The organism is Paenibacillus sp. 01T424 (assembly GCF_056398745.1).
Genome location: NZ_JBFTPZ010000025.1, coordinates 56,798 through 106,289, shown reverse-complemented (window position 1 = coordinate 106,289; position 49,492 = coordinate 56,798). Strand labels below are relative to the sequence as shown.

The following is a 49,492-nucleotide window of genomic DNA, read 5'->3' as shown; positions in this document are numbered from 1 at the left end:
GGGTTGAGCTTTGTGCCATTGTGGAGCGGGTACACAGCAACGCGGTTGCCGCCATGATTACCGGTGATCCGGCAATCGGAGATGCGCTGGAGAAAATTACTTTTAATTCGCTTCCGGGTGCTATGAGCAAGGATATTAAAACCCATCAATACTATTCGCTGCCGAATCAAGTACAAAGCGGCGTAACCGATCATGGCTTTAAGCAAAATTACGGAAATGGCACCGTACAGTCGCCTTATTCGGGTTATCCTTGCTGTCGTTTCAATATGCATATGGGCTGGCCTTATTTTGTGAAGGACATGTGGGCGGGTACTTCGGATGGCGGGCTTGGCGTTATTGCCTATGGACCGAGCCGTGTATCAGCCAAAATCAATGGGGCGAATGTAACCGTTAAGGAAACGACGAACTATCCGTTCGAGGATCAAATTCGGTTTACGATTGAGGAAGCGTCCAAGAGTGTGAATTTCCCGCTGAAGCTGCGTATTCCGGAATGGACGGACAAAGCAGTTATCACGGTGAATGGGCAGCCGCAAGAGGCCGTAATATCCGGGCAATATTTTACGATTGATCGGCAATGGACAAAAGGCGATACCGTTGTATTGACGCTGCCAATGGAGCTCAAAACGTCGACTTGGGTCAATAATTCGATTGGCATCGAACGAGGACCACTCGTATTCTCTCTGAAAATCGATGAGAACTGGGTAGAGCAGTCTAATCCAGCGCCGCAAGTGAAGGCGCCTGGCTTCAAGGAATTCAGCATCAATGCGCAGTCCCCTTGGAATTATGGTTTGCTGCTTGATCGCGACAACCCAGCAGACTCGATTCAGGTCGTCGTATCCGATATGCCGGAAAATCCGTTCATACAGGAGACTACACCGATTAAGCTAATTGCGAAAGGGAAGAGAATCCCGTCATGGGGCAAAGCAGCTAACGGGGTATCAGCCGCAGAGCCGCCGGTGGGTCCTGTATATTCCGCAGAGCCTACGGAGGAAATTACGCTTGTTCCGTTTGGAGCGGAAAACCTGCGGGTTACTTATTTCCCTGAGGTGACTGAGGAAACGGGCATTCAACCTTATAAATACGAGGCGGAAAACGCCCAGCTGTTCAAGGCGACGGCTCGCAGCAGTAATGTGCATGCATCAGGCTCAAGCTACGTTGGCGGCATCGACTATGCCGACAGCTACGTTAACTTTAATCAGGTTGAGGTTCCAGCAGCAGGGACGTACAAAATGTTTATTTGGTACGCGCAGAATACGGGGAATTACCAGCCAGCTGCTGCAAAAATTATGGTTAATGAAGGCGAAGAGCAGTCCTTGCAGCTCGCAGGGACGATTAATTGGGGTCGATTTATGGCTTCAAGCGTCAACGTTGAGCTGAAGGAAGGGGTTAACTCGATCAAGTTTATGCGGGGTTCTGGACCAAATCCAGGCTTTTATGAGCTAGACTACATCGCATTGTCAGCAGTCAGTAAAGAAGCTGTTGAGCCTTCGGATCAAGGGACAGCTGTACTGACAGGTGCTGCAAACGTACCGAGCGGTGCTGATCTGAATCTTACCTTAGCGGTTCGAAATGTTACGGACAGCGTATATCAGAGTGTTTATGCACAGGACGTTACGGTAACCTTTGATCCAAGCAAGCTCAGCTTCTCGGGTGCGACGCCACTACGGGAAGGGCTGCAAGTGCTTGAGCCTAAAGAGCTTGAGCCGGGCAAAATTCGGATATTAGCCTTTGGAGAGGGGGCAGCCCTTTCGCCAAACGAAGACTGGCTGAAGTTGACTTTCCGAGCTGGCATAGCAGATGAAACGGTAAATACCTCTATAACGGTAACAGGCGTCAAGCTTGCAAACGCAGAAGGGCAGGAGCTGCTTCTGCTTGAAGCTCAGCATCATCTTCAGATACAGGCAGCTCCGGGTGATAAGTCTGCACTGCTGGCGGCATTATCGCAAGCGCAAGCTTTGTATGATGGAGCGGAAACAGGAACAGAACCGGGACAATATCCTCCTGCGATGAAGCAGCAGCTGCAATCGGTTATCAACAAAGCGAAGCTGGTTGCTGATGACGAGAAGGCAACGAAAGCTGAAATTGCAGCCGCGATTACGAAGCTGAATGCTGCAGTAGAAGATTTCCTTGCCGGTGTCATTAAGCCAAGTAACGGTGACGTGAATTATGATAATAAAATTACAGTTGGCGATTTGGCGATTGTAGCTTATTCGTATGGCAAATCCAGCAGCGATCCGAATTGGCAGCAGTTCAAAAAAGCAGATTTGAATCATGATGGCAAAGTGGATATTGAGGATCTTGCATTGCTCGCTCGGTTGATTCTTGGCTAAACGGTACAAGGGGGAAGGCGCATCACTTCCTCCACTAGATTTAAGTATCGATACTATGAATCTTTGGAGGTTCCGTTCATGTTGAATATAAGAAAAACAATGAGTACGCTTGTGGCATTATCTATGATATTTAGTATAGTAGCTTCCGCAATCTCCTTTGCACCCCGGGCTGCGGCAGCAGATGCAGGGGGAATGGCAGCTTCGCAGCAGCATGGGCTGATGGCTGAATATTTCACTGCGGGAGGGCCGCCCAATTTTGCTTTTGGAACCTTTAAAGGAGCTGGCTACGATTCGAATTTGGATATTTCCAATTTAGAGCCGGCCATCAAAATGTTTACAGGACAAGAAGATCGCGTCGGCATCAGATGGACGGGTTTCATTCAGCCTAAGCTCTCTGAGGACTATACCTTTTACATTACTGGTGATAATGGCTTCCGCCTTTGGGTTGATAATAAGCTTACGATCGACCACTGGGAGGTATCGTGTCCGAGGATGGTTTGCAAGTTGAGCTGCCATTCCAAGAATCTTTGAAGCCAATCACTGCTGAATTTGTTAAGCATCTGAAATTGCGTATCGTGACGGGCGATTTGCCTATTCTGTCGGCAGCTTTGAAGGATGGGGACGATAAAGTCGTCACCGTACTGCTGAAAGATCCAATGTACTCTAAGGATGTAGGCAATGTTAAAGTAATCTACGATGGCAAAGGCGGACTGGAAACGGTGGCGGGAGCTGCTGTAGCTAGCTTCGATAAACCTGTCTACAATGGTTCAAAATATCAGATCATGTCCCCTTGRGCGGAGGATGTAGACAAAGAAAACGTACTGCCTGAATACCCAAGACCACAATTAGCGCGTGAAAAATGGATGAATTTGAATGGGGAATGGGAGTTCCAAGCAGCCCAGAAGGGTGAAGCTGTTCCTGTAGGTCAAGTGCTGAAGGAGAAAATTCTTGTTCCGTTTGCAGCAGAAGCAAAGCTTTCGGGCATTAACCGCGTGGAGGATCTCATGTGGTATAAGCGCTCCTTTAACGTTCCTGAGAACTGGGATGGTAAGCGAGTGAAGCTGAATTTTGGAGCGGTTGATTACTTGGCAACGGTGTATGTGAATGGACAATCGGTAGGCAGCCATAAGGGAGGTTATACCTCATTTAGCTTTGATATTACGGATTATCTTGTGCCTGGGGACAATGAGCTTATCGTGCATGTTCTGGATGAGACGGATATGGGAGCAGACCAAGCGGTTGGCAAGCAAACGGTCAAAAAACTCGGCGGCATTTGGTATACCTCCGTATCGGGTATATGGCAAACGGTGTGGCTTGAGCCTGTAGCTGCTGCACATATCGATAAACTCGACATGGCAACAGATATTCAAAACGGCATCTTGAAGCTGAAGGCAGCTGCTATCGGCGTTGAAGGGCAAACGATTGAAGCGGTTGTTTTGGAAAATGGAAAAGTGGTGGGAACCGCAACAGGAGCAGCTGGAGCTGAGATTGCTGTGGCAGTTCCAAATGCACGGCTTTGGTCCCCAGATGATCCTTATCTATATGATTTAAAGGTGTATCTGAAGGATGGAGCACAAACGGTAGACGAGGTTTCAAGCTATTTTGGCATGAGAGAGATTACGCTCGGCAAGGTAGACGGTATAACAAGGCCGCTAGTAAATGGGAAATTCGTCTTCCAAATGGGGCCGCTCGATCAAGGTTTTTGGCCGGACGGCATTTACACGGCACCTACGGACGAAGCCTTGAAATTTGATATTGAGGCGGTCAAACGCGTCGGCATGAATACGATCCGCAAGCATATTAAGGTGGAGCCCGCTCGCTGGTATTATTGGGCTGATAAGCTAGGCGTACTGGTATGGCAGGATATGCCGAGCCTTGAGGATCGTCAAGGAAATAAAGGGTCAGATATTACACAAGCAACGAAGACGCAGTGGTTTAAAGAATACAAAGAGATGGTCGATCAATTGCGCAGCGTGACATCGATCATTGTGTGGACGGTGTTTAATGAAGGCTGGGGACAATTTGATCAAGGCGGGCAAATGACGAAGGATGCTACCAGCTATGTAAAAAGCCTTGATTCGACTAGGCTCGTCAACAGCACAAGCGGCTGGTGGGATGCGGGCGTCGGCGATTTGAATGATATTCATCGCTATCCTGATCCCGGCGCTCCGAATTACAGCGATACAAGGGCAGCTGTGCTTGGCGAATATGGCGGTTTAGGCTTGCATGTCCCGGGGCATGAATGGAGTCCGCTCGTATTCTCCTATCAATTAATGAATAGCAAGGAACAGCTGACTTCTACTTATATTGCCTATATCAACAGGTTGAAGCAGCTGAAGGAATCAGGCCTGAGCGCAGCCATATACACACAAATTACAGATGTGGAATATGAAATCAACGGCCTATTGTCTTACGATCGCAAAGTTGAAAAAATGGATTTTGATCGGATTGCGACCGCGCACCGTGAGCTCATCGGCACAGCAACCAAAGGGGATTTGCTCGCTGAAATTGCCAGAGCAGAAGGCATGCTGAATCTCGCGAAAATGGGTGCAGGAGCCGGCGAATATGAGCAATCGACTGCTGATTCCTTTAAGGCTGTCATTGATTCAGCCCGCGAAACAGCTCAGAATGATGCTGCAATGCCTGCACATATTCAAACAGCTCTTAAATCTCTCCAAAGCGCACGTGAGCAATTTTTTGTATCGGTGAACGATCCAATTCCAGCGGGTTCTTCCGTTGATCCGTTTAATGAGGCGTCGCTAGACAGTGCTTGGTCAGTCTTTAAGGCAGACAACTCCAAATGGTCGCTGACGCGTAAACCAGGCTTTTTAAGCTTGGACACTTCACCAGGCGACACGTTCGGAAATTCAAATAACTTGCCGAACATCTTTTTAAAGGATGCGCCAGCAGGCGACTTCGTCATTACAACAAAAGTGGAAGCTCCAGTACGCAAAAACTTCCAGCAAGCAGGCCTGTTCATTTGGCAAAATGAGGACAATTACGTCAAGCTTGGCCATGTTTGGGATACGGAAGCAACAACTGGCAAAAGCCTCGAAACCGCATATGAGAAAAATGCGGTTTATGTTAAAGCGACAAACATGGTCAGCCATCCAGGTTACGATACGTCCTATTTGCAAATCAAAAAGGTAGGCAATGTCGTTTCTACTTTCTATTGGGATGGCAGTGCATGGAAACCTGCGGCAGACCCGATGACCGTTAATTTAAGCAATTTGAAAATCGGTTTCTATGGTCTATCTTCGGGTGATAAAACGTCTGTCCAAGCAAATTTTGATTATTTCTCGGTTGGTCCTGTTCAATTGTCGGATAAAACAGCGCTTCAAGCGGCAGTTGTATCTGCTGAAGCCAAACTTAACTCCGCTGTTGCAGGCACAGAACCCGGTCAATATCCGCAGTCTGCAAAAGATGCATTTGCTGCTTCAATCGCAACAGCTAAAGACGTATTGGCTCTTGCAGCTGCAGACCAAGCGGCAGTAGATGCAGCGTTGGCAGCACTCAGCAAATCGGTTGCTGATTTCGCAGCTTCTGTTGTACCTCCTGCTGTGAAAGACGCGACGGCTACGATTGCCGGAGCGGCACTGGTGAAAGCGGGTCAATCCTTCGATGCAACGGTTGGATTGTCAGCCGTAACGGAGGAGAAATATTCAAAGCTGTATGCGCAAATTTTAACAGTTAGCTTCGATGCTGCGAAATTAACGCTGACTGGCGCAGCCTCCTTGCAGCAGGATTTCAGCATCCTTGAGCAAAAGGTTATCGAGCCAGGCAAGGTGAGGATTGTAGCGGCAGGTCAAGGCAAAGGCATTGATGCCAATTCGGAATGGCTGAAGCTGAGCTTCTTGGCAGCTGTTACGGGGAGCACAGGAAATACAGCCATTCAAATTAGCGACTTTATAGTTGCTAATAGCTTGGGAGAAGAACTTGAAGCAAAATCAACATCCCATACGCTGCAAATTAGTGCCGTTGTTGATGTGACGGGCTTAAATCAGGCGATAGCCGCAGCGGAAGCCATTTATGATGGAGCGGTAGTCGGCACACAGCCTGGTCAATATCCGGCAGCAGCAAAAGCAGCGTTCGGTGAAGCCATTGCCGCAGCGAAAGCCGTTGCCGTTAACCCGAATGCAAGCGAAGCGCAAGTGAGCGCAGCTATTGCTCAGCTAAGTGCGGCAGTGACGACGTTCCAAGCTTCTAAATTGTCAGGCGATATTAATAACGACAATAAGGTATCAATTGGCGACCTCGGCATCGTAGCAGCTGCATATGGCAAAACAAGCGCAGATCCGAATTGGTCGCAATATAAGAAATCCGATCTAAATGCGGATGGCAAAATTGATATTGTGGATATCGCGATGYTTGCAAGATGGATTCTGGGGTAACATTTCGTTAGATTTTGCTTACAATAAAGAAGAKGGTGACCCGAAGCAACGGACTGCTTGGGTTCCCTCTTTTTTTGTCGGTTTCTGTGGGTTTAAGTTATTAATATGGATGCTGATAATATTGCTGGCCATACATTTGATTGTAATAGCCTTGGTTAGGTTTAGCTTGGTTCGACTGAATAGCTTGATTAGGCTGATATGCTTTATTGGACGGCAACGTTTGGTTTGGCTGCAATACTTGATTGGATTGCAATACTTGATTCGATTGCACTGGAGCTTGCTGCTGCATTGGAGCTTGATTAGGCTTTTGCATATTTTTGCTTTGGCCTTGTACGGGATTATAGCTGCAATTGCTCGGAGGTCCCAGAATAACGGTGTCTTTTAAAGGTGCTAATGCATTTTCTAATTTTTCTTGATCTAAGCAGTAGGTATACGCAAGGATATTGGTTGGAGTTAATCTTAAAATATCGGAGCCAAAAATAACTTCTGGGATTGGCGCATCAAAGATGGCTAGCAGATGAGTATTATCGACGGTCGCCATTTCATAGTGCCACCAGCCTTGCGGAATGTTGACGACTTGAGCAGGCTGTACCAAGTAATGAAGGAACTCGTTCGTAAAAGGGTTCATAAGCGCAATTTCTGCTGATCCTGATATGCAATATACGAGCTCGGAGGCATTCTGATGGTAATGAGGCTCAACGACATTGCTTTTGCTAAGGTAGATATCAAGAAGCGACGAATTGCCTAACGTATTCAATTGCTTCACTGAAAGCAAGTTGATGTAGTTGTATGGATCTTTTTTGAAAAAAGTACTATTGTTCAAATCATAAGCAAATTCCGTCTGTGGAGACGTATAGTCCATATAAGAAGTCATTTGTAAATCCTGCCCCTCTTCCATTAGCTGGTAAATGTTTACTGGGATAGGATATGTGTTTGCCCATATGATGGTGAAGGTTACTGGAAAAAAACAAGGCAGACAAGTGCATGAATAACGATGCACTCGTCTGCCTATTCGTTTATTTATAGCTTGGAAGCCAGCTGCCATGCGCTTCGATGAGCTCATCGCAAAGCGATACAATGTCATCCATAGACAATTCTGCTGAGGTATGCGGATCAAGCATTGCTGCGTGATAAATATGATCCCGCTTGCCAGTAATTGCCGCTTCAATCGTTAATAGCTGCGTGTTGATGTTCGTACGGTTTAATGCTGCAAGCTGTGGCGGAAGGTCGCCAACATAGGTTGGTGTAACGCCATTCGCATCCACGAGGCATGGTACTTCTACGCAAGCTTCCTTCGGAAGATTCGTAATAAGCCCAGTATTCATCACGTTGCCGCCAATTTTGAACGGGTTGTTCGTTTCAATTGCTTCGAGAATGTACGAAGCATATTCATGGCTGCGGCAGTGCTCCAGCTTGCTGTCATTAATAAGTGAATCGCGCATGGATTTCCAGCCTTCAATTTGACTAACACAGCGGCGCGGATACTCATCGAGAGGAATGTTGAAACGCTCGATCAGCTCTGGATAGTTCCGTTTGATGAAGTATGGATGGTATTCCGCATTGTGCTCGGAAGATTCGGTGATGTAGTAGCCGAATTTCAGCATGAGCTCGTAACGAACCATATCATGATGCTTCTCTAATTGCTTCTCGGCTGCACGGCGTTTGATTTCCGGGTAAAGATCAACTCCGTCTTTGCTTGCTTCAAGCAGCCATGCCATATGGTTGATGCCTGCAATTTTGTACTTAACGCCCGTTGTGTCCATACCCAAATGATCAAATAAATGCGGCACACAAACTTGTACACTGTGGCATAAGCCAACCGTTTTCACGCCGCCATAGGTGTTCATGACATTCGTGAGCACGGCCATTGGGTTGGTGTAGTTAAGGAACAGCGCATCTGGACAAACCTCGTTAATATCGCGAGCGAAATCCAGCATCACAGGAATCGTGCGCAGATTACGGAAAATGCCGCCAATGCCTACGGTATCGGCAATCGTTTGGCGCAAGCCGTATTTTTTTGGAATCTCAAAATCGGTAATCGTACACGGATCATAGCCGCCTACTTGAATGGCGTTTACGATGTATTTGGCACCGCGAAGCGCTTCTTTCCGGTCGGTATAAGCTTTAATCTCGCAAGTGCTTTCACTTGTTTTTTTAATATTAAGCAGCATTTGCTCGGAATCGAGAAGACGCTCCGCATCAATGTCAAATAAAGCGATTTCAAAACCTTGCAATGCAGGTGTCTGCATGACATCTCCAAGAATGTTTTTGGCAAAAACACTGCTTCCTGCGCCGATAAAAGTAATTTTAGACATTAGACAATAGCCTCCTATTGGATGATTGCTGACTCCTTTAGTATAAGGAGAACAACTGCAAATGAATATGGAAGGAACGAAGCATTATATGGAGAAATGTTGCATCATTTAGTATGCTTAGAGAAGTCAGCTTATTGGAGGTGCATGGATGGAAACGCATCATCGTATAACCATGAGTATTAATACAGCTCCGCTGAAAGGCGAAATGTCGGTCTTGTTCAGCGGAATCGGCGAACCGGTCGCGGGCCATTTTATAGGACCGGCTGTTCATGATTATTATTTAATTCACATTGTACTGGATGGGGAAGGCACATTTGAAACGCTGGGGAAGACGTACTCTTGCAGCGCGGGGGATGCCTTCATCATTTTTCCGGATATTCTGGTCAAATACGAGGCAAGCCTGCACAATCCTTGGAAATATACATGGGTAGCCTTCTCGGGAGATATCGTGGAAGCTTCTCTTAGTTCGATTGGGATCACGCCAGACCTTTCTGTTATACGTGGATTCTCGCTGCCGACGATTTATCGGATGTTTCGGAAAATACGCAAAGGTATGGAGAAAACGAATGCCCCAGCGCTTGGCAATATGGAAGCTTCGGGCTGGCTGAGATTAATATTTCATGAGCTTGGACGAATGAACCTTACGAGAATAACCGAAGAGATCGTACCAGAATCTCGTTCTTACCGCCAAATTGATCAGGCAATTCGCCTCATATCGCTCCAATATGGACAGCAGCTCTCTATTGAAGGAATCGCTCAAACACTCGGCTATCATCGCGCGCATTTAACGAGGCTGTTTAAGGATGCGACGGGGCTGCCGCCCATGCAATATTTACAAAAGGTACGAATGAAGAAAGCAGAGGAGCTGCTTGAAGGCGAGCTTACGATTGCCCAGATTGCCTCATCTGTTGGATTTAATGACCCGCTCTTTTTTACGAAGCAATTTCACAAATGGAGCGGACAATCGCCTACGGAATTTCGGAAAAACTTGAATAAGCAATAGAACGATAAACGAGCGGAAAATAGATAGGTGGGCATTCGAATGCAGTGGATAATTTCTCCATAAATGCAACCTAAGTAATCATTAAAGAGTCTATGATGATGAGGGTGAAGAGGAGGGATTTTTGGTGAAGTTAAAGATTTGGTTTGTTTTGCTAGCAGCGGTTTGCATTCTTAGTGCTTGCGAAAAGGAAGAGAATAATGGAACAACGAATAGCAGTGGGAAAGTGGTCACTAGCGAATCAGAGGAAATGCAAGCCTCTTATCAAGAAAAACAGTTATCAGATGATATGAACGAGGTAATTTCAAATTATATTATTCAAAAATATGATTCCGTCTCCTCTCAAACGGAAAAACAGTTTGAGGTGCATGAGGTTTATGGCACAAGCGAATCATCGGGCATCATTACGGTGTATATGCATTCCTATTTTGGCGGATTTAATAAATTTTCGGGTCTAGAAATTCAAGCAGGGCATTCCATGCCTGCGGTCATTCGCTTGAAGAAAAAAGCAGCGGGATATGTTGTAACCGAATATACTGAACCGAAAGACGGCAGTCTTTATCAATCTTCGTTGAAAAGGATGTTTCCCAAAAAGTATTTGGATATAATGCATAATAAAAGCGGCATTTTAGACAATTTGCAAAAAGAAATGGATAGCAAAGTACAGCAATGGTTGGACGAATAGTACTGCGAATCACCCGTCCCAACGGGTTTATTTTAAGATAAAAATCAAGAAACTAGCAGTTACTTTAAGTATAGTATGTATATCTCATATAATATAGTGACCTTTTTTTCACTACTTACATAATGATACAAACTTCTCTAGAATAGAGATGCTAGCGTGCTTAAGGCAGCATTTCGATTGCTATTTTACAATTCATGAGGAGATGAGTAGAGATGCAATTTCGTCATTTAGGGAAAAGTGGATTGAAGGTTAGTGAAATCAGTCTAGGAAGCTGGTTGACATACGGCGGTTACGTAGAACGTGAAAATGCGGTGAAAGCGATTCAAACAGCCTACGGGCTTGGCATTAATTTTTTTGATACAGCGAATGTATATGAGAGAGGGGAAGCAGAGAAGCTGATGGGAGAAGCGCTTCGTGCTTTTCCACGGGAATCCTATGTGCTCGCAACCAAAGTGTTTGGACAGATGGGTGATGGTCCAAATGATCGGGGACTATCCCGCAAACATATTATGGAGCAGTGCAATGCCAGCCTGAAACGGCTTGGAGCAGATTATGTGGATCTATATTACTGCCACCGCCATGATCCAAGTACGCCTATGGAAGAGACGCTTCGTGCGCTTGACGATCTGGTACGCCAAGGCAAAGTGCTGTACGTTGGCGTTAGCGAATGGACAACCGCGCAAATGGTGGAAGCGCATGCAATTGCTGATCGTTACTTGCTCGACCGAATCGTAGTTAACCAACCGATTTATAATATGTTTAACCGTTATATCGAGAAGGAAGTCATTCCTTACGGTGAGCGCGGCGGTATTGGACAAGTCGTGTTCTCGCCGCTCGCTCAGGGACTGCTGACGGGCAAATACAGTTCCGTGAATGATGTGCCTGCGGACAGCCGTGCAGCGAAGCTTGATGGCATGCGCAAAGGTGTGACGGAAGAGAAAATCAATAAAGTGCGCGAGCTGAGCGTGGTGGCAGCAGAGCTGGAATTAACGGTTGGTCAGCTGGCGCTTGCTTGGATTTTGCGCCAGCCGAATGTATCTAGTGCACTCGTTGGAGCTAGCAATCCTGCACAGGTGGAAGAGAACATGAAGGCATCGGGTGTCGTGCTAAGCGCTGATATTACGGAGCGGATTGAACAAATATTAGGAGCATAAGAAGGAGTGAATGAAGTGCCGAAAGTAGTTGTTACAGGCGGCAGCGGCATGCTGGGGAAATGGGTAGTTAAGCATTTTGTTGAGCAGGGATACGAGGTTGTGAATGCGGATGTGAAACATCCAGCCGAACCGCTATGCCGAACTGTAATCGTTGATTTGAACCATTTGGGTGAAGTGTACGGCGTATTGGCTGGGGCGGATGCCGTTGTGCATTTGGCTGCCATTCCAGTTGCGTACTCGCATCCGAATGAGGTTACGTTTCACAACAATATGATGTCTACCTACAACATATTGGAGGCTGCAGCGGGTCTTGGYATCCGCAAGGCAGTTATTGCTTCGAGCGAATCCTCTTATGGCCTCGTATTTGCCAAAGAGAAGTTCGGGCCTAAGTATGTTCCCGTCGATGAAGAGCATCCGCAGCTTCCTGAGGACAGCTATGGCTTGTCCAAAATCGTAAATGAACAAACAGCGGATATGATAAACCGTAGAACAGGCATGCAGGTTGTTTCATTCCGCCTAGGCAATGTTATTGCACCAGAAGCGTATGAGCGATTCGAGTCATTTATCCATGATCCCGAGCAGCGCGAGCGTATTCTATGGAGCTACATTGATACGAGAGATGCGGCGGAAGCTTGTCAACTCGCTATTGAAGCAGAAGGGCTCGGAAGCGTGGCGCTTAATCTTGCAGCGGATGATAGCAGCATGGCGCTGCCAAGCCGGGCGCTTATGGCAGCTCGTTTCCCGGAGGTCAATGATTTCCGCAAGCCGCTGGAGGGGCACGAAACATTGCTCTGCAATGAGAAGGCTAAACGGCTGCTCAACTGGAAGCCAAAACATCAATGGCGTGATTACGTCAACGGATAAAAGGAAAGTCGAGTCCGAGAAAAAAATTATACGAAGAACGTTATTTTAGGACTGTTTTGGGGTAAACATGCTTATAAGCGAAAGGAGCTGATGAAGCATGTTAGATAATGAAAACAAGCCGCAGGAGGTTCCTGAGACAAATCCAGGACAGAAGCCGGAAATTATCCCCCCGGATTCGCCGGTAATTAAGCCCGACCAGCCTATTCCGGAAATTGAGCCGCAGACGATCCCGGAAATTAAACCGGAGGTTGAACCTGAGATCAAGCCGGACATTCCGCCTGAGGTTCCACCAAAGCAATACTAGAGTTAACGTTCATATGCAATCAACAATTAAGGCCGGATTTCTCCGTAAAAGGAGGAGCTCCCGGCCTTTTTTTGTTTGTATATTTGTCCAAACACCACAAGTTATGGCTCCATATACTGCTTAGAGAATAGGTTATGGAGGTGTGAAGCAATGATTACGATTAGTTTATGCATGATTGTAAAAAACGAGGAGCAAGTACTGGAAAAATGCTTAAACTCCGTCAAAGACCTAGTTGAAGAGATCATAATTGTAGATACGGGATCAACAGATAAGACAAAGGAAATTGCAGCTAACTACACAAGTCGAATCTTTCATATGGATTGGAATGACGATTTTTCGGCTGCGAGAAATTTTTCTTTCAATCATGCTACTCAAGATTATATTTTATGGCTCGATGCAGACGATTGGCTTCAAGAAAACGATAGAACGAAGCTCAGCTTTCTTAAACAAACGATAGATCCAACTGTGGACTCCGTCAGCATGGATTATTATGTTGGATTCGATCCTCTTGGACAGCCTACAGCTGTCATTCAAAGAAACCGGCTGGTGAAGCGTTCCAAGCAATTTCAGTGGCATGATCCCGTGCATGAATATTTGGCAGTTGAGGGACATGTGATCTTCTCTGATATTGCTGTGAGTCACGGGCGCGTCCATACAAACTCGGAACGAAATTTGCGTATTTATGGAAGAATGCTTGCGAAAGGAGCCGTTCTCTCCAATCGGCAATTGCTGCATTATGCAATGGAGTTAACCGCTAATGATTATTTTGAAAAGGCAATTGAGATTTATGAAGCTATTATTTCTAATCGCGCAAGCTACTTTGAAGATCAATTGCTAGCTTGTGATCGAATGGCTCATTGTCATCATGAGCTTGGCAATAAAGAGCAGGAGCTGCTTTCTCTTATAAAAACATTCAACTATGATATACCGCGTGCTGATTACGTATGCCGTATCGCTTATTATTTTCAGGAAAACCATGATTATGAGAAAGCGATTAACTGGTACCAATTGGCACTGAAGCTGGAAAAACCAGAAAAACGTCTGCTTGGCATTAATCACATGGCTTGGACATGGTTTCCCCATTTGCAGCTAGTGGCCTGTTACGGCAAGTTAGGAAAACTAGAGCATGCGTATAAACATAATGAGATTGCTCTTTCGTATGCTCCCACGGATACAAACCTATTAGACAACAAACGATTGCTAGAGCAACGACTGGGCAAAAGAAAGGCTGGAAGCTAGCAGGATTATAACAAATCTACTTTTTATTTTTTATAAAAACAGCCTGTTTCATCTTTGCTAGACAAGTACCGTCTCTATTAATCAATTCGATCCATATAATAATGTATTGCTAGAACAACTAGTTTTGTTACCAGCTAAATAAATAGGGTTAGAAGGAGGGAAAAGCATGACTGTTACAAGAGCAAGGAAGGTAAAACAGAGCAGCAAAAGACTTATTTGCAAAGAAGTTGTCTGCAAGCGACCTGTCAGCAAGAAATTGATCTGTAGGCCAGTGAGAAGACGCAAATCCGCGTTCAGAGCTGTTTCTGGAATCGATCAGAATCTTCTTGATGGTACAACTGCCAAAGTTCTTTATCAAGTGGAAGAACTGGATCTCAACAATGAATACAACCCGGCAAACTCAACTTTTCGTCCAAAACAAAAAGGCGTTTACGCTCTTTTTGCAAGTGTCTTCTTTCAAACGGTTACGGTCACAACCTATACGCTTGATTTGGAGATAAGAGTAAACGGCGTGCCAAGAATTTCTGATCAAGAAGATTTTACAAATACAAGCGGCATTATTGAGGCCAGTGGTCTTGTACAATTGCAGGCTCGTGATCGAGTACAGGTTTTTGCCACCGTTTTGAATAAGAATGTCCAAATCCAGAGCGGTTTATCTACTCGGTTTGAAGGAGCAAGAATAAACTAAAAAAGTGCCTGGGGGTTTCCTCTAGGCACTTTTTTACAAGCTTAGCTAAAGTGAAGTGATTTCCTTCACGGATCGACGAATAATCAGCTCTGCCGGCAAAACGATTTTTTTCCATGGCAGCGCGGCTTCACGCTCTTGTATGCGGTCAACTAGCATTTGCATGCCCATGTAGCCGAACTGATAAGCCTGCTGAGCGGCTACGGTAAGGAATGGTTCTACTTCTGAATAAGGTCCAAGATCATCAAAGCAAACGATGGACATATTGTCAGGAACGCTCATTCCGCGTTCACGGAACAGTCGTAAAATTTCTACAGCAAGCACATTGTTGCCTGCAACGATAGCCGTTGGAGGAGGGGAGAGCTGATCGAACCACTGGCCCATTTCGGTCAAATCGTTTAAAGGACCAAAGCTGGTCTCAAATACATATTTCTCGTTGTAGTCCAGGTCATTGAGCTTCATGCCGTCTTGATAGCCTTGCAGTCTTAATCTCGCACTGGAGATGGAGGAAGAACCATTCACCATCGCTATTGTGCGATGCCCTTGTGAGGCTAGATGCTCAACAAGCCTTCTTGCACCGTCTCTGCTGTCACCAAGCACGATATCGCAATCAATGCCTGGCACCTCACGGTCGAGCAGCACAAATGGCACATTATGCTTGCGCAGCGAATTTAAATGAGGAAGAGAGGGATCGCCAGCAGGAGCGACAAGAACGCCGTCAACGCGAGTCGTCAAGATGGTCGTCACATAATCGGCTTCTTTTTCCAGATTTTCGTCGCTGTTCCCAAACAGCAGACGATAACCCGAACGTTTGGCAGCATCTTCCGCGCCGCGTGCGAGCGTCGTATAGAAAGGGTTCATAATATCAGTTATGAGCAGGAATAGCAGCTTCGTTTGTTGGAGTACGAGGCTTCGCGCCGTTTGATTCGGAACATAACCCAGCTCCTCCATAACACGAGTTACCTTCGTTCTCGTTTTTTCGCTTATTTTACCAGTGTTATTGATAACTCTGGAGACGGTCATAGCGGAGACGCCTGCCTTAGCGGCTACATCATATATTGTTACCATTTCGTAATCCCCTTATGGATAAATCGTAGATTCTATCATACAAAAAAGTAGTCATTGACAGCAAGCCTTATTGTTGTTATTTTAATGTTATCGGTAACATTATTATAACATAATGGAGGTTTTAATATGACAGATACTAGCTTTCGTTTTCAATCAGGGTTTCCAAAGATAGGTATTCGACCAACAATTGACGGAAGAAGAAAAGGCGTTCGCGAATCGTTGGAGGAACAAACCATGAACATGGCAATCGCGACAGCTAAGCTTTTATCGGACAATTTGCGTTATCCAAACGGCGAACCGGTTGAATGTGTCATCGCTGACAGCTGTATTGGCGGAGTAGCTGAAGCTGCAGCCTGTGCGCAAAAATTTGCAACCTCTGGCGTAGGGGTATCGATAACGGTAACGCCTTGCTGGTGCTACGGCACGGAAACGATGGATATGGATGCAAGCATTCCGAAGGCGGTATGGGGCTTTAATGGGACAGAACGCCCAGGCGCGGTGTATCTGGCAGCTGTACTATCGGGTTACGCGCAAAAAGGGCTTCCAGCCTTTGGCATCTATGGTGAGCATGTTCAAGATTCTGGCGATACTTCCGTTCCGTTTGATGTTAAAGATAAACTGATTGGATTTGCGAAAGCAGGCCTGGCGGTTGCTTATATGCGCGGTAAATCGTATTTGTCGATGGGTTCAGTATCTATGGGTATCGCCGGTTCAATCGTAAATGACGCTTTCTTCCAAGAATATCTTGGCATGCGTACCGAGTACATCGATATGACTGAATTTGTACGCCGTATGGAAGAGAACATTTATGATACAGCGGAGTTCGAGAAAGCGCTTACCTGGGTGAAGGAGAACTGTATCGAAGGTGCAGATAACAATGCTGCGGATATCCAGACGTCAAGAGAGCGTAAAGATGAGGACTGGGAAACAGTTGTGAAAATGACGCAAATCGCCCGTGATCTGATGATTGGCAACCCTGAGCTTGCCAAACTTGGCTTCGGCGAGGAAGCTGGCGGCCATAACGCGATCGTAGCTGGATTCCAAGGGCAGCGGCAGTGGACGGATCATTTTCCAAACGGTGATTTCATGGAATCCATACTTAATTCATCCTTCGATTGGAACGGCATAAGGGCGCCTTATATGGTAGCTACGGAAAATGACAGCTTGAATGGCGTGGTTATGCTCTTCGGATATTTGCTTACGAATACCGCTCAAATTTTTGCCGATGTCCGTACGTATTGGAGCCCAGAATCTGTGGAGCGGGTCACGGGACACAAGCTGGCGGGTGCAGCTGAGAACGGTTTGCTCCATCTGATCAACTCCGGTTCAGCTACGCTTGACGGAACAGGAGAGCAGACGAAGGATGGCGAACCGGTCATGAAGCCGTTCTGGGAAATATCGGAGGAAGAAGCGCAAAAATGTTTGGATGCTACGTCATGGCGGCCAGCTTCGGTCGAATATTTCCGCGGAGGCGGTTACTCCTCTGATTTCTTAACGCGCGGCGGCATGCCGATGACAATGTCTCGCATTAATTTGGTGAAGGGCATTGGCCCTGTACTACAAATCGCAGAAGGTTATTCGGTAGAATTGCCGCAGGATGTCCATGACACACTCGACAAACGTACCGATTCGACGTGGCCGACAACATGGTTTGCACCAATCTTGACGGGTGAAGGGGCTTTCGGTTCCGTTTATGAGGTAATGGATAATTGGGGTGCAAATCACGGCTCTATCAGCTATGGACACATCGGCGCTGATTTAATTACGCTCGCTTCGATGCTGCGGATTCCGGTTAATATGCATAATGTTTCGAGAGAACGTGTATTCCGCCCAAGAGCATGGGGATTGTTCGGTACGGCGAATCCAGAGAATGCCGATTACCAAGCTTGTCAAAATTTCGGGCCTATCTACAAATAAATCGGAGGTTTTACAATGAGCAGCACGGACATTCGCAACGAGCTATGCAAATATGCTCGCAAAACAGTAACGAACAAGCTGGTTGTAGGGCCAGGCGGCAATATTAGCGCGAAGTTTGAAGGCAAAATGTATCTTTCGCCAAGCGGATTTGCTCTTGATGAGGTTGAGCCGCATCAATGGGTCGAGGTAGATATTGAGACTGGGGAAATAACAGATATCGGTCTTCGTCCATCATCTGAGGTGCTGATGCATCTATATGCCTATCGTGCTAATCCGGATATTGGAGCAATCGTCCATACGCATCCGCCATATTGCATTGCATTCACGTTAGTTGAGCAGGAGCTTCCAATCATGTTTCCAGATCAAGCAGCGCTCGTTGGCAAGACGGTGTACGTTCCCTATGTGCTTCCGACGACGGATAAGCTCGCTGATGCATACGTAGCGAAAGTAAATGAAGCAAGCTCAGTACTGCTTGGCAACCATGGCTTAGTAACGTCTGGTCGCAATTTACGCGAGGCTTACTATCGTACGGAGGTCGTTGAGGAAAGCACAAAAATTTATTTGATTGCCAAGGCGATTCGTGAGCCGAAGGTGCTGACGACAGAAGAGTTTGAAGAGATCGCATCGCTGGAGAGCGAAGCTTACCGCATCGAATTACTGCAAAAGATGAAGTGAATCGATGCCCATTCGTGAAGCGCCAGCTTTAGTTAAAGGAGGCTTTAAGCATGACGAAGCTTGCGACTGTGCTCGCGTTTGATTTGGGCGCAAGCAGCGGCAGGGCGTTAATCGGCGAGCTGCTGCTTGATAATGCAAGCGGTCAGCGCTCGCTGAAGGTGACGGAAATTCATCGTTTTCCGAATCAGCCGGTGGCTGTACACGGCCATTTGCACTGGGATATTTTACGCCTGCTGCAGGAGCTGAAGTTTGCCATTCGCAAAGCCTTTCAAGAAGGCTACGCTCCGCAAACGTTCGGCATTGATACATGGGGCGTAGACTTTGGGCTGCTCGATGATAATGGCGAGCTGCTAGGCAATCCATATCATTACCGTGATTCGCAAACAGATGGAATAGTAGAAGAGCTGCTCGAACGGTTTGGCAAAGACCGGTTATATGAGCAGGGCGGCTTGCAATTTATGCCCTTTAATACGATAAACCAGCTGTATGCGATGAAGAAAGCGGCATCGCCGAAGCTTGCGGCAGCTAGAACGCTGCTGCTAACGCCTGATTTGCTTGCTTATTTCTTAACAGGCGTGAAGGTGTGCGAGTTTACGATGGCGACGACTACGCAGCTATACAAGCCTAAGGAACAGCAATGGAATATAGAGTTAATGGATGAGCTGGGCATTCCGAATCGGTTGTTTCTTGATCCGATTCATCCGGGTACGAAGATTGGGCAATTAACGGCAGAGGTTTGCGCCGAGCTGGATGTCCCTCCGATTACAGCCGTTGCTGTTGGAACGCATGATACCGAATCAGCGGTTGCAGCTGTTCCTGCGGATGGTGAATCGGGCTTTGCATATCTAGTTTGCGGAACATGGTCGCTGCTTGGGACCGAGCTTGCAGGTCCAAACGTCTCAAGAGAAGCGCAAGATCTTGATTTCTCTAATGAAGGAGGCGCTCAGGGAACCTATCAGCTGCTCAAAAACATTATGGGACTTTGGATATTGCAAGAGTGCAAACGGGAATGGGAGGAGCAGGGGAACGATTGGACGTTTGCAGAAATCGTGACGCAAGCCGAAGCCGCTGAGCCTTTCCGCAGCTTTATCCATCCTGACGATCCGATGTTTTTTGCACCTTCCGGCATGATCGGGCGCATACAAGCTTATTGCGAACAAACGTCCCAGAAGGTTCCGCAGTCTATAGGAGAAATTACACGCTGCATTTTGGAGAGCTTGGCCTTAAGGTATCGGCAGGCGCTGGCTCAAATGGAAGAATTGACGAAGCAGCGTTTTGATGGCTTGCATATGGTTGGCGGTGGCATTCAGAATAGGCTGCTTTGCCGCCTAACGGCTAATGCGATTGCCCGTCCGGTTTGGACGGGACCAGTAGAAGCAAGTGCGATTGGCAATATGCTCATGCAGCTCGTCGCGCTGGGCGAATGCGGCAATCTTCAAGAAGCAAGGAAGCTTGTAGCAGCATCGTTTAAGGTAGAGGAATTTGCTCCTGAGCAGCAGAATGAGTGGGATTATGCGTTCGAAGCTTATGAGCGTGTTGCTAGAGTCATATAACTCATATGGTTATATCGATACCGGGAGGAGGAGGTTAGCATGCTGATTGGGATATCGAAACTGATTTCTCCAGAGCTGCTGAAGGTGCTCAGCGAAATGGGACATAGCGACGAAATCGTGATTGCCGACGGTAACTTTCCGGCGGCAAGTCATGCCAAGCGGCTCATTCGTGCGGATGGGCATGATGTACCGGCGCTGCTTGACGCTATTTTGCAGCTGTTCCCTTTAGATCAATATGTTGAGAAGCCAGCAGCACTTATGCAGGTGGTTCCGGGTGATACGGTTGAAACCCCAATTTGGGAGCAATACCGCTCGATTATCGAGCAGCGTACCGGTCTATTGGAGCCATTTGAGCAGGTCGAACGTTTTGCATTTTATGAGCGTGCGAAGCAGGCTTATGCGGTAATCGCTACAGGCGAGAGTGCGCTTTATGCCAATCTTATTTTGAAAAAGGGCGTTATTTAAGAATAGCTGACTAATTATGCATCATATTATGGCTTTATATTTGGAGGCTGCCTTCACGGTTAAATACCGAGGGCAGCCTCTTTCTATCTCTAGAACTAGACAGCAAGCCAGCCATCTACTATGATTTGTATATGAAACCGCTCTCATAAAAATATCCTATTTTGTCGGCAGGAGGAAAATAGGTTGCGCAAATCGATAATTGTTAGCTTGTTTGCAGTGTGCTTGGTCATCTTGTTTTTTACGTTAACCTCCATGGTTAAAGTGTTCTCCTCCGAATTGATTGAACCGGCATTGACGGCAGAGCAGCATAATAGCTACCGCCTTGTCCTCATAACGAGGGAGCTAGATACCCCTTTTTGGGCGAAGGTGGAACGAGGCGCTAAAGCTGCAGCAGAGCAAAATGGTGCAAGTCTTGAGGTGTGGGGGACATATGGCACAAATCGGGATGATTTTCTGAAAAATATTGAGGTTGCGATTGCTTCTAAAGTAGATGGAATCATCGTGCAGGGGCTTGATACAGACGAATTTAAAAGTTTAACAAAGGTGAAGGCGGCAAGTAGAGGTATCCCCGTCATAACCGTAGCGAACGATGTGCCGATGAACGAGAGTTTGCGCAGAACGTATGTAGGCTCGGATCATTTGGAAGCGGGGAGCATGATCGCGCGGCAGATGGTGTCGGATATGGGCTTTGTGGGCAAAGTGGTTTTGATGGTGTCGGATCGTCAGGAATACTTCCAAAGAACGCGCTTAACGGGCATATTGAATGTACTGAACTCGTACCCAAAGATTATAACCAAGATTGTAGCTGCAGGAGATTCCCGTGAGGATGTGGCGGCGGCAACAAATGAACTGCTTAATGAGGAACCGGATGCGGATGCGTTCATCGCCGTTTCGGCGAATCATGCGGGTTCGATTATTCAGGAGATTAGCAAGCGAATGCGAGTGGACAACTTTTTTATCTATTCGTTCGATGATTCACCAGAGACGCTTACTTTGATGCAGCAAGGAAAGATAGATGCCTTAATTGCGCAATCACCAGAGGCGATGGGCGAGGAAAGCGTCGCTCTCATGATCAAATGGCTGACAGGCGAGCAGGTTCCGCTAAACCCTGACGGTTATTTCACAGATATTCGTGTCATGCGGGCGGAGGATGCCAAATGAACAGCATTCAGCGTAAAATATTGACGATGTCTTTAATTGTGCTGTTTATAATGGTTACGATTTGGATGGTGCTCACCTACTATAATCAGAAGACGCAGGAGCAATACAATGATATTTTGCAGCGTTACTTGCGCATGAATGAGGTGACTGATCGCAGTCATCAGACGATTACGGCATTAAATGATTATTTGCAGAAGCCAACAGCACTTAAGCAGCAGACGCTGAATCAAAGCAAGGAAAACATAATGATGGCAAAGCAGCAAACGATAAGCCTTCGAAATAAGGATAATACGTTTACGCTGACGAGCTTCATCAATATGATTGATAGCTTGGTGGCGTCGGCGGATTTGTCAGTCATGTTTTTGGAGCAAGGCAATGGGGAGCAATCAGCTGAGAAATTTGAGGAAGCGACCCGCATCGACAAATACATAGCAGAAACCACAGTAACGCTCATCGACAAGGAAGTACGGACGTACGATGCTTTTTACCGCGGCATTATCGAACAAAGCGCGGAGCTGAAGCGGCTTGGCATATGGCTGCTTTCACTAATCACGATTATGCTGCTGCTGTTTACTTATTGGTTTTCGCTTAGCATTACAAGACCTATCCAGAAGTTGACGATAGCTGTAAAAGAATTATCGCGCGGCAGATTCGATAAGCCTATAGCAGTACACTCCAACGATGAAATTTCATTCCTCGCCAAAACCTTTGATCGCATGCGGATCAATATTAACAATCTCATCTCCGAGATTCAGCAGAAGGCACAGCTCGAAAGCGAGCTTCAGCAGAATAAGCTGCTCCTGAAGGAAAGCCAGCTTATTAGCCTCCAAAGCCAGATTAACCCTCACTTCTTATTCAACACCTTAGATATTTTATCCAAAAAAGCATACCTAGACGGCTCGGAGGAAACGAGCGATCTGATTGCCAACGTTGCAGGCTTGCTTCGTTATAATTTGCGCCGGCTAGACCGGGCAGTCACACTTGAGGAAGAGCTGTCTGTCATATTGAAATACATCGAAATTCAAAGCGCGCGTTTTACAGATCGGCTTAGATTTGTACTGGAGGTGGATGAGAGCTGCCTGCAGCTGCTGCTGCCTTGCTTGACGCTTCAGCCCATTATCGAAAATGCAGTCATCCATGCAGTTGAGCCGCTTGAGGATGGAGGAACGATTTCACTTCGCATCTATGAGAAGGATAATCTTGTTCTTATTGAAATTGAGGATGACGGCACAGGCATGACGGCGGAGAAGGCCAATCATATTTTGACAGAAGGCGGAAATGCGGATGGTGTAGGCCATTCAACGGGGATCGGCTTCAGCAACGTAGTGAAACGGCTGCGGTTGTTTGTTGGTGACGACGACGTTATTGAAATAAGAAGTGCGCCGCAAGAGGGCACGAAAGTAACGATAAAAATGCCAATCGTAGGGAGTGCAGCTGAGCATGCTGAAATTGTTAATCGTTGACGATGAGCAAGTAGAACGGGAAGGCTTGCAGGCTATTTTGCAAAAAGGTTTTCCTTCTTGTCAATTTATGCAAGCAAGAAATGGGGCTAGAGCCATCGAGACGGCAAGCGAGTGGCAGCCTGATCTTATATTGATGGATATCAAAATGCCCGGCGTTAACGGCATCGAAGCAATCGAGAAAATCTCGGTTTTTCTGCCTTCGGCCAAATTTATTATGGTCACTGCGTATGACACGTTTGACTATGCAAGGCAGGCTATTAAGCTTGGGGTTAAGGATTATTTGCTAAAGCCAAGCAAGGCAAGTGAAATCACAACAACGATTGGCAAGGTCATAGAGGAGATTATGCGTGAAAAAAGCGAGATTGCGATTAGGCAATACGAGGAGGAAGCGCTGAGGAAAGTGATGCCTATTGTCGAATCAGATGTTGTGACACAGCTGCTCTTCGACCATGTGCATGATGTCCATATCGACGATATGCTGAGGCTGCTTGGCAGAGAGCGGACAAGCGAGGCATTTGTTATGCTCGTCATGCTGCCAATCAATGCAACGTCAGAAGTGCTCTATGGCCAGATTAAAGCAAGGGTGAGACAAGCTGGAAGCGGCTGGGTAGGCGCGATGTCTGCGCGGCAAATTCCAATTGTCATTTTTCGAGATGCCGGTAAAACCTATCGTGCTCAAGCAGCCTCGCTTGTCCAGCAGTTTTTACTGCTGCGGCAGCGCGAAGTTGGCGGAGATTTATTTGTTGGAATCGGAGATTCCTATAAGGGGTTAGAAAACGTGAAGTTGTCATATCAAGAGGCTTTGCTTGCAACGGCCAACGCCTCGCTGCCGGCGAAACATCAATTTTATAGTGAAATCGAATCGCGCAGTCCCTTTGCGGGAGGGTATCAAGATAAACAAACGGAAAAACAATTCGTCGATCACATTCGATTAGGGAAGTGGGATATTGTACGCAAGATGGTGATGGAGCTAATCGTCGTCCATGATCAGCATCATGCTTCCTTGGAGCAATCTGCCCAATGGGTGCTGGAGCGCTTATGGGTCATTTCCCGTGTCGCAGAGGAGATGGGGATCGAAGTGGAGAAGCCGTTATTTTCGTTCCAAGTGACGCAGTATCAGCAGCTGCGTACAGAAACGGAAAGCTTGCTTACTAAGCTGATCGAAGGTATCGTCACTCATCAGAGCAGGGTACAGCCGGATGCGGCTTTGCAAATGAAGCAGTATATCATGGAGCATTCAGAGAAGGATATATCGCTGGAGCTGATGGCGCAGCGATTTGGCTTAAGCCCTTTTTATATGAGCAAAATGTTCAAGGATCAGGAAGGCATGAATTATATCGATTTTTTAACCGAATGCAGAATTGAAAAGGGCAAGAAGCTGATGGCTGATCCCGATCGAAGCTTAAAGGAAATTACTTATGAGATTGGCTATAATGATCCTAATTATTTCAGCAAGGTGTTCAAAAAGGTATGTGGAGTATCGCCGACCGATTACCGTAGAGCCATCCTTGGCAAAAGAGCCTAAGCAGGGCTGTTCGCCTTAAAAAAATGCAGACGATAGCAAAAGAGTACTGGAAGATGGCGGCTCTCTGCTTCCAGCGCGATGTTATATTAGAAATGTAAGCATTTACATTTTTTTATAAAAGGGAGCGAAGAAAATGGGGAAACGGTTTACAAGAGGCGGGGTTGTATCGCTTGTACTAGCTCTAATCATCGTAATATCGGCATGCTCTAGCGGCAATGGCAACAATGGGAACGCGGGGTCTAAGTCAACCGATAAAGAAGCAACAACAAAAACGAACAACGTAAAGTCAGGCGACGACAAAATTGTAATCGGCCTTTCACTCGATACGCTGCAAGAGGAACGCTGGCAGCGCGACCGTGATTTGTTCATCGCAGCAGCCGAGGCGCTTGGCGCTAAGGTAGAGGTGCAAGCAGCAAACAGCGATGACGCGAAGCAAATTTCTCAAGCCGAAAACTTAATAAGCCAAGGTGTAGATGTGCTGGTCGTCGTCCCTCATAATGCAGAAGCAACGGCAGCGATTGTAGAAAAGGCTCATGCGGCCGGTATTAAAGTGCTCGCTTATGATCGTTTAATCAAAAACTCTGATTTGGATCTATACATCTCCTTCGATAACGAAAAGGTAGGCGAAATGCAGGCTGAGGCGATTATTAAATTGGCTCCAAAAGGGAAATTCGTATACATCGGAGGTGCCGAGACGGATAATAACGCCCATTTATTTAAAAAAGGCGCATTTAATATTTTGCAGCCGCTCATCGACAGCGGTGACATCCAAATCGTATTCGATCAATGGACAAAGGATTGGAACCCAGCTAACGCGCTGGCTAATATGGAGAACGCGTTAACTGCTAATGATAACAAAATTGATGCTGTAGTCGCAGCGAATGATGGTACAGCAGGCGGTGTTATTCAAGCGCTTGCAGCGCAAGGGCTTGATGGGAAAATTCCTGTTTCTGGCCAAGATGCCGAGCTTGCGGCAGCACAGCGTATCGTTGAAGGAACACAAACGATGACGGTATACAAACCAATTAAGGATTTGGCTGAGAAAGCGGCCGACCTTGCAGTGAAGATGGCCAAAGGCGAGGATGTAGGCGCTGATAAAACAGTTAACAACGGTAAAATTGATGTGCCGTCCGTGCTGCTTAATCCGGTAGCTGTAGACAAAACGAACATGGATGCTACCGTCATTGCAGACGGCTTCCATTCCAAGGACGATGTTTACAAAAACGTGAAGTAGCTGCTTGACTAGGTAAAGGGGAAGAAGCGGGGTGCCATGACGCTCTTCCCCTCTTTGCCATTTGCGGAGGTGAGGAAGGAATGACGGCGGTATTAGAAATGCGTAATATTACGAAGCAATTTCCTGGCGTTAAAGCGCTGAACGACGTGACCTTTTCGGTAAAGAAAGGAGAGGTGCATGCACTCTGCGGTGAGAACGGAGCAGGCAAGTCGACGCTCATGAAGGTATTGAGCGGTCTATATCCGCATGGCACCTACGATGGGCAGATACTCATTAACGGTGAAGAGAAGCGCTTCGATAAAATAAAGGATGCGGAAGAGGCGGGCATTGCAATCATTTATCAGGAGCTTGCTCTAGTGAAGGATTTATCGATTGGCGAAAATTTATTTCTCGGCAAAGAACCAGCGGTATTCGGAATTATTAACTGGGAGCGCGTATTCAAGGAGAGCGAGCGGTGGCTGAAGGAAGTAGGCCTTCTTGATGTGAATCCAGAGCAATTGATCGGCAGCCTTGGCATCGGCAAGCAGCAGCAAATCGAAATTGCAAAGGCATTGTCCAAGAAGGCGAATATTCTTATTCTCGATGAACCTACAGCTGCTTTAACGGAGCAGGAAGTTGATATATTGCTTAATATATTGCGTGAATTTAAAAAACGCGGCGTTACTTGCATTTACATTTCACATAAGCTTAACGAGGTGTTTGCGATTGCAGATACCGTTACGGTACTGCGGGATGGTCTGGCGGTTGGCACATACGACGTGTCAGATGTGAATGAGGATAAAGTCATTTCACTGATGGTTGGACGCGAGCTCAAGGAGCGATTCCCGCGGGTGGAAGCAAAGCCCGGTGCAGTCATGCTTAAGGTGACGGATTATACGGTTATGAATCCGGAGCGGCAAGGTAAAAAAGTAATCGATCATTTGAGCTTTGAGGTGCGCAAAGGTGAAATATTAGGCATTGCCGGGTTGATGGGAGCGGGGCGAACGGAGCTGGTCATGAGCTTATTCGGTTCTTATCCAGGTCAAAGCAACGGATTGGTTGAGATCGACGGGAAACCTGTAAAGATTAAGCATACGCGGCATGCTATAAAAGCTGGTCTGGCGCTCGTATCGGAGGATCGAAAAAAGTATGGGCTTGTTCTTGGCATGGATATTAAAAGCAATGTCAGTCTAGCAAGCCTTGCAGCTATATCCTCAGGCGGGGTGCTTCGCCCTAATGAGGAAATTGCGGCAGGCAATCAATATTTGAACTCTTTACGAGTGAAAGCGAATTCAGTGGAGACGATTGTAGGAACTTTAAGCGGCGGCAATCAGCAGAAGGTCGTACTCGGCAAATGGCTGATGACGAATCCGAAAATTTTAATTTTGGACGAACCGACGCGGGGCATCGATGTGGGCGCCAAATTTGAAATTTATAATATTATGAACGAATTGCTTATGCAGGGCGTGTCCATCATTATGATATCGTCCGAACTCCCAGAGCTGCTAGGCATGAGCCACAGAATTATCGTCATCGCAGAAGGAAAACAGACAGGTGAGTTTAAGGCAGAGGAAGCAACGCAAGAGATGATTATGACGGCTGCTACGGGAGGAAAAGGACGATGAGCATGAATCAAGAAACGGTGATAAGCCAGACAAAAATGAAGCAGCGGCCGCAATGGCTGAAATTTGACGCACGCGCATATACGATGATCGGGGCATTAATATCAATTTGGGTTTTATTCTCGCTGCTGCATGACCGGTTTCTATCGCCGACGAATATATCAAACTTGTTTCTACAAATGTCGGTTACCTCTATACTGGCTATCGGAATGGTGCTCGTCATCGTCGCAGGGCAAATTGACTTGTCGGTAGGCTCCTTAGTTGGCTTAACGGGTGGTATCGCAGCAATTCTAAACGTGTGGTACGAGTGGAATACGATACCGGTTATTTTAGCTACCTTAGGTGTGGGTGCGGCGATCGGTTTTATTCAAGGCTGGATTATTGCTTATCGGGCGGTGCCGGCGTTTATTGTAACACTCGGCGGGATGCTCATTTTTCGGGGTATTTTGTTTGGTACAACCGGCAGCGTTACCATTGCTCCGCTGACGCCATCGGTGAAAGCCATTGGTCAATCTTATGTGGGGGATATTATCGGATGGATATTTGGCATTACTGCTTTAGCCGTTGCGGGATACCTTGTCATGCGAAAGCGAGCAGCAAGAGCTAAATTTGGCTTTGATGTTGAGCCGTTTGCCGTCAGCGTGCTGCGATTAGGCGTCATTGGCGCCATTGTTATTGGATTCGTTTATTTAATGAACAGCTACAAAGGTATTCCTGTTCCATTCGTTATGGTTATTGTGCTGGCGCTTATTTTTACGTTTATATCAAAAAATACGACCTTTGGCCGTCAAGTATATGCGATTGGCGGCAATCCGGAAGCTGCGCGATTATCAGGCATTAATATTAAGCGCCGCATATTGCTCGTGTTTGTTCTCTGCAATACGCTAGCAGCCATAGCTGCACTAGTGCTGACTGCTCGCTTAAATGCAGCAACAATGAGTGCAGGTCAGAACTATGAGCTGGACGCCATTGCGGCTTGCGTAATCGGCGGAACGAGCTTGATGGGCGGTACGGGCACCATCGTTGGCGCGATTATCGGAGCTCTCGTAATGGCCAGCTTGGATAACGGGATGAGCTTAATGAATCTTGAATCCTTCTGGCAATATATCGTAAAGGGCGGCATACTGATTCTTGCGGTGTACGTCGATATTTACACGCGGCAGCGCAAGAAGGTTTAAATGTGAATTCAGGCAATGAGCTAAGCTTGAGCATCAGGGAGTTTTGCTGGGAAACCTTTTCTCCCTGATGTCCTGCTAATCTATCATTTGAAATATTCCTCGCGCAAAAGACTGTAATAAGCGATGTCCTCATATACATCCCACTTTAGAAAATGCTGGCGGAAAGTGCCTTCGTATGTCATGCCGTTTTTTTTCATAACGCTTGATGAGGCAGGATTTTTTGTCATGGCAGCTGCAACAATTTTATTAAGTGCAAGCTTCTCGAACCCAAACTGTAAAACTCGTTTGACGCCTTCCGTAGCATACCCCTGATTCCAGTACCGTTTGCCTAACCAATAACCAAGCTCAGCTCTTTTATGATTATTATTTATTGTCATGCCGATGCTTCCCATAAATGTATGGTTTCCTTTATCGATCAGAGCAAATGTGTAGCCTGTCCCTTCTTGACCAATCTCAGCGCGACGGGCAATAAAGGCAGCAGCTCCGCCTTCCGGATAAGGATAAGGAATATTTAGAGTGGTGCTTGCAACATCAAAATCGTTTATTAGCTGATGTAGTTCCTCGGCATCTCCAGCCTCAAATGGTCTGAGTATTAATCTGTCGGTATGAAATACAGTCATAGCATGCATCTCCAAATTGTAAATTTTAATTAAGTATAAAGAAAAATATGGAAGTTGCAAGGGTTTCTCATTGATTATTTAGAGCGATACAGCATTCGAAAGGCTTTTGGTTTCGTGCTTGTGTGTTTCGTGAAGCAGCGAACAAAATAAGGAAAGGAGCCGAAGCCTATTTCTTCGGCAATTTTGCCTATAGGTTCATTCGTGTGGATAAGCAGCCGCTTCGCTTGCTCAATACGGTGGCGCGTGAGGTACTCAAGGGGAGTACACCCAAAAGTTTTTTTCATGCAAATCGCAATATAATTGGGGTGGAAATGCAGCTCCTCTGCCATTTTCTTATAGCTGAGCGGGTCTTGATAGCTGCGCCGCAGGAACAGAGCGGTTGCTTCGGCAATTTGCAAATAAGGACTATCCACCGCCGATTGATTTTGATCCTGAAGCAGCTGGAGGAGGAGGTGAAAAATTTGCTGCTGGGTCCAGCGCGATTGAGCTGAGGGCTGCTCCTGCAGCTGCAGCAGCTCGCGTATTTTCTCTTCAATGGCATGGGGGACAAGTACACGCTTCTGCTTTGGAAGCTGGAAAGGGAAATACTCGATCGGAGCAAAGGGCTGCCCCTCCTGTGAAATGGAGAAAGGAAGCCGTTCATGTGATTCACTCCAATCACCGACCGTTTGAAAGTGCAGCCAATAAAAATGGGTTTCCTCGCTGCAGGGCATAGTCGTTCGATGAGAACGGTCAGGTCGAAAAATAGCATAATGGCCTGCCGAAATATTAAACTCCTGTCCTTCTTCCTCCATATATAAACTACCGCGTGTTACGTATATAAGATCGAATACGCCAATGTTTGAACGATCAGCATGTCTGCCAAGTATAGGATAAGTGTCCTCGCCGCCTTGAATGAAATGAGGCATGGGGGGACAAATGAATTGTAACATTCAGGCTTCACTCCTTGCTTAGTCATTACGGGATAATCATATGCGATGATTGCAGTTTGAGTAAAGATGCTATAAAACAAAGATGTTGTGATTGGATAAAAAGTGGTTGAGATCAGCTATCCAATCGGGCAAGTCCCGCATGGTATATTCGGTATGCATCCATCATGGCATGAAGGAGTGGTACAGAAGCATGGAACAATTACATGAAGCATTTGGGGCGCTGCCGCTTGGCAGCATTAAGGCGGAAGGCTGGCTGTATAATCAGCTTCGAATACAAGCGGATGGACTTACGGGTCATCTGGAGGAGCATTGGGCGGATGTAGGCCCGAACAATGGTTGGATAGGAGGGGAAGGAGAAAGCTGGGAGCGCGGTCCCTATTATTTGGACGGGCTGCTGCCGCTTGCGTATATACTGGGCGATGAGAAGCTGATCGCGAAAGCGAACCGTTGGATAGAATGGTCGCTCGCCAGCCAGCAGGAGAATGGCTTTTTTGGGCCTGCACATATTACAACGGTTAATAATGACCTGGATAAGAAGCAGGACTGGTGGCATTTCATGATTATGCTTAAGGTGATGATGCAATATGAGGAGGCAACGAGCGATGAACGAATCGTTCCATTCCTTAGCAAATTTTTCGGTTATGTAAGCTCGATTATCGAAGAGCAGCCTTTGCGCGGCTGGGCGAAGTCGCGCGGTTCCGAAATGCTGTTATGTATTTTATGGTTATATAAGAAGACGGAAGATGCCGAGCTGCTCAAGCTGGCTGATATTGTTGCCAGTCAAACACTGGATTGGACGGATATTTTCCATAACTTCCCGTTCTGGAGAAAAGTGGAGCAATGGGATTTTCGGACACATGTTGTCAATGTGGCGATGGGCATCAAGATGCCAGGCATTTTATATGAGCTGTATGGTGAGAGCGTTCAGCGTGATGCGGTTCATCGCGGCCTAGACAGCTTGATGACTCATCATGGGCAAGCGCACGGCATGTTCTCCGGCGATGAATGGCTGTCGGGTACACATCCGAGCCAAGGGGTTGAGCTCTGCGCTGTCGTGGAGTATATGTATTCGATGGAGCAGCTTACTCGGATTTTTGGCGAAGGGCGATTCGGTGATATTTTGGAGAAGGTGGCGTTCAACGCGCTGCCAGCTACGATTTCCAAGGATTGGAGCGCGCATCAGTATGATCAGCAGGTGAATCAAATTGTTTGCAATGTAGCGCCTAGAAATTGGAGCAACGGGCCAGATGCCAATTTATTTGGCTTAGAGCCTAATTTTGGCTGCTGTACATCAAATATGCATCAGGGATGGCCGAAGTTTGCTTCACATATGTGGATGTCGGATGCTGCAGGCGGCTTGGCAGCTGTATCGTATGCTCCATGCCATGTCCAAACGTCAGTTGCAGACGGCGTTGCAGCTGAGGTGCGAGTAAGCGGACAATATCCGTTCCGTGATGAAGTGACGATCGAGCTAGTGCTTGAACGTTCCGCTACTTTTGCTATTTCGCTGCGTGTGCCGGAATGGTCGATCAGTCCGAGCCTGCTTGTGAATGGTGAAACTATTATTTTAAACCCAGCAAAAGGTTATGCGCGAATTGAACGAGAATGGCAAGACGGTGATAAGCTGCTGCTGAAGCTGTCTATGGAGGTTCGTACCGTTTCTCGTAATTTGTACGCAGTAAGCGTAGAACGTGGACCACTAGTCTACGCTCTGCCGCTGGTGGAAAACTGGCAGCTGCTTAGGCCGCGTGAACGGTTTCATGACTGGGAAATATACCCGGGTTCTCCATGGAAGTATGGCCTGCTTGCGGACACCAGCTTTGAGGTAATGGTGAGCGAAGAGGCGATTCCCTATCAGCCGTTTGATGCGGCTGCTGCGCCGATCCGCTTGAAAGCAAGCGGCAAGCTTGTTGCAGAATGGCGGATGGAAGGCAACAACGCGGGAACTCCGCCTCTCAATCCGGATACAGAGGGTCAGCCGGTGACTGAGCTAGAGCTAGTGCCATATGGCAGCGCGAAGCTGCGAATCGGTGAATTCCCGCTGCTTGGAGAGCGAAAGCCGGTTATTCGGAGATAAGCAAAGTGAGATCGAGCTTTACAACAAAATGGCGGTGCAGGAGTTGTTTCTGCACCGCCATTTTTCTATTAAGGCTATATTTTATACTTATTTCTCCATCATTATTTTTTCTTGAAAAACGCATTGAAAAGTTCAGCTGTTTTTTTCTGGTCAGGCGAGATCGAGAAGAGAACAAAATCTCCGTTGCGCAGGATTTGATAGTTTAAAGCTTGTTCGTATTGATCTTGCACATAGGTTTCGAATACTTTTTGCACAGCCTCCGCACGTTTCTTGAACAGAGCTTCAATGTCGGAAAAGTCTTTCTCTGACTTGAGCTGAACGACGGAAAACTCTCCAGCTTGAATCATTATCATCGGTTGATAGAAAATGCCGTCAATCAGCATCGTTTCCGGGTCTATGCCATAGCTGTCTTTTATTCGTTCGCCCTCAACTTCCGAAAGCGACCCAAGCCCTGCATCGGCTTTTATTTTGGCTGCGATATCAGCAACGGTGACCGCACCAGATGGATTGCCTGGATCTGGTTTCGTCGTCGGCTTCGGTGTAGGAGACGGCGTAGCAATCGGCAGGGTGGATGGCTTCGATGTAACCGTTGGTTTAATGATCGGCTTCTCGGTTGGTGTCTCAGTGTTTGGCTTCTCAGTCGGTACTGGAGAGGCTGGTTTCTTGGTCGGCTTTATGGTTGGCAAAGGTTTAGCTGAGGCTGCAGGTTTCTTCGTTGGTTTCGCAGTCGCAGCAGGTTCATCAGTCTTTGCTGGTTGTTTAGTTGGTGCAGGTGTGGCCGTCTCTACAGCATCCGTTGGAGCTGTGGTGGCTGTCGGCGCTTCAGTAGTTATATCCTCAGTCGCAGTAGGGAGTGGTGCCTCGGTAGGCTTGTCCGTTGCGGTATTTCCACCTGATATTGAAGAACTGCTCTCATCATTATTCAATGGTTTGCCGGCGCTGCTGCAGGCAGCTGTAATGACCGTTATGAGTATAACCATGGATATGACGGAGAAGTATTTCGTTTTAAGCATAAACATCCAATTATCTCCTTTAATCATCGTTGTAAGTAAGACGCAGGGAAAGGCCAAAAGGTTGCTGTACGCTCATCTGCCGCTATTGCAGCTTACGTGCCTGCGAGGGGGTAATCCCTTTGTACTGCTTGTATAGCTTCGTAAAATAGTTCGGATTCTCACAGCCTACCTTTGCTGCAATTTCAGTAATCGTATCATTGCTTTCGCGCAGCAGCCGCTCGGCTTCGTTCATGCGATTGACATTGACATATTCGACGAAGGTGCGTCCTGTCAGCTTTTTGAACAGCTTGCAAAAATGATAGGGATTGAGGCTGACTTGCTTGGCGGCCTGTTCAATCGACATTTTTTCGCGAAAATCAGATTCAATACGCTGAATGAGCAGCTTGAAGCGGTCGCGATTGACAAAGTATGGTTCCGCCGGCATGCCTACCAGCTGACGCTCGATGAAAGTGCGGGAAAGAAGCGTAAATAGAGCATACAGCTTTGATTTGACGATAAGCTGATAGGCTGGCGGCTTGGCAATCAGCTCGGTAATTGCTTCTTCCAGCAGCGAGTAATGCTGAAGACAGGACTCATCCTGCTCGGCCGGCTTTACGGGATAACGAAGCCTACCCTCCAAGTAAGGCGCAACAAACTGCGCATGCAGCGGATCATGCACCCAATCATTGAAGAGGGAAGCGTTGAAGACGATACAATCATAATAAATATTGTCGTAACCCAGTGCATAGCCGACATGAAGCCCGCCGCCTGGGATGAGCAGCACTTCTCCTGGCTTGACGACAAATGGACGGCTGTCGATATGGAAGAGAGCATTGCCTTCTCTCATGATGATAATCTCGAAATGCTCATGCCAGTGTAAATAAAGGAAACATTCATTTGGCGTTACATTATAGGCACGGTTTTGGAAGAGCTGAAATGGATACGCTTTTTGCTCTAGACGCGTATTTTCCCATAGCTCTTTCGGATAGCTCATCTACAGCACCTCCAACACAAGATTCGACTAGTATTGCGCAAGATTGTATAGAGAAATATGCAAAACTCCTAGTTATAATGAAGTTGTTGAGAATACTATAAGCCAATATTGGAGTGATATACAAGGATGAATAACAAATTGAGAATTGGAACGCTTGTCGGCGGAGGGAATGCGGATCAGATCATTCCACAAATCGTAAAGCACGGATTTGAATCGTTCAACTTAACTTTCTGGCAAACGACTGGTGAAACAGATCTTGTGGAGATGGCTAAACGGGTAAGAGCGCTCGCAGATGAACATGACTTTGTGGTTCCAGCTGTAAGCGTTTTCGGAAACCCGCTAACGGGAGAAGGAAACAACGCAGATACGCTTGCGAGCTGGGAGCGTCTGATTGATCATGCGCATCTGTTTGGAGCTGATATTGTATCTGGGTTCACAGGCCGCTTGACGAATCAACCGATTGACGAGTCCATTCCGAAATTCAAGGAAGTTTTCGGGGAGCTCACACGCAGAGCAGCGGATAAAGGTGTACGGATTGCTTTTGAAAACTGCGATATGGGCGGAACCTGGGCGACAGGCGATTGGAATATTGCCCATAACCCGGCAGCCTGGGAACTTATGTTTAATGCGGTGCCGCTGGACAACATCGGATTGGAATGGGAGCCTTGCCACCAAATGGTCAGCTTAATCGATCCGATTCCGCAGCTGCGCAAATGGGCGAATAAGGTGTTCCATGTGCATGGCAAAGATGCAACAATTGCATGGGATATCGTGAAGGAGCACGGGGTACACAGCAAACAGCAGTTTGTATGGCACCGTACACCTGGTTTTGGCGATACCAACTGGAAAGATATTATTACGATTTTGAGACAGAACGATTATAAAGGCACGATTGATATTGAGGGCTGGCATGATCCTGTTTATAAGGACGAGCTGGAAATGACGGGACAAGTACATGCGCTTAATTATTTGAAAAACTGCCGCGGCGGCGATTTTGTACCTAATCCGGTATAGAAAATAATAGAGTTCAAAAAAGGAGAGAATACAATGTCGATTAAGCATCGTGTAGTTATTGCCGGCTGCGGAGGCATGGCGAACACTTGGGTAGACTACGCCAAAGAACGGGAAGACACTGAAATTGTCGGGCTTGTTGATATTAAGGAAGAGTTTGCGCAAGCGATGGCTGAACGCAAGGGGCTTAATTGTCCAACTTTTACAGACATCAAAAAAGCGATCGCGGAGACAGATGCTACCATCGTATTCGATGTGACCATTCCTGCAAGCCATTATACAATCAGCACGACGGCTCTAGAGATGGGCTGTCATGTCTTCGGAGAAAAGCCGCTTGCAGAATCGATGGCAGATTGCAATGCAATCGTACGTATTGCTAGCGAATCGGACAGGACGCATGCCGTTATGCAAAATCGCAGATTTGATCCGCGCATTCGTGCTTTTCGGCAATTGCTCGAGGATGGCACAATTGGCAAACCGGGTTTTGTAGGCGCGGACTTTTTTCTAGGCGCGCATTTTGGCGGGTTCCGCGACGCGATGGACAGCCCATTGCTGCTGGATATGGCGATTCATACCTTCGATCAGGCGCGATTTATTATTGGTGCCGATCCCGTTTCTGTCTATTGTCATGAGTTTAATCCTCCGGGCTCTTGGTATGCAGGAAATGCCAATGCGATCTGTATCTTTGAGATGTCCGACGGCTCCGTATTTAATTATCGCGGGTCTTGGTGCGCTGAGGGTGCGTCCACAACATGGGAGTCTTCTTGGAGAGTAACTGGCGAGCATGGTACAGCGATTTGGGAAGGAGATAACAACCCATATGCCGAGATCGTGGTTAGCGGCGATCAGAGTGGAAAATTCATACGCGACTATAAACGAGTAGAATCCCAGCCTCCAGAGATGGAAAATACGCATCATAAAGGCTGTTTGGACAATATGTTCGCTTCGCTTGAGGCAGGCAGCAAGCCGGAAACGGATTGCAGCGACAATATTTATAGTATGGCCATGGTTCTGGCCTCACTTGAGAGCGCTAAAATCGGTCAAAAGGTACAAATTGCTGGTTTTATGGAAGCAGCCGCAGGCAAGTAAATCATAGGTGAACAAGAGAGTGACTCCGAGCTGGCATAGCTGCGGAGTCGCTCTTTTATTTTGCATAAATGTCCGAATTCATTAAAAAAAGACCTATATTTCTAAATACGAACGATGGTCGTTTTTTCTACAATTGGAGGTGAAAACGGAAAGAGGTGAAGGACCATGGGCACCGATTATGTGCTGCATATGAAAGGAATTAGCAAATCGTTTCCTGGCGTCAAGGCGCTTTCAAATGTTGATTTTGGTCTCAGGAAAGGCGAGATCCATGCGCTTATGGGAGAGAACGGCGCAGGAAAATCGACGTTGATTAAAGTAGCGACCGGCGTGCACAAATGGGATGCTGGAGAGGTGTTGCTAGCAGGCAGGACGATAGCTCCAAAATCTCCGCTGGAAGCACAGCGGCTTGGCATAAGTACGGTATATCAAGAGGTCAATTTATGCCCAAATCTTAGCGTGGCTGAGAACATTTATATTGGTCGTCATCCCAGAAAACGCGGATTAATAGACTGGGACAAAATGTACAACGACAGCGAACGGCTGCTGGAGCGTCTAGACCTTGCGATTGATGTTAAGCAAACATTATCGCATTATTCGGTCGCTATTCAGCAAATGGTAGCCATTGCGAGAGCTGTTGATATTTCGAACGGTATTCTTATATTGGATGAGCCTACGTCAAGCCTTGATGCGAATGAGGTTAAACAGCTGTTCAAAGTTATGCGCATTCTAAAGCAAGAGGGCATGGGGATCGTATTTGTTACTCATTTCCTAGACCAGGTATATGAAGTAACCGACCGGATTACGGTGCTGCGCAATGGGATGCTCGTCGGCGAATACTTAACGAAGGATCTGACCAAAACAGAGCTTGTGTCCCATATGATCGGCAGGGAATGGAGTGTAGAAGAAGCAACAGGGAAAAAGGCAGTAGAGCGAACGGCTGGCGAAAACTTTTTGGAGGCCAGCTCGCTTGGCAAACGAGGCAGCATTAATCCAATCGATCTTCAGATCGGGAAAGGGGAGGTGCTTGGTCTTGCAGGACTTCTTGGCTCTGGCCGAACAGAAATCGCTAAGCTCATCTTTGGCATCGACAAAGCGGATGAAGGCAGCTTGACCATTGACGGCGAGCTTATTTCTTCGATGTATCCGCAGAAAGCTATTCAGAAAGGGCTTGGATTCACGCCAGAGGATCGCAAAGTAGCAGGCATCATAGGAGAGCTTACCATTCGTGAAAATATCGTCTTGGCGCTGCAAGCCCGTAAAGGCCTCTTCTCATTCATACCGCTGCGCAAGCAGAAGGAAATCGCCAATCATTACATTGATTTGCTAAAGATCAAAACGCCAAGCGCGGAGCAGAAGATTGAAAATCTAAGCGGCGGAAATCAGCAAAAGGTTATTTTGGCGAGGTGGCTTGCTACGCAGCCGAAGCTGCTTATTCTGGATGAGCCGACACGCGGAATCGATGTTGGTTCCAAGATGGAAATCCGCAAGCTCATTCTTGATTTGGCGGCAACAGGCATATCGATCCTCATCATATCGGCGGAGCTTGAGGAAATCGTTCAATGCTGCAACCGGATTATCGTTTTACGCGATCGGATCAAGATCGGCGAGGTCGCCGGCGCAAACATGCGCGAGAACATTATTATGGAAATGATTGCGAAGGGAGCGGAAATGTATGGCGGGTCTGACGGGATTGGCGCGTAGTTTAAGCAAGCAGAAAATCATTTGGCCGATTCTGGCACTCGCTGTATTGTTTCTTTTCAATTTGATCGTCATCCCTGATTTTTTTCGAATGGAATGGAAGGACGGTCATTTATTCGGCAATTTGATTGATATTTTGAAAAATGGATCGCCGCTCATCATTATTGCTATTGGCATGACTCTAGTCATTGCTAAAGAGGGAATTGATATATCCGTAGGATCAGTTCTCGCTATTTCGGGGGCTATCGCGGTATTTATGCTCGATGGTTATCCGCTTTGGCTTGTCATTCTAGCGGGCGTATTTGCAGGATTATTATGCGGCTTATGGAATGGGATGCTGGTTGCAATGATTGGCATTCAGCCGATGGTGGCTACCTTAATTTTGCTGACGATTGGCCGAGGAATCGCTCAACTAATTACGAGCGGGCAAGTGCTTACGACTAACGATAAGGCGTATCAGTTTATTGGAAAAGGGCATTTGCTAGGACTGCCATTTCCGCTGTTCATTGCGATGGCTGTATTTTTACTCGTATATCTATTCAAAACGCGTACCGCATTCGGACTTTTTCTAGAGGCTGCCGGCGGCAATAAGACAGCGAGCAGCTATGCGGGGATACGTCCTAAAGTAATTTTCATGACCGCTTATACGATTACGGGCATTTGCGCAGGTATTGCCGGCATTATTATTAGCGCAAACGTAGCAAGTGCCGATGCGAACAATGCCGGACTGTGGATAGAGCTGGATGCTATTTTAGCTGTCGTAATTGGCGGAACCTCGATGCGTGGCGGACGCTTCTACCTTGGCGGAACGATATTTGGAGCCTTGTTCATCCAAAGTTTGACGACGACGATTTATTCATTGGGTGTCGAGCCTTCCAGCATTTTGCTCGTTAAAGCGGTTGTTGTTATTATCGTCTGCTTGATTCAATCCGACTTATTCCGGCAGTCATTCAAATTGGTGAAAAAGAAGGTGGCGGCATAATGAAGCTGATTTCTCTGAAAATTAGCCATAACAATATTATTGTATTGGCTACGCTGCTTCTTTTGTTTATTTTGTATGGATCAGGTGCTGCGCTTTACAAGGGCTTTTTCTCCATGCAAGTATTTTTGAATCTATTTATAGACAACGCCTATCTCATTATTGTGGCTACAGGCATGGCATTCGTCATTATTAAAGGCGGCATCGATTTATCCGTAGCTTCGGTCGTTGCGCTGATCAGCATGGTGTCGGCGTCACTCTTCCAGCATGGGGCAAACGCGCTTGTTGTAACGATCGTTGCTCTCGTCATTGGTACGCTGTTTGGGGCAGGGCAAGGGTATTTAATTCAGCGCTTTCAGCTGCATCCTTGGATTGTCACGCTGGCGGGAATGTTCCTCGCTAGAGGGATTAGCTTCCTCATCAGCACGGAGAGTATCGTTATTAGCAATTCGGTTTATGTGAAGCTCTCCCAATACAAAATTTATTTGTGGGGCGATCATTTTATAACGATTAGTGTCGTCATTGCGATTGCCGTTGTTATCGCTGCTCTCCTGATTGGGCGGTATTCCTCCTTTGGCAGGGCGGTGTATGCGATTGGCGGCAGTGAAAAGTCCGCTGTTTTGATGGGGCTGCCTGTTGCTCGAACGACGATTCTTGTATACACCTTAAGCGGTTTGTTTTCTGCAATTGGGGGCATCGTGTTTACACTCTATATGCTGTCAGGCTATTCGCTGCATTTGATGGGTATGGAAATGGATGCCATTGCGTCGTGCGTTATTGGCGGTATTTTGCTCACTGGCGGATTTGGTTATTTGATCGGGCCAACGCTCGGCGTGCTTTGTACAGGCATTATACAAACGATCATTATGTTTCAAGGGACGCTCAGCTCTTGGTGGACCAAGATTACTATTGGATTTTTATTGTTTCTTTTCATGGCTTTTCAACGGATTATTGTGATGAGAAAAGAAAAAAACGCTTTGCCAGCTTCCAAAAATAAACCGAAATTTGAAAATAAAGTCGTTAATTTGTAAATACAGAACATTTGCAACATTTGTATATTGAGAGTGTAGCCAATACAAGTTCGATAGGGAGGAAATAAGAATGAACAGAAAGAAACCGTTTATCGTCACGATGCTAGCTGCGATTATGCTGGTAGGATTGATCGCCGGTTGTGGCAACAACAGCAATAATGGGGGCAACAAACCAGCAAGCGGAAATGCAACAAACAAGCCAACAGAGAATGCGGCAACGGAAGCACCACCGGAAGCGAACAAGAAGCTGGTTGTAGGATTCGCGCAAATCGGTGCGGAAAGCGGCTGGCGTGATGCTGAGACCGATTCGGTTAAAGCGACATTTAGCGAAGATCCGAACTTCGAGCTTAAATTCTCTGACGCACAGCAAAAGCAAGAAAACCAAATTAAAGCAATCCGTACGTTTATCGCCCAAAAAGTAGATGCCATTGGACTTGCGCCAGTCGTAGAGTCAGGCTGGGAAACGGTATTGAAGGAAGCTAAAGATGCGAATATTCCAGTGTTTTTGCTAGACCGCGGCATTACAAAAGGCAATGAGGACTTGTATGTATCGTTTATCGGCTCTGACTTTATTCTCGAGGGTCAAAACGCAGCGAAATGGATGATCGATGAGTTTGGCGCTGGCGCTCAGGTCAACATCGTTCAATTGGAAGGCACAGTAGGCGCAAGCGCAGCGAATGACCGTAAAAAAGGATTCGAGGATGCGATTGCTGGCGAAGCCGGCTACAAAATCGTTTATTCCCAAACAGGCGATTTCACTCGCGCCAAAGGCAAAGAGGTCATGGAAGCTTATTTGAAAAAGGATAAAAACATCCAAGTTGTCTACGCACATAATGACGATATGGCGCTAGGCGCGATTCAAGCGATTGAAGAAGCGGGCTTGAAGCCAGGTACAGATATTAAAATTATAGGCGTTGACGGCATTAAAGCAGCTTTTGAAGCGATTGCAGAAGGTAAAATGAATGTAACTGTAGAATGTAATCCATTGCTGGGACCACAGCTGAAGCAAGCGATTCTCGATTACAAAGCTGGCACTACGCTCGAAAAATGGATTAAATCGGATGAGGACGTTTATTTCGGCCAAAAAGCAATCGATGCGCTGCCAAATCGCAAATATTAATCGTTATGGCAATTGAAGATAGGTAAATTACGAGACTGCAGAAGAGAAAAATCTCTTATGCAGTTTCGTTTTTCGCATTTCAAAGGAAATGATCATTATTTGATGAGGACGGATTGAATGTTTATGCTAAGCGGTTTATTTGCGAATCGTAGTATCCGTTTCAAGCTTTTATTTTATTTCGTCATCATTATTTTATTTTCAATCGCTGCGCTCAGCATTCTGGGCAGCACCTTATACAAAAATGCTATTGAAGAGGAAACGAACGCACATACGGTGCAAATGATGGATCAGGTTAAAAACCACATTGAAGTATACATAAAAGAAATGGATAACATTATTTATTATTTGTCGCAGGACGCGTCGGTCATCGAATTTATGAGAAGGTCGAATAACGAATCAGGGCAGCTGAAGCTGCTGGATTCTAAGGTGAGGAAACTTCAGAGGGTCTATATAGAGAAGCATGTAGAAATTGCGGGAGCAATGATTGTGAGCCGCAACAACCAATTCGCAAGCAGCGGCTTAGAGCCGATTACGAGAGATTTTATGACGGAAGAGCAGTGGTATAAGAAGGCAGCTCTTCAGCCGGAGCATATTCATTTGTTCAGCCATCCGATTGGGAGAAATATTAGAGCAGAGCAAAATTTAAGCGCCGATCAGGTGCTGTCGTTCGTGCGGGCCGTAAAGGACCCATTGACCGGCCAAGTGCTTGGCGTTATTTTGATCGATATGAAATTAGACATTATTCAGGCGATCGTAGAATCGGTATCGCTAGGGAAAAGCGGCTTTATTTTTATTATGGATGAGAATGGCGGTGTCGTGTATTCGCCAGTCAATCCGATTGTGTACCGCATTTCGGGCGATTGGATGGAGGGGCGCTCTGGCAAAGTCATTCGCCAAGTCAATGAGCTTGAATACCAGATGATCTATAATACCTTTCCAGAGTTTGATTGGCGAATCGTCGGCGTGTTTCCGCTTAAGGAGTCGCTTCAGGTCGTTGCGGACATTCAATTTTATACCGTTATCATTGCGCTGGTCACGCTGCTGCTTGCCTTTATGGCATCCTGGTATTTCACAAATGCGATCGTTCGTCCTGTTGGGAAGCTGCGCAGTTTAATGAAGAAGGTAGAAGAAGGCGAGCTTCATCTGCGCTTTCCTAGTAAAACGAAAGATGAGATCGGACAGCTGGGCAATAGCTTTAACCATATGGTGCAGGAAATTGACAATTTGATTCATCTCGTATATTTGGAGCAAAGGGAGAAACGCGAGGCTGAGCTGAAAATATTGCAAGCACAAATTAAACCCCATTTCCTCTATAACACGCTGGATACGATTCAGTGGATGGCACAGGACCGGGATGCCGATGATATCGTCGATATCGTTGTTGCCTTAACTCATCTCTTCCGAATCAGCCTTAGCAAAGGTCGAGAGGTTATTCCGCTTAGCGACGAGATACAGCATGTGGAGAGTTATTTGATTATTCAAATGGCCAGATATGAGGATAAGTTATCCTTCGAGATCGACATTCCGCAGGAGCTGCAGACGCTAAGCGTGCTCAAAATCATTTTGCAGCCGCTCGTCGAGAACGCGATTTATCATGGCATCAAAGAAAAGCTGGCTAAAGGCACGATTCGTATACATGGCTTTACAGAAGACAATAAGCTGGTTCTCGTCGTTGAAGATGACGGCGTTGGGTTTGAAGCGGAGCGGCTGATTCAGATGAATGAATCGTTTCATGCTATCCGGCAAAGCGGTGAGGATCGAGGTTATGGATTGTACAATGTGAATGAACGAATCAAGCTGTCATATGGCTCTGGTTATGGTCTTACCATTGAGAGCGAGCGGGGACAAGGCTCCAAAATCGTGGTAAAACTACCGTTAATGGTTGGATAACTTGAAATGGCTGGGGGTATGGAGATGTGGAAGCTGCTTATTGCGGATGATGAGCCGAAGATTCGCAGAGGATTAGCCAAGGTGCTTCCTTGGGAGGAGCTTGGCATAGAACTGGTAGGCGAAGCCGAGAACGGCTTGCAAGCGCTTGAGCTTGCGGAGGAGCGTAAGCCTGATATTTTGTTTGTTGATATTTGCATGCCATTTGTAGACGGGCTGGAGTTCATTGAGCGGCTGCGGCAAACGCTGGAACGCAGCATTGTCATAGTTATTTCAGGACATGATGAGTTTCGTTATGCACAGCAGGCCGTAAAGCTGCATGTATTTGAATATATGCTCAAGCCTGTAATGAAAAGCAAGCTGGAGACTGTTGTGCGCAAAGCAATAAGCGAACTTGAGCAGAAACGAGACAATGAGCAAAAGCTGGAATGGATGGATCAGCAGCTCAAAACCAATTCCGTCGCGATTCGGGATACGTTTTTGTTGAAATGGCTGGAAGGCATTATTGCGCCTGAGGAAATTCATAATCAGACCGCCTTCCTAAGACTGGGCTGGGTAGATGCTGTCGGCATGATCGCCTTTAAGGTGATTCAAAACGTGGAATCCGGCAAGGCGATGCGCGTGTGGGACCGCGACCTACTGGAGTTTGCTTTGAAAAACATTACAGAGGACCTGCTTGCTGGCAATGGAGCAGGCAATCATGTTGTGCTTAACGATAAGAAAGGCCAAATCATCGTCATGGGCTGTATAGACAGCTATAACGAATGGCTCAAGTTAGGTCAGAAAATTCAAGATAAAATGGAAGCGCTTCTTGAAAAAACGATTATTTTTGAGCAGCAGGCAGTCGAGAGTATCGAAGAGTTTCCAAAGCTGTACCGTACATTGTCAAGAGAGCTTGGCAACAAAGGGAGCTTGTCTCCGATCGTTATTTTGACGAAAAAATTTATTGATCGTAATTTCTACATGCCTTCGCTGACGCTTGGCGATGTCGCTGAAGGTGTGCAGGTGAGTCCTACTTATTTAAGCAAGCAGCTGAAGCGGGAGCTTGGGCTTTCTTTTATCGATTATTTGACGGAGGTTCGAATTCGGAAAGCGATTCAATTGATGAGCGATCCCTTGTTCAAAGTGTATGAAATTGCGGAGAAGGTAGGGTACAGCAGCCAGCATTATTTCAGCAGCGCCTTTAAGAAGGTGACTGGAACCTCGCCGATGGTCTATAAGAAAGGGATACGTTCATGATTGGAAGAAAGGCAGCAGGTTTTCTTATCCTTTGCTTGATTTTTGTGGCTTTGGTAGTATGGACGCGGGCGTGCGTAATGAACGAGAAGGTAACGAAAAATGACAGCGGATACAATTATTTGATCGGGGTGTCCCAGCCCAATTTGAGCGAGCCTTGGCGCGTGGCCATGAATGAGGAAATTCAGCAGGAGGTCAGCAGGCACTCGGATATGCGGGTTATCTTCACCGATGCCGCGCAAAGCAGCGAGCAGCAGGCGAAGGATGTGAAGAAGCTGGTTGGATATGGCGTCGATCTGCTCATCATATCGCTTGATGATCCAGTAGCTCTCACGCAAACGGTCAGCTCCGTTTACGAGAATATTCCTGTTATCGTGCTCGGAAGAGGCGTGACAGGATATGATTATACGCTTTATGTCGGTACGGACGATGAAATGATCGGCAGAAAAGCTGGCGAATTTGCAATGGAAACGCTGGGTGAGTCGGGCGGTAAAATTATTGAAATGCAAGGGCTGGCCGGTTCACCGACCGTTGAAGAACGCAGCAATGGATTTCGAGAAGCGATTCATAATTCCAAGCTTAGCATCGTGCAGACGATGAATGCGGATTGGCAGCGCGATCGAGCGGAGGATCTGCTAACGGATTGGTTAAAAGATCAACCCGAGGTTGACTTAATCTTTGCCCATAATGAAGCCATGGCGCTTGGCGCATATCGTGCAGTACAGAAGCTTGATAGGAATGATATTAATATTATCGGCATCGATGGCGTCAATTCTGAAAACGGCAGCCTGCAGCTCGTCTCGGAGAACAAGCTGACAGGCACTTTTACAAGCCCCCCTGGCGGCAAGGAAGCGATTCGTTATGCGGTCGATATATTGAATAAAGAAAAGGGAATTCCCAAAAAGGTTATTTTGCGCAGTCAGAAAATAACGAATCAACTGGAGGGGAAGGGCGAGCCGCGCGTTACGCATTCACCAGCGCCTACGCTCCAAGAGGCACAATCTCCGATAGTATTAGGGTTTGCACAGGTGGGTACGGAAAGCGGCTGGCGAATCGCGAATACAAAGTCGGTCATTAATGCGGCAAAGGAAGCAGGTGTGGAGCTGCTTTATGAGAATGCGGAGCAGTCGCAAGATAAACAAATTGAACTGATTCGGCAGTTTATAAACAAAAAGGTGGATGTGATCGCCTTCTCACCGAAGACGGAGACCGGCTGGGAAGAAGTATTGAAGGAGGCGAAGGAGGCCGGAATTCCAGTCATACTGTCTGATCGTGAAGTGAACGTAAGCGATGATACGCTGTGGACAGCTTACATCGGATCAGATTTTCGCGAGGAAGGCAGAAGGGCGGCAAGATGGTTGATTCAAGAGGCAGAGGAAGGACAAACCTATCAATTCGTCGAGCTGCAAGGAACAGCGCACTCTGCGCCAGCTGTTGGGCGGATGCAAGGGTTCAAGGAGGTTATCCAAACCGATAAAAACTTCACCTTGCTTGAATCATTGCAGGGCGACTTTACGAAGAAGAAGGGCAAAGAGCTGATGGCGGCGGCGCTGAAACGGCATGGCTCTGCGATAAACGTCGTTTATTCCCATAATGATGATATGGCTTTAGGCGCTATTGAGGCCATTGAGGATTTTGGCTTGCGGCCGGGTAAGGACATTACGATCATCTCTGTTGATGCAACAAAGTCAGCTCTTAAAGCATTAAGTATCGGAAAGCTTAACTTTGCAGTTGAATGCAATGCGCTGCTTGGTCCTCAGCTCATGAAGGCGGTTAAGGATTTGTCGGAGGGCAAGGAGCTTCCGATGAAGATTATTACTGCTGAAGGCGTTTTTACGCAGGAATCTGCCAAAATGGCGCTAGCAAGCCGTGAATATTAATAGAAGGAGAGTGCTGTTAAAGTTGACAAGGTATGCCATCAAGAGCAGAATAAAAATATTACACTACGAAATGAGGCATAGCCCATGTCAAACCTTATTGATAGAGTGAAAAAGCTAGCAGCAGGCTTTGATGAAGAAACGTTGCGAGCGATTGAAATAAACCCTTTGCTTGTCGAAGCGGGTGCCCTTCAAGCGGTAGCTCCATATATAAAGGAAAAGCAGTATAGTCAGGTTGTTATTGCTGCGGATGCGATTACATACAGCATTGCTGGGAAACAACTTGAGGAAGCCATTGCAGCGCAAGGAATTTCTGTTCATGTGACGATTATAAAAGCGGACCGTCAAGGCGATGTCATTGCGGATGAAGCATCGATCGTGCAGCTCTTATTGGACATTCAACTGCGCAAAGCACAAGTAGTCATTGCAGCAGGCTCAGGAACGATACATGATATCTCTCGTTATGCCGCTTATACAGCTGGCATTCCCTTTGTATCCGTTCCGACTGCGCCATCTGTTGACGGCTTCAATTCCAAAGGAGCGCCGATTATTATTCGCGGCGAGAAGAAGACGATCGCAGCCATTGGCCCCGATGCGATATTTGCTGATTTGGAAATCCTCGCAGCGGCGCCAGCAGTCATGGTAGCTGCTGGTTTTGGCGATATGCTAGGAAAATATACATCGTTATTTGATTGGAGCTTTGGCGCAGCTGAAGGCGGTGAGCCCTATTCAGAAGAGGTTGCTGAAATTACGCGTATTGCACTTAATAAATGTGTAGAGAATGCTTCGTTAATTGCTACCCGTGACCAGCAAGGCATTCGCATACTTATTGAAGCACTTATTGAGTCAGGCCTTGCCATGCTCTTATTCGGTCAATCGCATTCGGCGTCCGGATCAGAGCATCATTTGTCGCATTTCTGGGAAATGGAATATATTCGCCTTGGCAAAAGGCAGCTGCTGCATGGTGCAAAGGTTGGCGTAGCCTGCGCGGAAATTTCCAAGCTTTATCACCAGCTTGCTGCTGAAGAAGAAGGTCTAGCTTTTACAGCTAATCCTGAGAAGGTACGGGAGGCTATTGCCGCACTTCCGGATGAAGCCCAAATTAGAGCGTGGCTAAAGCAGGTTGGCGGTCCGACAACGACGGAGGAGCTTGGGGTCGATACGGAGCTGCTCACAGCAAGTTTGCAGAAAGCCCATCTCGTTAGACCAAACAGATATACGTTACTAAGCGTTTATAATTTCATTTAAGCAAAAACGGCTCCATCCTTTGAAACAAGGATGGAGCCGTTATTAATTTGAAGTGATTTAATTTAAAAGTTGAAATTATCTGGATCTGGGCCAAAACGGTGATCTTGGTTAAGCGCACTGATTTGAGCCATTTCCTCAGACGTTAGCGTGAAATCGAAAATATCTCCATTTTCTTTAATGCGAGCCGGAGTAATCGATTTTGGTATCGTAACGACCTCGTTTTGCAGATCCCAACGAAGCACCACTTGAGCAGGCGATTTGCCGTATTTGGCAGCAATATCAGCGAGCACGCTTTGATCCAGGTTTCCTTGCATAAGCGGGCTCCAAGCCATTAGCTGAATGCTGCGGCTCTTGGCAAAAGTGTGAAGCTCCGTTTGTGTAAGAAGCGGGTGGTATTCCACTTGATTGACCATAGGAACAAATTCACCTGCTGTAATGACATCCTGTAGGTGATGGATTTGGAAGTTGCTCACGCCAATTGCACGTACATAACCGTCACGGTACAGCTTTTCAAGCGCGCGCCAAGTTTCCAAGTATTTATCCTTTACAGGCCAGTGGATGAGCAATAGATCAACAACTTCAATGCCAAGTTTCCGTCTGCTGTCTTCAAAGGCAGTCAGCGTGGAATCGTAGCCCTGATGAGCATTCCAAATTTTTGTCGTTACAAAAATTTCGTCGCGCGCGATCCCGCTGTTGCGAATACCAGCGCCAACACCCTCTTCATTATTGTAAGCTGCTGCTGTGTCGATGCTTCTATAACCAGCTTCAATCGCAGAGGCGACCGTTCTTTCCGCTTCGCCATCATCTTTCACTTTCCATACGCCAAGACCAAGCCAAGGCATTTTTACTCCGTTACTTAATGTGGTATGTGCTGTTAGGGCATGAGTCATTTATCGTAACCTCCAGTTAAAGTGATAATTCCAAAATAGCTTTAACATCTTGTTTTTCCAAACGCTTGAATGAACCAATCGTGCCATAACGTACAGCTTCCTCAGCCATGCGATCCAGTTTGTCGCTTCCGATCTCGAAGTCGGCAAGACGTGACTCAGCACCAATTTTCGTGAAGAAATCACGAGTGGCTTGAATGCCTTCAAGAGCGATTTCGTTGTCTGATTTGCCTTCTGGATTCACATTCCATACACGAGTTGCATATTGAACGAAACGATCCACCCGCTCTTCATAAACGTACTTCATCCAGTTCGGGAAAATAACAGCCAAGCCCGCGCCGTGCGGAATATCGTAAATGGCGCTGACTTCATGCTCAATGCCGTGCGAAGCCCAGTCATTGCTCATGCCAACGCTGATAAGACCGCCATTCAAAGCCATCGTACCACACCACATAAGGTTCGCGCGAGCAGCCGCATCCTCAGGGTTTTCAAGAGCTAGCTCAACATTCTCAATTACCGTTTGCAAAATGGATTCGCAGAAGCGCTCCTGCAGCGGAGTATTTGGCGTTAAGCTGAAATATTGCTCGAACACATGTGACATGATGTCCACAGCGCCGTTAACGGTATGGTTGCGAGGAACCGTGTACGTAAGCGTAGGATCGAGAATCGAGAATGCAGGATACGTATGCGAGCTGCCAAAAGCACGCTTTAAGTTTTCTTCCCAGTTCGTAACGACCGAAGAGCCGTTCATTTCCGAACCTGTTGCAGCCAGTGTCAAAATCGTACCAAGTGGAAGCGCTTTTTGAATAACAGCTTTGCCTGTGAAGAAATCCCATACATCGCCTTCATAAGGAACACCTGCAGCGATAGCTTTGGCTGCATCAATAACGCTGCCTCCGCCAACAGCTAGAATGAAATCAACGCCTTCCGCGCGGCAAATGTCGATCCCTTTTTTGACGGTAGTTAAACGCGGGTTTGGTTCAATATTAGGAAGCTCGTGCACTTTG

40 protein-coding genes (1 of these 40 only partly in view) are annotated in these 49,492 nt (G+C 46.8%); 31 read left to right on the top strand and 9 right to left on the bottom strand.

What is annotated here, in order from left to right:
• From AC1DPK_RS19170 to AC1DPK_RS19160, 3 genes are all read left to right on the top strand, one after another.
• A partial coding sequence (locus AC1DPK_RS19170; RefSeq protein ID WP_477511342.1) for a dockerin type I domain-containing protein occupies window positions 1-2,330 on the top strand: 2,330 nt, incomplete at its 5' end.
• A 78-nt stretch (window positions 2,331-2,408) separates the two neighbouring features.
• Window positions 2,409-2,861, top strand: a complete 453-nt coding sequence (locus tag AC1DPK_RS19165; protein WP_477511341.1) for a PA14 domain-containing protein — start codon at window positions 2,409-2,411, stop codon at window positions 2,859-2,861.
• Window positions 2,813-6,721, top strand: coding sequence for a sugar-binding domain-containing protein (locus tag AC1DPK_RS19160; protein WP_477511340.1), 3,909 nt, complete (start codon window positions 2,813-2,815; stop codon window positions 6,719-6,721). The genes AC1DPK_RS19165 and AC1DPK_RS19160 overlap by 49 nt, the downstream gene beginning before the upstream one ends.
• Before the next feature lie 100 nt (window positions 6,722-6,821).
• On the opposite strand, the gene AC1DPK_RS19155 is transcribed toward AC1DPK_RS19160, so the two are convergent.
• Window positions 6,822-7,595 carry a cupin domain-containing protein gene (locus tag AC1DPK_RS19155; RefSeq protein WP_441881790.1) on the bottom strand — a complete coding sequence of 258 codons (774 nt, stop codon included), beginning with the start codon at window positions 7,593-7,595 and terminating at the stop codon, window positions 6,822-6,824.
• Window positions 7,596-7,737: 142 nt separating this feature from the next.
• Window positions 7,738-9,036 (bottom strand): alpha-glucosidase/alpha-galactosidase, encoded by a 1,299-nt coding sequence (melA, locus tag AC1DPK_RS19150; RefSeq protein WP_441881563.1) that lies wholly within the window; start codon window positions 9,034-9,036, stop codon window positions 7,738-7,740.
• 148 nt (window positions 9,037-9,184) lie between these two features.
• On the opposite strand from melA, the gene AC1DPK_RS19145 reads away from it, so the two are divergent.
• From AC1DPK_RS19145 to AC1DPK_RS19115, 7 genes are all read left to right on the top strand, one after another.
• The gene (locus tag AC1DPK_RS19145) at window positions 9,185-10,039 is read left to right on the top strand and encodes an AraC family transcriptional regulator (RefSeq protein ID WP_477511339.1); all 855 of its coding nucleotides are present in this window, start codon (window positions 9,185-9,187) and stop codon (window positions 10,037-10,039) included.
• Window positions 10,040-10,163: 124 nt separating this feature from the next.
• Window positions 10,164-10,721, top strand: coding sequence for a hypothetical protein (locus AC1DPK_RS19140; protein WP_477511338.1), 558 nt, complete (start codon window positions 10,164-10,166; stop codon window positions 10,719-10,721).
• A 212-nt stretch (window positions 10,722-10,933) separates the two neighbouring features.
• Entirely contained in the window at window positions 10,934-11,875 is a 942-nt protein-coding gene (locus AC1DPK_RS19135; RefSeq protein WP_477511337.1) for an aldo/keto reductase family protein, read from the top strand.
• Between the two features lie 15 nt (window positions 11,876-11,890).
• Window positions 11,891-12,739 (top strand): NAD-dependent epimerase/dehydratase family protein, encoded by an 849-nt coding sequence (locus AC1DPK_RS19130; RefSeq protein WP_477511336.1) that lies wholly within the window; start codon window positions 11,891-11,893, stop codon window positions 12,737-12,739.
• A gap of 97 nt (window positions 12,740-12,836) precedes the next feature.
• Entirely contained in the window at window positions 12,837-13,043 is a 207-nt protein-coding gene (locus AC1DPK_RS19125) for a hypothetical protein (protein WP_477511335.1), read from the top strand.
• 150 nt (window positions 13,044-13,193) lie between these two features.
• Window positions 13,194-14,282: a tetratricopeptide repeat-containing glycosyltransferase family 2 protein gene (locus tag AC1DPK_RS19120; RefSeq protein WP_477511334.1), complete on the top strand. Its 1,089-nt coding sequence runs from the start codon at window positions 13,194-13,196 to the stop codon at window positions 14,280-14,282.
• A gap of 166 nt (window positions 14,283-14,448) precedes the next feature.
• Window positions 14,449-14,970, top strand: coding sequence for an ABC transporter permease (locus tag AC1DPK_RS19115; RefSeq protein ID WP_477511333.1), 522 nt, complete (start codon window positions 14,449-14,451; stop codon window positions 14,968-14,970).
• A gap of 45 nt (window positions 14,971-15,015) precedes the next feature.
• Here the strand turns inward: AC1DPK_RS19115 and AC1DPK_RS19110 are convergent, their stop codons facing one another.
• Entirely contained in the window at window positions 15,016-16,035 is a 1,020-nt protein-coding gene (locus AC1DPK_RS19110) for a LacI family DNA-binding transcriptional regulator (protein ID WP_076266721.1), read from the bottom strand.
• A 126-nt stretch (window positions 16,036-16,161) separates the two neighbouring features.
• Between AC1DPK_RS19110 and AC1DPK_RS19105 the strand changes: the two genes are divergently transcribed.
• From AC1DPK_RS19105 to AC1DPK_RS19060, 10 genes are all read left to right on the top strand, one after another.
• Window positions 16,162-17,952, top strand: a complete 1,791-nt coding sequence (locus tag AC1DPK_RS19105; protein ID WP_477511332.1) for an L-fucose isomerase — start codon at window positions 16,162-16,164, stop codon at window positions 17,950-17,952.
• A 15-nt stretch (window positions 17,953-17,967) separates the two neighbouring features.
• Complete coding sequence (locus tag AC1DPK_RS19100; protein WP_339203676.1) at window positions 17,968-18,627, top strand: class II aldolase/adducin family protein; 660 nt, start codon at window positions 17,968-17,970, stop codon at window positions 18,625-18,627.
• Window positions 18,628-18,677: 50 nt separating this feature from the next.
• Complete coding sequence (locus AC1DPK_RS19095) at window positions 18,678-20,180, top strand: rhamnulokinase (protein WP_477511331.1); 1,503 nt, start codon at window positions 18,678-18,680, stop codon at window positions 20,178-20,180.
• A 39-nt stretch (window positions 20,181-20,219) separates the two neighbouring features.
• The gene (fucU, locus tag AC1DPK_RS19090; protein WP_441881533.1) at window positions 20,220-20,645 is read left to right on the top strand and encodes an L-fucose mutarotase; all 426 of its coding nucleotides are present in this window, start codon (window positions 20,220-20,222) and stop codon (window positions 20,643-20,645) included.
• A 183-nt stretch (window positions 20,646-20,828) separates the two neighbouring features.
• Window positions 20,829-21,806 carry a substrate-binding domain-containing protein gene (locus AC1DPK_RS19085; protein WP_441881530.1) on the top strand — a complete coding sequence of 326 codons (978 nt, stop codon included), beginning with the start codon at window positions 20,829-20,831 and terminating at the stop codon, window positions 21,804-21,806.
• Window positions 21,803-23,269 carry a sensor histidine kinase gene (locus AC1DPK_RS19080; RefSeq protein WP_441881527.1) on the top strand — a complete coding sequence of 489 codons (1,467 nt, stop codon included), beginning with the start codon at window positions 21,803-21,805 and terminating at the stop codon, window positions 23,267-23,269. Before AC1DPK_RS19085 ends, AC1DPK_RS19080 begins: the two co-directional genes overlap by 4 nt.
• Window positions 23,247-24,794, top strand: coding sequence for a response regulator (locus tag AC1DPK_RS19075; RefSeq protein ID WP_477511330.1), 1,548 nt, complete (start codon window positions 23,247-23,249; stop codon window positions 24,792-24,794). The genes AC1DPK_RS19080 and AC1DPK_RS19075 overlap by 23 nt, the downstream gene beginning before the upstream one ends.
• A 133-nt stretch (window positions 24,795-24,927) precedes the next feature.
• Window positions 24,928-26,028 carry a D-xylose ABC transporter substrate-binding protein gene (gene xylF / locus AC1DPK_RS19070; protein ID WP_441881521.1) on the top strand — a complete coding sequence of 367 codons (1,101 nt, stop codon included), beginning with the start codon at window positions 24,928-24,930 and terminating at the stop codon, window positions 26,026-26,028.
• Between the two features lie 80 nt (window positions 26,029-26,108).
• On the top strand, window positions 26,109-27,632 hold the full coding sequence (locus tag AC1DPK_RS19065; protein WP_477511329.1) for a xylose ABC transporter ATP-binding protein: 1,524 nt from the start codon (window positions 26,109-26,111) through the stop codon (window positions 27,630-27,632).
• Between the two features lie 2 nt (window positions 27,633-27,634).
• Window positions 27,635-28,807: a sugar ABC transporter permease gene (locus tag AC1DPK_RS19060; RefSeq protein WP_441881787.1), complete on the top strand. Its 1,173-nt coding sequence runs from the start codon at window positions 27,635-27,637 to the stop codon at window positions 28,805-28,807.
• Between the two features lie 83 nt (window positions 28,808-28,890).
• Here AC1DPK_RS19060 and AC1DPK_RS19055 read toward each other — a convergent pair whose 3' ends face one another.
• Window positions 28,891-29,427 (bottom strand): GNAT family N-acetyltransferase, encoded by a 537-nt coding sequence (locus AC1DPK_RS19055; RefSeq protein WP_477511328.1) that lies wholly within the window; start codon window positions 29,425-29,427, stop codon window positions 28,891-28,893.
• Window positions 29,428-29,501: 74 nt separating this feature from the next.
• A complete protein-coding gene (locus AC1DPK_RS19050) occupies window positions 29,502-30,359 on the bottom strand; it encodes a helix-turn-helix transcriptional regulator (protein ID WP_477511327.1) in 858 nt (285 codons plus the stop codon).
• A 190-nt stretch (window positions 30,360-30,549) separates the two neighbouring features.
• Here AC1DPK_RS19050 and AC1DPK_RS19045 point away from each other — a divergent pair, with 190 nt between their 5' ends.
• Entirely contained in the window at window positions 30,550-32,436 is a 1,887-nt protein-coding gene (locus AC1DPK_RS19045; protein ID WP_477511326.1) for a beta-L-arabinofuranosidase domain-containing protein, read from the top strand.
• Between the two features lie 101 nt (window positions 32,437-32,537).
• Here AC1DPK_RS19045 and AC1DPK_RS19040 read toward each other — a convergent pair whose 3' ends face one another.
• Both AC1DPK_RS19040 and AC1DPK_RS19035 read right to left on the bottom strand, forming a co-directional pair.
• The gene (locus tag AC1DPK_RS19040; protein ID WP_477511325.1) at window positions 32,538-33,455 is read right to left on the bottom strand and encodes a DUF4358 domain-containing protein; all 918 of its coding nucleotides are present in this window, start codon (window positions 33,453-33,455) and stop codon (window positions 32,538-32,540) included.
• A 76-nt stretch (window positions 33,456-33,531) separates the two neighbouring features.
• Window positions 33,532-34,422: a helix-turn-helix transcriptional regulator gene (locus AC1DPK_RS19035; RefSeq protein ID WP_076266735.1), complete on the bottom strand. Its 891-nt coding sequence runs from the start codon at window positions 34,420-34,422 to the stop codon at window positions 33,532-33,534.
• A 126-nt stretch (window positions 34,423-34,548) separates the two neighbouring features.
• Between AC1DPK_RS19035 and AC1DPK_RS19030 the strand changes: the two genes are divergently transcribed.
• From AC1DPK_RS19030 to AC1DPK_RS18985, 10 genes are all read left to right on the top strand, one after another.
• Window positions 34,549-35,436 (top strand): sugar phosphate isomerase/epimerase family protein, encoded by an 888-nt coding sequence (locus AC1DPK_RS19030; protein ID WP_339203663.1) that lies wholly within the window; start codon window positions 34,549-34,551, stop codon window positions 35,434-35,436.
• 33 nt (window positions 35,437-35,469) lie between these two features.
• On the top strand, window positions 35,470-36,522 hold the full coding sequence (locus tag AC1DPK_RS19025) for a Gfo/Idh/MocA family protein (protein WP_477511324.1): 1,053 nt from the start codon (window positions 35,470-35,472) through the stop codon (window positions 36,520-36,522).
• A 165-nt stretch (window positions 36,523-36,687) separates the two neighbouring features.
• Window positions 36,688-38,223 carry a sugar ABC transporter ATP-binding protein gene (locus AC1DPK_RS19020; protein WP_477511323.1) on the top strand — a complete coding sequence of 512 codons (1,536 nt, stop codon included), beginning with the start codon at window positions 36,688-36,690 and terminating at the stop codon, window positions 38,221-38,223.
• On the top strand, window positions 38,195-39,202 hold the full coding sequence (locus tag AC1DPK_RS19015; protein ID WP_441881494.1) for an ABC transporter permease: 1,008 nt from the start codon (window positions 38,195-38,197) through the stop codon (window positions 39,200-39,202). The genes AC1DPK_RS19020 and AC1DPK_RS19015 overlap by 29 nt, the downstream gene beginning before the upstream one ends.
• Window positions 39,202-40,230, top strand: coding sequence for a galactofuranose ABC transporter, permease protein YjfF (yjfF, locus tag AC1DPK_RS19010; protein WP_076266740.1), 1,029 nt, complete (start codon window positions 39,202-39,204; stop codon window positions 40,228-40,230). The genes AC1DPK_RS19015 and yjfF overlap by 1 nt, the downstream gene beginning before the upstream one ends.
• A 70-nt stretch (window positions 40,231-40,300) precedes the next feature.
• Complete coding sequence (locus AC1DPK_RS19005) at window positions 40,301-41,350, top strand: ABC transporter substrate-binding protein (RefSeq protein WP_441881490.1); 1,050 nt, start codon at window positions 40,301-40,303, stop codon at window positions 41,348-41,350.
• Window positions 41,351-41,467: 117 nt separating this feature from the next.
• Window positions 41,468-43,240, top strand: a complete 1,773-nt coding sequence (locus AC1DPK_RS19000) for a cache domain-containing sensor histidine kinase (protein WP_477511322.1) — start codon at window positions 41,468-41,470, stop codon at window positions 43,238-43,240.
• Window positions 43,241-43,264: 24 nt separating this feature from the next.
• On the top strand, window positions 43,265-44,476 hold the full coding sequence (locus tag AC1DPK_RS18995) for a response regulator (protein WP_477511321.1): 1,212 nt from the start codon (window positions 43,265-43,267) through the stop codon (window positions 44,474-44,476).
• Entirely contained in the window at window positions 44,473-46,353 is a 1,881-nt protein-coding gene (locus AC1DPK_RS18990; RefSeq protein ID WP_477511320.1) for a substrate-binding domain-containing protein, read from the top strand. The genes AC1DPK_RS18995 and AC1DPK_RS18990 overlap by 4 nt, the downstream gene beginning before the upstream one ends.
• 84 nt (window positions 46,354-46,437) lie before the next feature.
• Window positions 46,438-47,598, top strand: a complete 1,161-nt coding sequence (locus tag AC1DPK_RS18985) for a sn-glycerol-1-phosphate dehydrogenase (protein WP_477511319.1) — start codon at window positions 46,438-46,440, stop codon at window positions 47,596-47,598.
• A 62-nt stretch (window positions 47,599-47,660) separates the two neighbouring features.
• Here the strand turns inward: AC1DPK_RS18985 and AC1DPK_RS18980 are convergent, their stop codons facing one another.
• Entirely contained in the window at window positions 47,661-48,488 is an 828-nt protein-coding gene (locus AC1DPK_RS18980) for an aldo/keto reductase (RefSeq protein ID WP_339203654.1), read from the bottom strand.
• Between the two features lie 16 nt (window positions 48,489-48,504).
• Window positions 48,505-49,492 carry the 3' portion of an iron-containing alcohol dehydrogenase gene (locus AC1DPK_RS18975; RefSeq protein ID WP_076266747.1) on the bottom strand. Its footprint extends 179 nt past the window's final position, so only the last 988 of its 1,167 coding nucleotides appear in the window; its start codon lies off the right edge, out of view; the stop codon is at window positions 48,505-48,507.

What these genes read in the sequence shown, in the direction of transcription:
- AC1DPK_RS19165 (WP_477511341.1), top strand. Translation starts at nt 2,409, where the DNA reads ATGTTGAATATAAGAAAAACAATGAGTACGCTTGTGGCATTATCTATG.
- AC1DPK_RS19155 (WP_441881790.1), bottom strand. Translation starts at nt 7,595, where the DNA reads ATGACTTCTTATATGGACTATACGTCTCCACAGACGGAATTTGCTTAT.
- melA (WP_441881563.1), bottom strand. Translation starts at nt 9,036, where the DNA reads ATGTCTAAAATTACTTTTATCGGCGCAGGAAGCAGTGTTTTTGCCAAA.
- AC1DPK_RS19145 (WP_477511339.1), top strand. Translation starts at nt 9,185, where the DNA reads ATGGAAACGCATCATCGTATAACCATGAGTATTAATACAGCTCCGCTG.
- AC1DPK_RS19135 (WP_477511337.1), top strand. Translation starts at nt 10,934, where the DNA reads ATGCAATTTCGTCATTTAGGGAAAAGTGGATTGAAGGTTAGTGAAATC.
- AC1DPK_RS19125 (WP_477511335.1), top strand. Translation starts at nt 12,837, where the DNA reads ATGTTAGATAATGAAAACAAGCCGCAGGAGGTTCCTGAGACAAATCCA.
- AC1DPK_RS19120 (WP_477511334.1), top strand. Translation starts at nt 13,194, where the DNA reads ATGATTACGATTAGTTTATGCATGATTGTAAAAAACGAGGAGCAAGTA.
- AC1DPK_RS19115 (WP_477511333.1), top strand. Translation starts at nt 14,449, where the DNA reads ATGACTGTTACAAGAGCAAGGAAGGTAAAACAGAGCAGCAAAAGACTT.
- AC1DPK_RS19110 (WP_076266721.1), bottom strand. Translation starts at nt 16,035, where the DNA reads ATGGTAACAATATATGATGTAGCCGCTAAGGCAGGCGTCTCCGCTATG.
- AC1DPK_RS19105 (WP_477511332.1), top strand. Translation starts at nt 16,162, where the DNA reads ATGACAGATACTAGCTTTCGTTTTCAATCAGGGTTTCCAAAGATAGGT.
- AC1DPK_RS19100 (WP_339203676.1), top strand. Translation starts at nt 17,968, where the DNA reads ATGAGCAGCACGGACATTCGCAACGAGCTATGCAAATATGCTCGCAAA.
- AC1DPK_RS19095 (WP_477511331.1), top strand. Translation starts at nt 18,678, where the DNA reads ATGACGAAGCTTGCGACTGTGCTCGCGTTTGATTTGGGCGCAAGCAGC.
- fucU (WP_441881533.1), top strand. Translation starts at nt 20,220, where the DNA reads ATGCTGATTGGGATATCGAAACTGATTTCTCCAGAGCTGCTGAAGGTG.
- AC1DPK_RS19080 (WP_441881527.1), top strand. Translation starts at nt 21,803, where the DNA reads ATGAACAGCATTCAGCGTAAAATATTGACGATGTCTTTAATTGTGCTG.
- AC1DPK_RS19075 (WP_477511330.1), top strand. Translation starts at nt 23,247, where the DNA reads ATGCTGAAATTGTTAATCGTTGACGATGAGCAAGTAGAACGGGAAGGC.
- xylF (WP_441881521.1), top strand. Translation starts at nt 24,928, where the DNA reads ATGGGGAAACGGTTTACAAGAGGCGGGGTTGTATCGCTTGTACTAGCT.
- AC1DPK_RS19065 (WP_477511329.1), top strand. Translation starts at nt 26,109, where the DNA reads ATGACGGCGGTATTAGAAATGCGTAATATTACGAAGCAATTTCCTGGC.
- AC1DPK_RS19060 (WP_441881787.1), top strand. Translation starts at nt 27,635, where the DNA reads ATGAATCAAGAAACGGTGATAAGCCAGACAAAAATGAAGCAGCGGCCG.
- AC1DPK_RS19055 (WP_477511328.1), bottom strand. Translation starts at nt 29,427, where the DNA reads ATGACTGTATTTCATACCGACAGATTAATACTCAGACCATTTGAGGCT.
- AC1DPK_RS19050 (WP_477511327.1), bottom strand. Translation starts at nt 30,359, where the DNA reads ATGTTACAATTCATTTGTCCCCCCATGCCTCATTTCATTCAAGGCGGC.
- AC1DPK_RS19045 (WP_477511326.1), top strand. Translation starts at nt 30,550, where the DNA reads ATGGAACAATTACATGAAGCATTTGGGGCGCTGCCGCTTGGCAGCATT.
- AC1DPK_RS19040 (WP_477511325.1), bottom strand. Translation starts at nt 33,455, where the DNA reads ATGTTTATGCTTAAAACGAAATACTTCTCCGTCATATCCATGGTTATA.
- AC1DPK_RS19035 (WP_076266735.1), bottom strand. Translation starts at nt 34,422, where the DNA reads ATGAGCTATCCGAAAGAGCTATGGGAAAATACGCGTCTAGAGCAAAAA.
- AC1DPK_RS19030 (WP_339203663.1), top strand. Translation starts at nt 34,549, where the DNA reads ATGAATAACAAATTGAGAATTGGAACGCTTGTCGGCGGAGGGAATGCG.
- AC1DPK_RS19025 (WP_477511324.1), top strand. Translation starts at nt 35,470, where the DNA reads ATGTCGATTAAGCATCGTGTAGTTATTGCCGGCTGCGGAGGCATGGCG.
- AC1DPK_RS19020 (WP_477511323.1), top strand. Translation starts at nt 36,688, where the DNA reads ATGGGCACCGATTATGTGCTGCATATGAAAGGAATTAGCAAATCGTTT.
- AC1DPK_RS19015 (WP_441881494.1), top strand. Translation starts at nt 38,195, where the DNA reads ATGGCGGGTCTGACGGGATTGGCGCGTAGTTTAAGCAAGCAGAAAATC.
- yjfF (WP_076266740.1), top strand. Translation starts at nt 39,202, where the DNA reads ATGAAGCTGATTTCTCTGAAAATTAGCCATAACAATATTATTGTATTG.
- AC1DPK_RS19005 (WP_441881490.1), top strand. Translation starts at nt 40,301, where the DNA reads ATGAACAGAAAGAAACCGTTTATCGTCACGATGCTAGCTGCGATTATG.
- AC1DPK_RS19000 (WP_477511322.1), top strand. Translation starts at nt 41,468, where the DNA reads ATGTTTATGCTAAGCGGTTTATTTGCGAATCGTAGTATCCGTTTCAAG.
- AC1DPK_RS18995 (WP_477511321.1), top strand. Translation starts at nt 43,265, where the DNA reads ATGTGGAAGCTGCTTATTGCGGATGATGAGCCGAAGATTCGCAGAGGA.
- AC1DPK_RS18990 (WP_477511320.1), top strand. Translation starts at nt 44,473, where the DNA reads ATGATTGGAAGAAAGGCAGCAGGTTTTCTTATCCTTTGCTTGATTTTT.
- AC1DPK_RS18985 (WP_477511319.1), top strand. Translation starts at nt 46,438, where the DNA reads ATGTCAAACCTTATTGATAGAGTGAAAAAGCTAGCAGCAGGCTTTGAT.
- AC1DPK_RS18980 (WP_339203654.1), bottom strand. Translation starts at nt 48,488, where the DNA reads ATGACTCATGCCCTAACAGCACATACCACATTAAGTAACGGAGTAAAA.